Raw genomic sequence first — 55,954 nt, forward strand, 5'->3', positions numbered from 1 at the left:
TCGATCCTCAGCAGGTCGCTGCCCTCGCCTCTCGGCGGACGTATCCGCTCAACTCGAGCTTCCGGCCGACGTACAACATGGCGGTCAACCTCATCGACCGGTTCGGGCGTCCGAGAGCCAGGGAGATCCTCGAGTCGTCCTTCGCACAGTTCCAGGCCGACCGCGCGGTCGTGGGGCTCGCCCGTCAGGTGCGCGAGGGGGAGGAGTCCCTCGAGGGCTATGCCAAGGCGATGACCTGCGACCGCGGCGACTTCGCCGAGTACTCGGGCATCCGCCGCGAGCTGAGCGATCTCGAGAAGCAGAACCGGGTCGACGCCGGCGTCTCGCGCGGAACCCGGGAGCGCCGCCAGCAGCAGATCGCCACGCTTCGCAAGCGGATGCAGCGGCATCCGTGCCATCAGTGTCCCGACCGGGAGCAGCACGCCCGCTGGGCCGAGCGGTACTGGAAGCTCAAGCGGCAGGTCGACAAGACGCGCAGCCAGATCGAGCAGCGCACCGGTACGGTCGCGCGGATCTTCGATCGCGTGGTCGATGTGCTGCAGGCCCTCGACTACGTGCGCATCGACGACGAGGGCGCGACGAGCCTGACGCCAGCGGGTCGTACGATGCGCCGCATCTACGGGGAGCGCGACCTGCTCGTGGCGGAGTCCCTGCGGCTCGGACTCTGGAAGAGCCTGGATGCCGCATCCCTTGCGGCGGTCGCCTGCTGCCTGGTCTACGAACCGCGGCGGGACGAGGCAGGGCCCGACGAGCGCGGGTGGCCGCGCGGCCCGTTCCGCGTCGCGCTCAACGAGACGCTCGAGCTGTGGGCCCGCCTCGACGACCTCGAGCAGGACCACCACCTGCCAGGGTCGGAGGCCCCATCCGCCGGACTCGCGCAGGCGATGCACTCCTGGGCGAAGGGCATGCCGCTGGACCGGGTGCTCGACGAGGCCGACATGGCGGCCGGCGACTTCGTGCGGTGGGCGAAGCAGACCATCGATCTGCTCGATCAGCTCTCCATCGTCGCCGAGGACGGCAACCTCGGCCGGACGGCCCGGAAAGCCCTCGACGCCGTGCGCCGCGGCATCGTGGCCTACTCGAGCGTATGAAGCCGCTTCTGCCGCTGTGGGCGGCGCTGCTCGTTGCGGCCGCCGCCGGCCCGATCCTCGATATGGCGTATCCGTCCGTCGGGGCATGGCCCGTCGCCTTCATCGGCGTGACGATGTCTCTGCTCACGCTCATCGGGCGGAGCGCCTGGGGATCCCTGGCGGTCGGCCTCGTCTTCGGCGCGTTCTTCTACTTCGTGCACATCGCGTGGATCACCCGCTACCTCGGCGTCGTCCCGTGGTTCGCGCTGGGCGGGCTCGAGACGCTCTTCATGGGACTGGGCGCCATCCCGATAACTCTGGCGTACCGCTGGATGCCGCGGGCGCTTCCGGCCCGCTGGGCGCAGCTCACGCTGCTGCCGCTGCTGGTCGCCGGACTCTGGACCGCGCGCGAGCTGTTCATGGGGTCATGGCCGTACACCGGCTTCCCATGGGCGCGCCTGGGCATGAGCCAGTCCGAGAGCCCCTTGGCGCACGTCGTGTCCTGGCTGGGCGTGGCCGGGCTGACGTTTCTGATGGTCGCGCTCTGCGCCGCGGCGATCGAGTGGGGGCGCAACGCGCAGTTCAAGGACCTGCGCACGGCGCTGCCCTCCGGCGTCCTCGCGCTGCTGGTGCTCGCCACTCCCGCGTGGCAGACGTCCACGGCGGGCGAGCTGCGGGTCGGCAGCGCGCAGGGGAACGGCCCGTCCGGCTACTTCGATGAGCGAGCGCAGAACGCCGTGCTGCAGGCTCAGGTCGATGCGTCCGTTCCGCTGTTCGGCGAGGACCTCGACGTGCTGCTGTGGCCCGAGGGTGGCATCGACTCGGATCCGCTCCGCAACGAAGCGACCGCGAGCGTGCTGGATGCGCTGGCGGAACGGGTGGGCGCGCCGCTGCTCGTCAACGCGGCCACCACCCGCGGAGAGGACATCTTCAACACGTCGATGCTCTGGGTCGGCGGGGAGGGCGCGGTGCAGCTGCACGACAAGCGCAACCCCGTGCCGATGGGGGAGTACGTGCCCGATCGGCCGTTCTTCGAGGCCCTCGCCCCCGACCTGATCGGCCTCATCCAGCGGGAGTACACGCCGGGCACGAACCCGCCGCTGATCGACCTCGACGGCGTCGGGATCGGCCTGGCGATCTGCTTCGACGTCATCTACGACGGCGTCATCTGGGAAGGCGCCCGCGACGGCGCCCAGGTCTACATGTTCCAGACGAACAACGCCGACTTCCGTGACACCGACGAGAACCTGCAGCAGCTCGCCTTCGCCCGGATGCGGGCCATCGAGACCGGCCGATCCGTGGTGAACATCTCGACCGTGGGAACGAGCCAGGTCATCGGCCCCGACGGCATCACCCTCGACACGCTGCCGGCGGGCGAGGCGGGACAGATGCTGACGGATGTCGAGCTCCGCACGGGCCTCACGCCGGCGGTGCTGCTCGGGCCGTGGGTGCAGGTGCTGATCGGGTGGGGGAGCGTCGCGGCGCTGGTCGCGCTGGGCCTCACCGTCCGCCTCCGCGCACGCAAAGAGACGCCGGCCCCGAAAGGGCCGGCGTCTCTGAACGATGCGCTGGTCTAGGCGCCGATCTTCTCCGCCGTGACGTCTTCACCGGCGCCTCGACGGGCGCGGATGAAGGCGAGGCGCTCTTCGAGCAGCTCCTCGAGCTCGGCGCGGCTGCGGCGCTCGAGCAGCATGTCCCAGTGGGTGCGGGGAATCTTGTCCTCGCTGTGGTCGATGACCGCCGTGCCTTCCCCGATGCGGAGAACCGCTTCGGCACCGCACGTGCGGCACTCCCACGTCTCGGGCGCCTCGGCGTCGGCCGCGAAGGTCAGGGTGGTGTCACGCCCGCACACCGTGCAGGCGTAGATGTGTTGGGTGCGCTCCATGAACACGACGCCCTCTTCGCTCTGTAAGCTCTGGGCACCGAGTCGGATGCCGCGCAAACTGCGGTCTGCCATTGTGTGGTCCTCTCGTCGCTACCCAGGTATAACGTCCTAGTCTGAGCGCATCATCCGAACTGCGGCCATTTTCCGCCCTTTCCCAGTCAATGCACAGCAGCCCTTGTGGCAGCCGCATCCGCGATCTACAATGCGGGCCCTCCGAAGGCACGGAGCGCCGCGTCTGCTCGGTCGGTGACGACGGCATCGACCCCCATGTCGACGAGCCGTCGCATCTGATCCACGTCGTTCACCGTCCACACGTGAACCTCTACGCCCAGGGCGTGCGCCACGTCGAGCAGGCGGGGCGTGAGCAGGCGCAGCCGCCCATGGCGTTCGGGGATCTGGAGCGCGTCGATGCCCTCCAAAGCTCGTACCGCGAGCCGACGCGAGCGCAGCGAAACGGCCATCACCACATCCAGGATGGTGCGGCTCCCCGCGGACGTGGCGGGGCGGATGCCGGCACCGGCGTCGACGGCGGCGTCCACGGCGGCGCGGCGGCGGGCATCGGAGAAGCTCGTCACCAGGACCCGATCGGCGTGCGGCGCGACGATGCGCCCGACCGACGGTGCGGCGTCGGCCGCCTTGACATCGAGGTTGAACCGCACGCCGGGAAAGGCGTCCAGTGCCTGCGCGAGGGTGATCAGACCACCCCGCGGCGCCATCAGCTGCTCGAGCTCTCGCTCGGTCACCTCGGAGACCAGCCGCCGGTCGCCGGTCACGCGCTCGAGGCCCGGATCGTGGAACAGCACGACCGTGCCGTCGACTGTGCGATGGCAGTCCGACTCGATGTAAAGGGCTCCGGCGGCGTGGGCGGCGGCCACGGCGGCGAAGGAGTTCTCCGCGATGCCGTGACTCGCGGCATCCGCCGTCACCAGCCCGCGATGCGCCAGCACCCGGGGGAGCGCGGCTCCGGCCAGGTAGGGATGGGGGCTCACGCGAGGGGAGCGGGAGGCCTGTTCTCGTCGCGCTGCGCCGAGAAGCCGCCGGCGATGCCCTTGAGCGCATCGGTGAGCTCGCTGGGCACGATCCACAGTTTGCTCGAGGCGCTGTCGGCGATCTTCGGCAGCGTCTGGAGGTACTGGTAGGCGAGCAGCTTCTCGTCGGCGTCGCCCCGGTGGATGGCGTTGAACACCATCTCGATGGCTTCGGACTCGCCCTGAGCTCGAAGGACGGCGGCCTGCTTGTCGCCCTCCGCCTTCAGGATCTCCGCCTGCCGCTGTCCCTCCGCCGTGAGGATCGCGGACTGCTTCGTCCCCTCTGCGGTGAGGATGAGCGCCCGGCGGTCCCGCTCGGCGCGCATCTGCTTCTCCATGGAGTCCTGGATGCTGTGCGGCGGGTCGATCGCCTTCAGCTCGACGCGGCCGACCCGGATGCCCCACTTCCCCGTGGCCTCGTCGAGAACGACACGCAGCTGCCCGTTGATGTTGTCGCGACTGGTGAGGGCCTCTTCGAGATTGAGCCCGCCGACCACGTTTCGCAGCGTCGTGGTGGTGAGCTGCTCGACGGCGCCGAGGTAGTTGGCGATCTCGTAGGTGGCGGCGCGGGCATCGGTGACCTGGAAGTAGACGACGGTGTCGATCGAGACGACCAGGTTGTCCTCGGTGATGACGGGCTGGGGCGGGAACGAGACCACCTGTTCACGCATGTCGATGAGCGGGCGCACCCGGTCGATGAAGGGCACGAGGAGGTTCAGTCCGGGCATCAGCGTCTTGTGGTACCGGCCGAGGCGCTCGACGACGCCCGCCGTGGCCTGCGGGATGATCCGGATGGAGCGCACGATGATGACCAGCACGAAGACGAAGACCGCGAGGGCCAGCACCCACCCGATCACCGTGGGGATGTACTGCGTCACTTCGGTCACGCTTGCGGCGGTTCTCACAGCTGTGGCTCGCTCTCGGAGGTGATGGCGCCCTCGGCCGGCGTCACCAGGGCGGTCGCGCCGTCGATGGCCGCGACGGTCACGGAGGTGGCGGGGGGAAGTTCGTGGCCATGGGTGCGAGCGGTCCAGACATCGCCGTTGCTGAGCTTCACCTGTCCGCTCAGGCGGGAGACCGTCGAGATGACCTGCCCGTGCAGGCCGATCAGGGCCTCCACGTTGCTCTTCGCGGGGTCCTCACCGCGGCGCAGTCGTCGCAGGAGCGGTGGACGGATGGTGAACAGCAGCACGGCGGCCGCCAGGGCCGCGATGATCACCTGCAGCCAGACGGGCGCTCCCAGAAGGTCTGACAGAAGTCCGACGATCCCTCCGATGCCGAGCATCAGGAAGGTGAAATCGAGGGTGAGCATCTCGATGATGAGGAAGGCGGCGATCAGGACGAGCCACCCGATCCATGCGTACTGTTCGATGGTCTGGATGAGCTCCACGGTGTGCCTCCCTGCTCTCGAACCTATCACGGTGGTCCTTTCGGAGGACGGGATCCGAGGCCGCCGGAGCCCGTTCCGAAGTGGCCTCGGCGGTGCCGGTTGGTAGGGTCGAAGGGCCCCTCGCGAGCACCTCGGAGGGGCGCGACCGCGTACGAGAAACCGAGGAGTCACCCGTGTCCGAGTCCCTTGCACCAGGATCGCTGAGCGGCAGGACCGCGCTCGTCACGGGGTCGTCCCGAGGGATCGGAGCCGACACCGTCCGCCACCTCGCGGCGGCTGGCGCCGACGTCGTCATCAACTTCCGCAACAAGGCGCCGCGGGCCGAGAAGCTCGCCGCGCAGCTGCGCGAGACGGGGGTCCGCGCTCTCGTGGTCGGCGCCGATCTGACGGATCCGGCATCCGTCGCGGACATGTTCGACGAGGTGCGGCGCGAGTACGGAAAGCTCGACATCCTGGTGCTGAATGCCTCCGGAGGCATGGAGTCGGGCATGGCCGAGGATTACGCGCTGAAGCTCAACCGCGACGCTCAGGTGAACGTGCTGCAGACGGCGCTGCCGCTGCTCGGCGACGGCTCTCGGGTGGTCTTCGTCACCAGCCACCAGGCGCACTTCATCGAGACGACGCCGACGATGCCCGAGTACCTCCCGGTGGCTCTCTCGAAGCGAGCGGGCGAGGACGCGCTCCGCGCCCTGATCCCCGAACTCGAGGGGCGCGGAATCGAATTCGTGGTCGTCTCGGGCGACATGATCGAGGGCACCATCACGGCGACGCTCCTCGAGCGGGCGAACCCGGGGGCGATCGCCGGACGTCGCGACGCGGCCGGCAAGCTCTACAACGTCGACGAGTTCGCCAGGGAGGTCGCGCTGGCCGCCGTCGAACCCGTGCCGGCCGGCAACACCCGTCTCGTCGGCGACACGAGCGACTTCGAAGGAAGGTGACGATGCGCCCCGCCGACATCGACAAGCTGGTCTCCGTCTCCCGGCCCACGGTCGCGCCCGACGGATCGTTCGCGATCTTCGCGACGTCGCGCCCGGATGCCGCCGCGAACCGGAACGTCGGTCAGCTGTGGCGCGTGGAGCTCGACGAGCCGGGAGCACCGCGCCGCCTCACGCGGGGCGTCGCGGATTCGTCACCGCGGCTCGCGCCCGATGGCGGTCTCGTGGCGTTCCTGCGTGGCGACGAGAAGAAGCGGCCGCAGCTGCATGTCGTCGCCGCCGCCGGGGGAGAGCCGGTGCAGGTCACCGACCAGCCGCTGGGGGTGGGCTCCTTCGACTGGGCGCCGGACGGAGCGCGCCTGGCCTATTCGGCGCGTGTGCCGGAGAAGGGACGCTACGGCTCCGTGGAAGGACTGGATGCCGACGCCGAGGCGCCTCGGCGCATCACGGGCATCCGGTGGCACGCCAACGGTCTCGGGTACATCGCCGACCGGCCCGCGCAGGTCTTCGTCGTGGATGTGCCGGATGTCGGGGCGGAGCCGCTCTACGCCCCTGCTTCGTCCGTGCTGCCGGAGGGTGCCCAGGCGCCGAAGAAGCCGGCCGTTCCCGCCGAGTCGATCCAGGTGACGTCGGGCGTGGCCGATCACGGCAGCGTCGTCTTCTCGCCCGACGGCTCCGAGGTGCTGACCGTGGTCGATGAGATCGAGGCGCACCGCCGGGATCTCCGCTCGCGGCTGGTGGCCGTGCGCGTCGACGGCTCGGGCGAGCGCGAGGTGCTCGGCCGCACGGCGAACCTGTCTTTGTCGGATGTCGCCGTCGCCGGAGACGGCGCGATCGCCGTGCTCGCCTCGGACGTCGGCGCGGAGGGCATCGACTTCGTCGCGCCGGGCGTGGCGCTGTGGCTGCTCGAGGAGGGCGGTCCCCGACGGATCACCGATGCCGATACGGTCGATCTCGGCGAGGTGGGCAGTCACATCACGCCTCTCGGCGACGACTTCCTCGTGCAGAATCGCACGCGCGGCCGGGTGCACCTTCTGCGGATCACGCGTGCCGGCGAGTCTGCGGCGGTGATCGGCGGAGACGTCGAGGTCGGTGGCCAGGATGCCGCGGGTGAACGCATCGTGGCGACGCTGGCCCGGCCCGACACGTTCGGCGAGCTCGTGCTCGTCGAGAACGGCTCCGTCCGCCCGCTGACCGACTTCGGTGCGGAGCTGCGGCGCGCGCGGCTGGCTCCCGTGCGCGAGCTGACGATCGACGGACGCGACGGCTACCCGGTGCACGGCTGGGTGGCGGTGCCCGACGGCGAGGGGCCGCACCCCGTCATCCTCATGATCCACGGCGGTCCGTATGCCACGTACGGCATCCACCCCTTCGACGAAGTGCAGACCCTGGTGGACGCCGGCTACGCCGTCGCCTACTGCAACCCGCGCGGCTCCGCCGGGTATGGACGCGAGCATGGCCGCAGCATCCGCCAGGCCATGGGGACCGTCGACTTCGCGGACGTTCTCGACTTCCTGGACGGCGCGGTCGCGTCGGACGACGGGCTGGACGGCGCGCGCGTCGGCGTGATGGGAGGGTCGTACGGGGGCTACCTGACCGCGTGGGTGATCGGGCACGAGAACCGCTTCGCCGGCGCCATCGTGGAGCGGGGATTCCTCGACCCCGTGTCCTTCCAGGGCACCAGCGACATCGGATCGTTCTTCGGCGACGAATACGTCGGGATCGACTCGGAGGCCATGCAGCGGCAGAGTCCCATGGCGGTGGTGGGCAAGGTGCGGACCCCCACGCTCGTCCTTCATTCCGAGCTGGACTTCCGCTGCCCGCTCGAGCAGGCGACGCGGTACTACTCGGCCCTGAAGCGCAACGGCGTGGATGCGGAACTGCTGATCTTCCCCGGCGAGAATCACGAGCTGACGCGGTCCGGGCAGCCCCGGCACCGTCTGGAGCGCTTCGACGCGGTGCTGGACTGGTGGGCGCGCAAGCTGCCCGTCCGCGGCTGATACCACGAGCGCCCCATACGCTCACGCAGAAGGGCCCGGGACACGTCCCGGGCCCTTCTGCGTGCGTGCCTCGGTCAGGCCCGGCTGTTGCCGAACGTGAACGCGCGCACGATCTGGATGATGCCGAGCACGACGAGCCCGATGCCGAGCAGCCACCAGAGGACCGCCGCCCCGTAGAGGGGGGAGAAGAGCAGTGCGATACCGGCGATGATGCTGATGATCGCGAAGAAGACGGTCCAGCCCTTCGATCGGGCGTCCCCGAGGGTCGAGAGGGCCACCACGCCTTCGACGATCCAGAGGATACCCACGAGGATGCCCGCGAAGGTCGCGAACCACGCGGCCGTCTGACTCAGGTTCGCGAATGCGACCACGCCGGCGATGATGAACAGGATGCCGAGCACGATGTGGCCGAGGCGGGACCAGCCGCGCTTGTTCTTGGAGAAGATCCCGAGACCGGCGTACACCAGGCCGGCGGCGATGACGTAGACGGCGATGATCGCCGTGACGACGACCGCGGACTTGCCCGGCCAGACCAGGATCGCGATACCGACGATGAGGGAGATCACTCCGCCGAGACCGAGGGCGGTACGGATGCCGTTGAGGGCCGCCGTATCCTCAGAGCGGGGGGTTGCAGAGGACATGAAAGTGCCTTTCTGGGAATTTACTGTGAGTGGCGTCCCTCAGATTACGCCTTCCCGGCGTGGCGCCCCCGCACATTTCAGTGGCGCGTCACATCACGATAAGAGCACGGATACGAGCAGCAGCACGGGGATGCAGCCGATCGTGGTCAGGAAGATCGTGTCGCGGGCGATCGTCTCGCCGACGTCGTACCTCTGCGCGTAGTTGAAGACGTTCTGGGCGGTGGGAAGGCTCGCCAGCACGACGACGATCAGCACGCCGCTGGGGGAGAGGTGGAAGACGAAGGCACCGAGCGCCCACGCCACGACAGGCATCGCGATCAGCTTCAGCGCGGTCGCGAGCACGATGTCGCGACGACTTCCCGCCGAGGTCAGCACGCGCTGGCCGTGCAGCGAGATGCCGTAGCTGATCAGCATGATCGGCACGCACGCGTTGGCGATGAGCGTGAGCGGATCGAGCGCGATGGGCGGCAGCTCGATGCCGGACAGCGACACCAGCACGCCGAGTGCGGAGCCGATCAGCATCGGGTTGCGCACCGTCTGCCGCATGATGCGCCCGAACGACTTCGCTCCTGAGGTGGCGGCATCCAGCAGTGCCAGCGAGATCGGCATGAAGACGAGCAGCTGCACGAGGATCACGGGAGCCGAGTAGGCGGCGTTGCCGAGCAGGTAGAGCGAGATCGGGATGCCGATGTTGTTCGAGTTGACCATTCCGCTCGAGAGCGCTGCCACCAAGGTGTCGCCCAGTCCGCGGCGCCACAGGAGGCCACTGAACACGGCCTGCACGGCGAACACGACGATCGCCGCGAGTGCCGACACCGGCAGCAGCGACGAGAAGAGCGTCCGGACGTCCGCGCCGGCCAGCACGACGAAGAGCAGGAAGGGCGACAGCACGAAGAACGTCAGGCGGCTCAGCACGAAGCGCGCGTGCTCGCCGAGCAGGTCGAGCCGTCCGAGGATGTAGCCCACGACGATCGCGAGTCCCACGACGACGAATCCGGTGAACACGCCGATCATGCGAGACCTGGGGATCTCAGGAAGCGAACCGCAAGGCGGACGCCGCGGTCGCGGCGTCGCGATGTCATGCTCCGAGCCTAGGGGTTCATCGTTGCGCGGCGATTCGCGCAATTGCCGATAATGCGCATTATGTCAGTTCGAGGAGAATCACGTCGCGCAACGGGCGAACTAAGGCGTCCCCCGCAGCGCCTGGGTCTCTTCACGATTGATCTCCGTGGCGCGCGTGAAGAGCTCCTCGGCGAACTGGAGCTGCTCGTCGCTCAGCGTCTCCAGGTAGTCGGCCCAGCGTGCTGCGATTCGTCCGTAGATCGGCCCCACCTTCGCCAGAACCGTCTCGGGCACCGCCGTGACGATGACCCGGCGGCGGTCCGCCCCGTCGCGCTGGCGGGTGACGTAACCCGCCCGCTCCAGGCGGTCGATGACGGCGGTGATCGCCCCTCCGGCGGTCATGCCCGTGCGCTCGGCCAGTTCCCCCGGTGTCGCCGGGCCCTCGCTCATCAGCAGGCCCACCGCCTGCATGTCGGTGCTGTTGATGCCGCCGTAGCGTGCAACGGCATCCTGGAAGAGCACCGCTCGCGCCATGAAATCGCGCATGACGTCTGCCATGCGCTGGATCGATGAGTCCCGCGTTGACTCTTCCACCGGCATCCGCTATTCTCTCCAAATACGAGAGGCTCCATATGCGAGAGTCTCCAGCTCACTCCACACTAGCAAAGGTTCTTCGCTCATGCCCAGAGCACTCGTCATCGGCGCCGGCATCGCGGGTCCGGCCACCGCCCTCTTCCTCACGCGGGCCGGGTGGGATGTCGAAGTGTTCGAAGCCGCCGACTCCCCCGACCCGTACGGCGGGCTCTTCCTCAACGTCGCGACCAACGGCCTCGCGGTGCTCGCACAACTCGGGCTGCGGGAGCGCCTGCTGACGGATGCACACAGGGCGTCGCGCATGGTGATGCTCAGCGGAACCGGGCGCACCCTCGGCGAAGTTCCCAACGGTCCCGCCCGCGACCCTGAGCGAGGCAGCGTCATCGTGCGGCGAGCCTGGCTGCACCAGGTGATCCGCGAGGCCGCGACGGCCGCCGGCATCCCGTTCCGCTCCGGCGCGCGCCTGGCCTCCATCGAGGAGACGCCGACCTCTGTGCACGCGCGCTTCGCCGATGGAAGCACCGCGGAGGGCGACATCCTCATCGGTGCCGACGGCATCCATTCCCTCACCCGGCGCTGGATCGATCCGTCGGCACCGGTCCCCCGCTACTCGGGACTCGTCGGCACGGGCGGGATCGCGCGGATCGACGGGCTCCAAGCGACGCCCGACGCCCAGCACTTCGTCTTCGGGGCGCGCTCATTCTTCGGCTATCTGGTGCGGCACGACGGCACCGCGTACTGGTTCGCGAACCTGACGATGCCCGAGCCGCCCCGAGGGTGGCTCACGGGCGTCTCGAGCGCGGAGTGGCTGATCGAACTGCGTGACCTGCACTCGGACGATCCGAGCCCGGTGCCGCAGATCCTGGCCGGCACGGACGAAGAGCTGACCGGGTACCCGATCTACGATTTGGCCGGTGTGCGCTCCTGGAGCCGGGGGCGCGTCGTGGCCGTCGGTGATGCGGTGCACGCGACCTCCCCCAGTTCCGGGCAGGGCGCGTCGCTCGCGCTGGAGGATGCGATCACCCTGGCGCGGTGCCTGCGCGATCGACCGGACCGCGCCACCGCCTTCGCGGACTACCAGGCCGTTCGCGCGCCGCGGGCGGAGGCGGTGGTCCGCTACGCGCGCCGCATCGACGCGCAGAAGCGGGTGACCAAGAGCCGTCTGGGCATCGCCATCCGGGACTGGATGATGCCTCGCTTCCTGAAGAATGCCGCCGACGACACCCGCAACGACTGGCTCTACAACCACGAGATCCCCTGGGAGCGACCGGTCGAGGGGGCCGCCGCGAAGCAGCCTCAAACGGGCGGGTGACCTCAGGCCTTTTCGCCGTTCGCGGTCGCCTCGATCCAGTCGATCGCCTCGTCGGAGAGGTAGAACCCGTCCGGTCCCTCTTCGCCGATCCACCATGCGTCCGAGGTGAGCGAGCCGCCGGCCGCGACGATCTTGGTCAACACGTCCGGGGCGACGGCTTCCCCGTTGTGGGTGACCAGCCATTCCTTGGCGGTGGGGTCGATCTTCGGCCACCACTCGATGATCTCCATACCGCGAGCCTGTCACCCTGCGCAGCCGACGGAAAGGCCGCTGTGCGTTGGGCGGTGGAGACGCTCCTGGGTCGGTCGCGATACGTTTCACGCGTGAGTTCATCACCCTTCGCGCCATGTCTGGAGAGCCGATGATGTCCGGCGGCGAGGTCGTCGCACTTTTCAGATCGTTCCGTGCAGCGGGCATCCGGGCGTGGGCGGGCGGCGGTTGGGCCGTCGACGCGCTGGTCGGCCGGCAGACGCGCGAGCACGGCGACCTCGATCTTGCCGTCGACAGCGTGCACCTCATGGGCCTCCTCGACCTCCTCGACCGCGACGGCTTCTCCGTCACCGTCGACTGGGCGCCTTCGCGACTGGAGCTCACGGCAGCGGACGGGCGCGTGGTGGACATCCATCCCGTCGCATTCGGTGCTGACGGCAGCGGAGTGCAGACCGGACTCGGCGGCGGGAGCTTCCACTACGCCGCGGATGGCTTCAGCATCGGCACGATCGAGGGCGTGCCGATCCCGTGCCTCTCGGTGGATCAGCAGCTGCGGTTTCGGGAGGGATACGCACCGCGACCCGTCGATGTGCACGATGTCGCGCTGCTGACGGAGCTGGCCCGCGGTCGTGGACAGGCCGGGTGACCTTCACCGGCTCACCTGTGGCCTCGTCCGGCGGACTCCACCACCACGAGCTGCTGCGTAGCTCGGGTCATCGCGACGTAGCGATCCACCGCTCCCTCGATTCCCGTGCCGAACCGATCCGGATCGACGACCACGACGAGGTCGAACTCGAGGCCCTTCGACAGCTCCGGCGTCAGCGACCGGACCCGTGTGGTCTCCGGGAGGCTCGTGTCGCCGATGACGCAGGCGATGCCCTCCGCGTGCGTCGCCAGCCAGTTCTCGATGAGAGCCGGCAGCTCGGAGGCCGGCGCGTGCAGCACGGGGATGCCGCTGCGTCGGATCGGGGTCGGCACATTTGCGTCGGGAAGCGCCGCCCGGATGACCGGCTCCGCTTCGGCCATGATCTCTTCGGGCGTGCGGTAGTTGATGCTGAGGGACGCGAGCTCGACGCGGTCGACCCCGATCCTGCGCAGCCGCTCCTCCCACGATTCCGCGAAGCCGTGTCGCGCCTGCGCCCGATCCCCCACGATCGTGAAACTGCGGGAGGGGCATCGGCCTAACAGCATCCGCCATTCCGCGTCCGTGAGCTCCTGGGCTTCGTCGACGATGATGTGCGCGAACGGCCCGGCGAGCACCTCCGGCTCGGTCCGCGGCAGAGTGGATTCGTTCGCCAGGGCGTTCTGCAGGTCCTCCCCCCGCAGCATCGACATCACGAGCATCTCGGAGTCATCCGACGCGATGAGATCCGCCACGACGTCCGCCATCCGGTCGCGCTCTGCAGCGGCCGCGGCTTCTTCGCGGCGTCGGCGCCTGGAAGCCTCCGGGTCGCCGACCCGCCGCCGGGCGGCATCCAGGAACGGAAGGTCGGAGACCGTCCATGCCGCGGGGTGTCGCCGTTGCAGCGCCGACACCTCGGCGGCACTCAGCCACGGCGCACAGGCCGCGAGGTAGGCGGGAACCGACCACAACTCGCCGACGACGCCCGCCGGGTCGAGCAGTGGCCAGGCGTTGGTGAAGGTCGTGGTCAGTTCCTCGTTCTGCGCCAGCTCGCGGCGCAGCAGCTTCGGTGGCACGCCGGCGTCGTCGAGCTGATCGGTGAGGATGTCCAGCAGGGCCCCCCACACCTGGTCCCGCGCCTCGTTGTGCGGTGTGCCGGGGTCGGCGGCGTCGAACGCCTCGGCCCACTCGGCGGCGCTCAGCCAGAGGTCCGCCCAGGGCCGGTCCAGCGATATCGCCGCCGGCTCGTCAGGCCCATCGGGTTCGCGTGGGTGGCACCGAAGAACGGTTCGGCCGCGGGCGAGCGCCAATCGATCAGCAGACGAGCGCCGTTCTCGTCCGTGAGGCCGAACCGCCCGACGTACAGCGGCTCCGGATCATCCGCTCGGACCATCCGTCCGAGGCACACATCGAGCCCGAAGCGGCGCAGCAGACGCAGTCGTGCGGTGAGCTGGTGGATCTGGATGTCGCGGTCCATCGCCTGCTGCCCCACGCCGCCCGGTGCCAGGCGGACGGCATCGACGCGGTCGGAGAGGTCAGCGATCGAGTGCTCGAGGGTCTCGGCGATCGTCGCGAAGCGTTGTTCATCGTCCGCGATCAGCGCGGGATCGGCCTTGGCGGCGAGACGGTCGGGAAGGCGGAATGCGCCGGCGGTGAGAGTCACGATCAACGAGTCTGCGCCACGACCGGGGTCTTGCCGCAAGCCCCCGGTCGCGCTATAGATTGAGAGTGGAAGGGAGAGTTTCTCCCTTCCTTTCGTGTTTCCGGGACACCCCCTCGCCGACCGCGCCGCACACGCCGAAGCCGCCGGCATCCGTGGGATGCCGGCGGCTTCGCCGAACGAGGCTCAGACGACGGGCGGGTCGTCCGTGCGGCTGGTGGCCTGGCGGGTCACGCGGTCACCGCTGACCGGGTCGACGCTCGTGTGCGAGGTCGCCACGCTCTGGCGCTTGCGCAGCATGAGCACGAGTCCGATGACGAAGACGACCACGCCCGCGCCCATCAGGATGTAGCCGATCAGATCGAGGTTGACGTAGCTGACCTCGACATTGACTGCGAATGCGAGGATCGCCCCGATGACGAAGAGGACGACTCCTGTGCCGATACTCACGATGTTTCTCCTTCCGGCGGCTCGCGGGCGAGACCACCTGCGGCGCGCCGGGTCTCGGCCGCCGCAACGCCACCATAATCCCGCGCCGGCGGCGAACGCGGTAGCCCGTTGACAACGATTTGCACACACCGCTACGCCCGCATCCGGACCTCTCGATGGGTGGCCGACTGCCGTATGGCGTGCAGTCGCATCAGCCCGGCGCACGTAACCACGGTCACCGCGACGTGGCAGAGCGACAGGGCGAGCGCGCTCGCGGCATCCAGATCGGTCTGCAGAGGCATGGCGACGATCGAGCCGAGACCGGCGATCACCGTCAGCACCAGGGCCGTCGGGGTGACCCATCGCCAGGCCACCGGCAGCAGCGCCGCGATCGTCATCCCGACGCCCACCGGCACCGCGGTGAACCCGATGAGCGTGAGGATGTCCACGGTGGCCGGCTGCCCTTGGGACGTGAATCGATACGTGCCGCCGAGGGCCAGTCCGATCAGGTAGACGCCGAGGTTGATCACGACCGCGGCCCCGAGGGTGGCCAGGATGACTCCGCCTCTCGTGCGCGAGAATCGTCGGGCGCTCTTTCTCGTGGTGGATGCCGTGTGCATGGGTTGCTCCCTTCGCAGCGGCGACTGCTACCGGGTCAGGTACGCTTCGATGCGATCGAACGCGCCGACCCAGACGTCGGTCTCGAAGAAGTCACGGACCTCGGGCACGGGGAAGCCCGACTGCAGGACGGTGACGAGGGTGCCGCTCCCCTGCTCGGCGAAGGTGATCTCGATGCGCGTCGTCATCGTCATCCCGTCGGGGCTGCTGCCGACCGATTCCGTCACCAGGCGATGAGGGCGGTCGATCTCGAGGAAGGTCTGCGTCTCGCGGAACAGCGTGTTCTCATCGGGACCCCAGACGGCCGTCTGCACTCCCCCGACACGAAGGTCGGTGGTGATCTCGACGATCCCGGGCCGCTCATCCAGGATGGTGAACCAGACCTTCTGCTTCTCGGCATCCGTGTAGGCGTCGAAGACGGCATCCGGGCTCGCGGGGATGACCCGCGTCATCCGCATCTCGATGGTCTCGGCGTCGCGCGCCGGGCTTTCCTGTGTCATTCCGATTCTCCGTTCGTGGTGGTGTTGGTGTTCTGATTCGTGCGAAGCGTGAAGTACGCCTCCAGTCCGTCGAGGCGGCGCTCCCAGAGCTTCTGGTAGAACGTGATCCAGGCCATGGCGTCGTCCAATCGCTCGGTGCCCAGCCGGCACTGCCGGCTACGACCGACCTTTTCGGTGACGACGAGGCCGGCATCCTCGAGCACCTGCACGTGCTTCTTCATGCCCGTCAGCGTCATGCCGGCGGGCTCGGCCAGTTCGGTGATCGAGGCAGGTCCCTCACCCAGACGCGCGAGGATCTCCCGCCGCGTCGAGTCGGCCAAGGCCGCGAACGTCGCGTCGAGCGCTAATTGCTGAACCATAAAGTTCACTATACGACACTGAACCAGAAAGTTCAATGATGCGGATGTCGGAAACGCTGATTACCGTGAACCCATGCCACGCACCATCTTCTACACCGCCACGACGTTGAACGGATTCCTGGCGGACGATGCCGACTCGCTTTCCTGGCTGTTCGCCGTACCGGGCGGCGAAGGGGGCGAGGGCGGCGAAGAGAACGGGATCCAGAGCTTCCTCTCCGACGTGGGAGTGCTCGTCCAGGGATCCACGACATACGAGTGGGTGCTCGCGCACGAAAATCTCGTCGACCAGCCGGAGAAGTGGCCGGAGTACTACGGTGCCCGTCCGACCTTCGTCTTCACCTCGCGTACGCTGCCGGCCGTTCCGGGTGCCGACGTGCGATTCGTCTCGGGATCCGTGGTGGACGCCTGGCCCTCGATCGTCGAAGCGGCCGGAGGAAAGGACGTCTGGGTGGTCGGCGGGGGTGACCTCGCGGGGCAGTTCGCGGATGCCGGGCTGCTCGATGAACTGCTCGTCACGATCGCCCCGGCCACTCTCGAGTCGGGTCGGCCGCTCCTCCCCCGACGACTCGAGTGGCCCCGCCTGAAGCTCGAGAAGCTGCGGCAGGTCGGTCAGTTCGCGGAGCTCACCTACTCGGTGCACCCGGCCGATGGCTGAGCGGTCGCGTGTTCGCGTATCGCTCGAGCAACGCGACGACGCGACAAGTTCGGACCACCGGATCTGGGCGCTGAAGGCCGACGGCGAGGACGTCGGTTCACTGGAGGCGGATCGCCTCGGAGGGCGCATCGATGTCCGTCTGTTCGTCACCGAGGCGTGGCGCGGACGAGGGGTGGCCACGGCGGCCCTCGGGCAGTTCCTCGGGCTGCGGGCGTGGCCGGATGCCCAGACGCTTCGCATCACGTTGGACCCCGACAACCGGGCCGCGGCGGCGGTTGCGGCGTCGGCCGGATTCTCGGCGTCCGGGAGCGACGCCACAGGGTCGGAGCACTGGGAGCGGGCGGCCCCGGGTCCGCGGCGGCCGCCATCCGGACCGGGGCGATTCGTCGACGCGGATGGTCGTATCGACCGGTTCCCCGTGAAAGCGGCGGAGCTGCGAGAACTGCTCACGTGGGTGGCCGACCGTACCTTCTCCCCCGGTGAGGTGCTGTCGGAACGGGCGCTCAACGAAGGGCTGAGCGGCCTCACGAACGATGTCGCGCTGCTGCGGCGGCACATGGTCGATCATGGTGTGCTCGCGCGGACGAGGTCTGGGTCCGAGTACTCCCGCGCAGAGCCGTGAGCTGTGGATAACTTCCGGAGCTTCGAGGCCGGCGGATTACCGTAGTCGGGTGACTTCTCGCCGATTCGGAACCCTCGTGACCCTTGCGGTGGTCGCCGGGCTGCTCGGCGGCTGTGTCGGAGAGCCCGCGCCTGTCGAGACGACGCCGGCGTTCGCGTCCGAGGACGAGGCGTTCGCCGCAGCCGAGGAGACCTATCGGGCGTACGTGGATGCGCTGAACGCTCGAATGAGCGGGTCACCGGGGAACATTGAGCCCGAAGACTGGTTGGTGGGTTCGGCTCTCAATTCAGAACTCGAGTCGCAGGAGGAGCTTGCAGCGGCCGGCAAGTCGAACGTCGGGCAACTGTCCGTGAGTGCCGTCGAAGCGGCCAGCTGGAAAGCCTCGTCCGCGACCGTCCACGTGTGCCTCGACGTCAGCAAAACGCAAGTCCTAGACGCCGACGGTACGGATGTCACCCCAGCAGCCCGCCCCCTCGTTGTTCCGCTCGAAGTCATCGTCATGACTGCCGGCAGTCGTCTGTTAATTGCAGATATCAACGGATACCCGGAGGGATTCGATTGCTGACTGCGTTAATCTTCACGACCGTACTCGGCGCCGGGATGATGTCGATGTCGGCGGACTGCACTGCATCGGAGGCAATCAACGGCACCTGTTACAGCACCTCCAACTCAGGCGAGCGGGTCGACGTCGGCGGGTCACTGAACAGCCCGGGATCATCCCGCCCCAACGGCGGTCCATCGAATCGCCCCTCGAACCCGGATGCGAAGGCGGATTCTGCGCCGAAACCCGAAGAGGTCTGCCCGCCGGTCATCGGATGTCGCGGCAACTACACCGTCGTGACACTCCCAGACGTGACTCTGGCCGACATCGCATCGTTCGTGCCGGCGAAGCCGGAGTTGTCGGGCGAGCCCGCCGGGCTCGGGGTGGTGGGGATGCCCACGAACGTCGTGGCCGCGGCATCCGAGCAGCGCATCGCCGGCACGCTCTTCGACTTCGCCGTGACGGTGCGGTTCGTGCCCTCCGGCTTCCGATTCGCCTATGGCGACGGTTCCACCCGCACGAGCGGAACCGGCGGGACGAGCTGGAGCGCCCTCGGGCAGGCGGAGTTCACGCCTACCGACACGAGCCATGTCTATCGCACCCGCGGAACGTACCCCGTATCGGTCACCGTGCTGTACTCGTCATCCGTCGACTTCGGCACCGGCAATTGGCGACCGGTGCCCGGATTCGTGGAGGCGACCACCGGAGGCTACGACGTCCGCGTGGTCGAGGTGCACACGGGGCTCGTCGACAGGACCTGCATCGAGAACCCCGGCGGACCGGGCTGCTAGGCGGCCGTCGGCTCCAGCGTCGTCCACGACCCGTACTTGGGCTCGCGACCATCACCCGACGACGTGCCGGTGAGTCGCCGGCGCACCCACGGCCCCACGTGCTCCCGGTAGTACTGCGCCCGGCGCAGCCGCTCCACCTCCGGAAGCTCGGGAAGCGACCACCACTCCTCCGGCCGCGGCACGCCGAGCGCATCAAGCACTCGGGCCGCGACACGGTGGTGCCCACGGGAATTCATGTGCAACCGGTCCTCCGACCAGAACGGGGGCGTGCCGAGCTCCCGATCAGGCCAGTTCAGCGCACGGATGACGTCGGGACGGTCGGCGATCCGATCGTTGACGGCGACCGTCAGCAGATCGCCACGTCGCTGCATGACGCGGCCGAGCGGAAGCTGTCCCGAGGGGTTCGCGCCCGACAGCAGGATGAGCCGCACGCCCTCTTCGTCGCAACGGCGCAGCACGTGGGTGAATGCGTCGGCGATGCGCTGAACGTCCGCCTTCGGCCGCAGCATGTCGTTGCCGCCGCCGTTGAACGAGAGATGCGTGGGCTTCAGCGTGAGCGCGGGCTCGAGCTGCTGGTCGACGATGGGCCAGACGAGCCTGCCCCGGATCGCCAGGTTCGCGTACTCGATCGGCTCGCCGATGCCGTCGGCCCACCCCTGCGCGGCGATGTCGGCCCAGCCTCGGGTGCGCCCATCGGGAAGCTCGTCGCCGACTCCTTCGGTGAACGAGTCGCCGATGGCGACGTAGCGAACGGATGACACTCCCCCACCCTACGGGGGTCAGCGGGCGCCGGCTCAGCGATCATCCAGTGCGAGTCCTCGCTTGTCGACCAGCCCCCACGCCGCACCGGCAGCGACGAGGAAGAAGACGGCGAAGACCACGAAGAGCAGCGGAGCACCGCCGACCGCGAGCAGGATCGGCACAGACAGCGGCGCGCCGATCGAGGCGATGCGCCCGACGCCGGCAGCCCACCCGGACCCCGTGGCCCGCAATGATGTCGGGTACATCTCGGGCGTGACGGCGTACAACGCGCCCCACGCGCCGAGGTTGAAGAACGACAGCGCCATCCCGCTGATGATGACGGCCGCCTCGGTCGTCGCGGTCCCGAAGAACACGGCCGCCACCGCCGATCCGACCAGGAACACCGACAGTGTGAGGCGGCGTCCCCAGACCTCGATGAGCCACGCGGCGACGGCGTATCCGGGCAGCTGGGCCAGCGTGATGATCAGGGTGAACCCGAAGGAGCGAACCAGGTCGTACCCGGCCGCCACGAGGATCGTCGGGATCCAGATGAACGCTCCGTAATAGGAGAAGTTCACGCAGAACCATACGAGCCAGAGGCACGCCGTCCGCACCCGGAACTCGCGGGTCCACAGCGCAGCGAGGCGCTGGCCCGCGCTCGGCTGGGGTGGTGCGACGACGGATGCCTCGGCGGAGGCGTCCGGGTCGATCGGTGCTTCGACGCCTGCGGCCTCCTCGAAACGCCGCACGACAGCCTCCGCGTCGGCGGAACGACCGCGTCGCTCCAGCCACCGCGCCGACTCGGGCAAAGCCCAGCGCACCACGAGCGCATAGGCGGCGGGCAGCGCCCCGAGCGCGAAGGCCCAGCGCCATCCATCGGGCGAACTCGGGATGACGAGGAAGCCGATCAGCGCGGCCGCGGTCCAGCCCACCGCCCAGAAAGCCTCGAGGATGACGATCAGCCGCCCCCGCATGCGCGCCGGCGCCAGCTCGCTCACGTACGTCGACGCGACGGGAAGCTCGGCACCGAGACCGAGACCCACGAGGAACCTCAGGACCAGCAGCATGGCCAGCCCGCCGACCAGGGCGGACGCACCGGTCGCGAGCCCGTAGATCACGAGCGTGACGGCGAAGACCTGGCGGCGGCCGATGCGATCGGCCAGCAGCCCGCCGACGCTGGCGCCGACCGCCATCCCGACGAATCCGATCGACGCGATCCACGACGCCTGCGACGGCTCGAGGCTCCACTGCACCGCCAGCGACGCGATGATGAAGGAGATCAGCCCCACATCCATCGCGTCGAGCGCCCAGCCGATGCCCGAGCCCGTCAGCACCTTCAGGTGCTGGCGGGTGAAGGGCAGTCGGTCCAGCCGCTCCGAGCGCGTCGCAGCGACCTTCATCCGGGCATCCGTCATCCCGCCATCGTACGGATCAGGAGACGTGACGGGGCTGCTCAGCGAGCAGTTCCTCCACCATCGGCGCGACGCGCGTGCCGTACAGCTCGATGCTGCGCATCAGCTTGTCGTGCGAGAGGGTGCCGGTCGAGAACTTCATGTCGAAGCGCTGGGCGCCGAGCGTGCGGACGGTGTCGGCGATCTTGCGGGCGACCGTCTCGGGCGACCCGGCGTAGATCGAGCCCTCCGGTCCGACGTCGTGCTGGAACCGCATCCGGCTGTACGGCAGCCATCCGCGCTCCCGGCCGATCGTGTTGTTCATCGACTCGAAGCCCGGGTACGCCTCCTCCCACGCCTGCGCGTCCGTCTCGGCGATGTGGCCGGGCGAGTGGATGCCGACGGGCAGCTGCTCGCGCTGGAACGAGTCGAGGGAGCGGTGGTAGAGGTCGACGAACGGCCGGAAGCGGCCCGCCGGCCCGCCGATGATCGCGAGCATCAGCCCGAGACCGTGGCGCGCGGCACGCACGACGGACTCAGGCGTTCCGCCGACGCCGATCCACGCCTTCAGACCGTTCTCCGTCTTCGGGAAGACATCGGCGTCCACCAGTGGCGCGCGGGTCGTGCCCTGCCAGGTGACGGGCTTCTCCTCGAGCAGGCGGGTGAAGAGGTCGAGCTTCTCCTCGAACAGCACCTCGTAATCGCGCAGGTCGTAGCCGAACAGCGGGAACGACTCGATGAACGATCCGCGACCGAGGATGACCTCCGCGCGGCCGCCGCTCACGGCATCCAAGGTCGCGAAGCGCTCGTAGACGCGCACCGGGTCATCCGAGGAGAGCACGGTGACGGCGGTGCCCAGATGGATGTCGCGCGTACGCGCCGCCGCGGCGGCGAGCACGATCTCAGGGCTCGAGATCGCGAACTCCGGCCGGTGGTGCTCCCCCACTCCGAAGAACGCGAGTCCGACCTGGTCGGCGAGCACCGCCTGCTCGAGGACGTTGCGGATCGTCGCCGCGTCGCTGATCGGCGTGCCCTGCTCGTCCTGCGTCACGTCGCCGAAGGTATCGAGGCCGAGGTCTACTGTGCGTGATCCGCTCACGATGCACCATCCTGTTCTATTCACTCGCATGCAACCGTGTGTTCGGCGGTGACATTCCCGGTCAGCATATGGCGGCGTATCGTGTGACCGTGAGCCTCTTCGCCGATCGAGCGGACGCAGGCCGCCGTCTGGCAGAGGTGCTGGAGAGGTGGCGGGGTCAGGACGCGGTCGTCTGCGGCATCCCGCGAGGCGGCGTCGTCGTCGCCGCAGAGGTGGCGCGGGCACTCGGGAGACCCCTGGATGTGGCGGTGGTCCGCAAGCTCGGTGCTCCCAGCAACCAGGAGTTCGCCGTCGGCGCGATCGCCGACGGGGTTCGTGTGGTGAGTCCCGGCGCGGTGCAGAACGCCGGAGTGACGCCGGAGCAGCTCAACTTCGTCGAGGACATGGAGCGGGTCGAGCTGCGACGGCGCATCGAGCGCTTCGGCCAGCCTCGCCTGGACGTCATCGGGCGGACGGCGATCATCGTCGACGACGGGGTGGCCACCGGCGCCACGGCGATCGCCGCCTGCCAGAGCCTCAAGGCGCGCGGTGCTGCGAGCGTGGTGCTCGCGACGCCCGTGGCTCCGGCGAACTGGCGACCGGGTCAGGACGTCTGCGACGAATACATCTGCCTCTCTCCTCAGCCGGACTTCTGGGCGGTCGGGCAGTTCTACGACGACTTCACCCAGACCGAGGACGCGGAGGTCGAGCAGCTGCTCCGCAACGCCTGAGCCTGCCGAAGCGTCGCGCTTCGGCAGGCTCAGCGACCGCGGGTGCGGCTCAGCGACCGCGGGTGCGGCACAGCGACCGCGGGTGCGGCACAGCGACCGCGGGTGCGGCTCAGCGACCGCGGGTGGGGCCCAGCGACCGCGGGTGCGGCACAGCGTTCGCGGACGGGACTCAGCCCTTGAGAAGCGCCGTCCGCAGGGTGTCCAGCCCGACGCTGCCGACGTCGAGGGCCCGCTTGTGGAACTCCTTGATGGAGAAGTCCTCGCCCTTCTCGACCTCATAGTCATCCCGCACCTGCTCCCAGATGCGCTGGCCGACCTTGTACGCCGGAGCCTGCCCCGGCCACCCGAGGTAGCGATTGACCTCGAACTGCACGAACTCGTCGGACATGTTGACGTTTCGGCGCATGAACGCCAGCGCGTAGTCGTGGTCCCACACGCCTTCGCCGTCCAGGCGCGGCTTGCGCAGGTGCACGCCGATGTCGAGCACCACGCGCGCGGCCCGCATCCGCTGGCCGTCGAGCATCCCGAGCCGGTCGGCCGGATCATCGAGGTAGCCGAGCTGCTCCATCAGGCGCTCGGCGTAGAGCGCCCACCCCTCCGCGTGACCGGAGGTGCCGGCGACCAGGCGCCGCCATGAGTTGAGCTCACCGCGGTTGTAGACCGCCTGCGCGATCTGAAGGTGGTGCCCCGGCACGCCCTCGTGGTAGACGGTCGTCAGCTCGCGCCAGGTGTCGAACTCCGTGACGCCCTCGGGAACCGACCACCACATGCGGCCGGGACGCGAGAAGTCATCGGTGGGGCCGGTGTAGTAGATGCCGCCTTCCTGCGTCGGAGCGATCATGCACTCGAGCGTTCGGATCTTCTCCGGGATGTCGAAGTGGGTCCGGCCGAGCTCCTCGACGGCGCGATCGCTCGTGATCTGCATCCACTCCTGCAGGGCCTTCGTGCCATGCAGCTTGCGCGACGGGTCTGCCTCGAGGAAGGCCACGGCCTCCTCGACGGATGCCCCGGCCTTGATCTCCCTCGCGATGGACTCCTGCTCGGCGACCATGCGGGCGAGCTCCTCGACGCCCCACTCGTACGTCTCGTCGAGGTCGATCGTCGCCCCGAGGAAGCGGCGGGAGCGAAGAGCGTAGAGTTCACGGCCGACGGCGTCCTCCTCGCCAGCCTCGGGCGCGAGTTCGTTCGAGAGGAACGAGGCGAGCTCGTCGTAGGCGACGCGGGCGGCGTTGGAGTTGTCGGCGATCTCGCGAGCCAGCGATGCGGGCAGCTGACCGTCCTTCGGGGCGGCGTCGGCGGCGAACGCGGCGAAGAAGCCGGTGTCGCTCGTGTACCGCCCGATCTGGGTCACGACCTCGGACACCTGACGGCGCGCGGGCACGACGCCCTGCGCGATGCCCTCGCGCAGTCTGGCGACGTAGCCGTCGACCGCACTCGGAAGAGCCTTGAGCCGCGCCGCGATGACGGACCAGTCATCGGCCGTGTCCGACGGCATGATGTCGTACGCGGCGCGGAGGTCCTGGGCGGGCGAGGCGATCACGTTGAGGTCGCGGAGGTACCACTTGGCGTCGTGCGTCTCGATCGCGAGCCGCAGTTCGCGTCCCAGGTCCTCCTTGGTGACCTCGTCGATCGCGTCGACGGGAACCGCGCCGTCGAGGGCGGTGAGAGTCGATCTCGCCGCGTCCACCAACTGCTGCTGACCGTCGGGCGAGAAGTCCGGGTAGCGGTCGTTGTACTCCGAGCGGCCGATGTAGGTGGCGAGGTACGGGTCGAGCTCTGCAAGGGTGTCGACCCACGCGTCGGCGATCGTGTCGACGGGCGTGGGGGTCCGGGGTGATTCAGTCATGAGGTCGAGCCTATGCACGGGACCGGCGTGCCATCCAGTCGGCGACTCACATGAACCCGATCGGATCCGGTCGCGCTGCTCCGCTCGGCTAGTGCGCGGCCTCGTTCCAGTCCATTCCCCGGCCGATCTGCACGTCCAGCGGAACCGAGAGGTTCGCCGCGTCGCCCATCCGCTCCTGGACGATCTTCTCGGCGGCATCCCACTCCCCCGGTGCCACCTCCACCACCAGCTCATCGTGGATCTGCATGAGCACGCGCGACCGCATGCCCTGTTCGCGGAGGGAGTCGTGGATGTGGAACAGCGCGATCTTCATGATGTCCGCCGCACTGCCCTGGATCGGGGCGTTCAACGCCGCGCGCTCGGCGTTCTCGCGGAGGACGCGGTTGGGGCTGGCGAGGTCGGGGAAGGGCCGGCGGCGCCCGAAGATCGTCTCGGTGTAGCCGTCGACCTTCGCCTTCTGCACGGAGGAGCGGAGATAGTCGCGGACCGCCCCGAATCGGGCGAAGTACTCCATCATGAGCTGCTTGGCCTCGGTCTGCTCGATGCGCAGCTGCTTGGACAGCCCGAACGCCGAGAGGCCGTAGACGAGCCCGTACGACATCGCCTTGACCTTGGTGCGCATGGCGGGCGTGACATCTCGCGGCTCGACGCCGAAGACGCGTGCGCCGACGAAACGATGCAGGTCTTCGCCGCTGTTGAAGGCCTCGATCAGTCCGGGGTCTTCGGAGAGGTGGGCCATGATGCGCATTTCGATCTGCGAGTAGTCGGCCGTCAGCAGCGCCTCGTAGCCCTCGCCCACCTCGAACGCGGATCGGATCCGGCGGCTCTCCTCGGTGCGGATGGGGATGTTCTGCAGGTTCGGATCGGTGCTCGAGAGACGGCCCGTCTGGCTGCCGGTCTGCAGGTACGTCGTGTGCACGCGGTGATCCGGGCCGATCGCGACGTCGAGCGACTCGATGATCTGACGAAGCTTCGTGGCCTCACGGTGCTGCAGGAGCAGGTCGAGGAAGGGATGCGGGGCCGCCTCCTGCAGATCGGCCAGGACCGCGGCATCCGTCGAATACCCCGTCTTCGTCTTGCGCGTCTTCGGCAGCTGCAGCTCCTCGAACAGCACCTCCTGCAGCTGCTTGGGAGAGCCGAGGTTGACCTCGCGCCCGATCGCCGCATACGCCTCCTGTGCGATGGCGTCGGCCCGTTCGGCGAGCGTCGAGGAGAAGTCGGTGAGCTTCTCGTGCGACACGGACACGCCGGCGAGCTCCATGTCGGCGAGGGTCGACAGCGTCGGCAGCTCGATGTCGGTGAGCACCGTCGACACGCTCTCTGCCAGCTCGGCGCGCAGCGCGGCGGTGACGCGCAGCGTGTACCACGACAGCTGCCCGGGCGTGGCTCCCTCCGTCTCCGGAACGAGCTGCGTGGGGTCGGACTCGGGCAGGTTCTCGTCGAGATAGCGGTCGACGAGGTCGGCGAGCTTCTTGTCGGGGAAGCTCGGACGCAGCAGCCAGCCCGCGAGGATGGCGTCGAACGCCAGGCCGCCGAGGCGCAGTCCTGCCCGGCGCAGCGCCTTCACCTGGGGCTTGGCATCGCTGAAGATCTTCGGGGAGTCGGAGGCGAGCCACTCCGCGAGCGCCTCGGAGATCTCGGGTGTCCATGCGGCTTCGACCGCGGCATCCGGCGTGGCGAAGCCGATGCGAGACGGCAGGCCGGCCGCCTCCAGGATCGTGACGCCGACCTCACCGTCGGCGTCGCCGAGCCACGCGCGGAGCTCCCCCGGCGCCAGCTCGGTCGGCACGGGCATCGGAACCGCAGCCGCCGATGTCACCGCTGCCATCTGCTGCTCGATGCCGGCGAGCTCGGCGACCCGAGGGATCAGGGTCTTGAACTCCAGCCGCGCGAAGATGTCGCGCACGGCCTGCGCATCCATCGGCTGCACTTCGAGGTCGGCCACGGAGACCGGCAGCTCGACGTCGCGCAGCAGGCGGTTGAGGCTGCGATTGCGCCGGACGTCGTCGAGGTGCTCGCGAAGATTGCTGCCGACGACGCCCGTGACCTTGTCGGCGTTCTCGAGCAGGGCGTCGAGCGAGCCGAACTGGCCGAGCCACTTGACCGCCGTCTTCTCCCCGACCTTCGGCACACCCGGCAGGTTGTCGCTCGTCTCGCCGACCAGAGCGGCGATGTCGGGGTACTGCTCCGGCGGCACCCCGTACCGGTCGAGAACGGCCTGGGTGTCGTAGCGCTTGAGCTGGGAGACGCCCTGCACGTTGGGGTAGAGGACCGTGATGTTCTCGTTGACCAGCTGAAGGGTGTCCCGGTCTCCCGAGCAGACCAGCACATCGAATCCGGCGGCCTCGCCCTCGGTGGCGAGCGTCGCGAGGATGTCGTCGGCCTCGACGTCTTCCTTGTGCAGCACCTTGATGCTCATGGCGGCGAGGCAGTCCTGAAGGATCGGGACCTGGCCCTTGAACTCCGACGGGCTCTCGGACCGGTTGGCCTTGTACTCGGCGTACTCACGGCTGCGGAACGACTGCCGGGAGGTGTCGAAGGCGACCGCCATGTGCGTGGGCCTCTCGGCCTTGATCAGGTTGATCAGCATGGAGAGGAACCCGTAGATGCCGTTGGTGTGCTGCCCGTCCTTCGTGGAGAAGTTCTCGACGGGGAGTGCGAAGAACGCCCGATAAGCGAGCGAGTGGCCGTCGACGACGAGGAGGGTAGGCTTTGCGGAGTCCGTCACCATGTCAGCCTAGCCACGGGTGGGGACATCGATTCCCACGCCGCCGTGCCCTCTGGAGTGCCGCCATGACCGACACATCACCGACGCCCGGAGACGGATCGGAGCCCGTCAACGGCATGGAATGGGCCTTCCGTCGCGGCATGGGAGCCCTCGCCGAGAAGATGGGCATGGAGTTCCTCGAGTTCTCCCTGGAGCGCTGTGTGGCGACGCTGCCCGTCGAGGGGAACACGCAGCCCGTGGGGCTCATGCACGGCGGGGCGTACGTCGTGCTCGGCGAGTCGCTCGGCTCCATGGCCGCCAACCTGCACGCCGGTCCTGGCCGACTCGCCGTGGGTGTCGACATCAACGCCACGCACACGCGCTCTGCGACGTCGGGCGTCGTGACGGGGGTCTGCACCCCCGTTCACCTCGGCCGCAGCCTGACGGTGCACGAGATCACCGTGAGCGACGAGCAGGGCCGCCGGCTCTCGACGATCCGCATCACCAACATCATCCGGGACGCGCCCGTCTGAGTCGGCCGCGGCGGCCCACGAGTCGGGCCCCGCCGGGTGGGGGCTACGCCTTCTTGGGCGCGAGCTGCTCGATGATCGCCTTGGCGACATCCTGCATCGTCAGACGGCGGTCCATCGACGCCTTCTGGATCCAGCGGAACGCCTCGGGCTCGGTGAGGCCCATCTTCTCGTTCAGCAGGCCCTTCGCGCGGTCGACGAGCTTGCGGGTCTCGAAGCGCTCGACCATGTCGGCGACCTCGGCCTCGAGCGTGATGATCTGCTGGTAACGGCTGAGGGCGATCTCGATCGCGGGGAGCAGGTCGTTGGGCGTGAACGGCTTCACGACGTACGCCAGAGCGCCGGCCTCGCTGGCGCGCTCGACGAGCTCCTTCTGGCTGAAGGCGGTCAGCAGCACGACGGGGGCGATGTGGTTCTTGCTGAGCTTCTCGGCGGCGCTGATGCCGTCGAGCTGCGGCATCTTGACATCCATGATCACGAGATCGGGGCGCAGCTCGGTCGCGAGCTGCACGGCCGTCTCACCGTCTCCGGCCTCGCCGACGACATCGAATCCGTTGTCGCGGAGGATCTCCACGATGTCGAGACGGATGAGCGACTCGTCTTCTGCGACCACCACGCGGCGGGGTGCGGGCGTCGTAGGGGTATCGCTCTGTTCTTGCTCAGTCACTCTTGAATCCTACGGTATGGTCAAGAACGAACGCGGGCCGGTGTGGCGGAATGGCAGACGCGGAGCACTCAAAATGCTTTGTCCGAGAGGGCGTGTGGGTTCGAGTCCCACCACCGGTACGGCATGAGGGCGCCCATCACGGGGCGCCCTCCTCCTTCACCCGGACCGCCGGCAGCCCGCGGCCGCGGCATCCGTTCAGCCGACGGCGGCGAGTGCCCCTCGGGCGCGCATCCGCCGCACGTTGAGCTCGTTCAGGCCTGCCAGCAGGGCGAGAAGAACGACGGATGCCGCCACGACGGCCGTCGCGTCGACCCACTGCGCGACCGGCACGAGCGCCCATGGGAGCACGATGCCGGCCGGTCCCCAGAGGACCACATCCCTCTTCGCGGCGCCGTAGCGGAGCGCCTCGGCGGCGCACGTGAGGAAGAACAGCGACACGCCGGCGGCGAGGCAGACCGCCGCCCCTGCGGGCAGGTGATGCCCGGCCTCCGCCACCGCCGTCCCCAGCGCCGCGGCGAACATCGTGATGCCGGCGATGAGCAGGAACGGCAGATACATCACGGTGTCCCGCAGTCCGCCGATGCTTCCCCGCAGCTGCAGGCCGCGCAGTCCGCGCTCCGCGGCCACGGCGCCGTAGCCGAAGAAGATCCACGCCAGCACGGAGACGGCCAGCAGCCCGAGCACCGCCGTGACGGCGGGCAGCGGAGCCCAGTGTGCGTCGAACTCGGCGATGATCGAGAGGATCGACTCGCCGAACACGATCACGACGAGCAGGCTGATCCGCTCGACGAGGTGGTCGATGTCCAGGCTCGCCCGCAGCCACTCGGCCTGGCTCCCCAGCGCACTCAGCAGCGCCACCTCGATGGCCACCGCCATCACCCACAGCAGGAACTGCGAAGGCGGTGGGACGAAGATGGACGCCACCCAGAGACCCGCCGTCACGATCGAGTAGAGCACGGGCCGCCAGAGCGGCACGCCGACCTTCTCCCGCTTGGCGAACCACGGTGCGAACCACACGATCCGGATGACGGCGTTGCCGATCGCGAAGGCAGCGGCACGGTCGCCGAACGCTTCGGGGACGGCGGCCGCCATCACCCCGATCGCCACCATCGCGATGGTGACGGACACCCAGATGGATGGCGTCACGCGCGCACCGAAGAGGTTCATGGTGAGGCTGGCGTTCACCCAGGCCCACCACGCCGCGGCCAGGAGCCCGAAGAATGCGCCGGCCTGCACCCAGCCGGGGTCCCCGTGCATCGTATGGGCGATCTGGCCGATGTACGCGACCATGACCAGGTCGAAGAACAGTTCCAGCCAATGGACTCGGCGACCGCTTCGACCGGGTGCCTGCGCGTCATCCACGGCGACAGCATAGGGCACGTCCCCCGCCGGAGCGGGAGACGTGCCCTGGGTGGCTGCGGGGCCGGTTATGCGTCGAGCTTGTAGACCGGGGCCTTGCCGTGCACGGCGTCGCCGATCTTGTGGATGCGGATGTCGTTGGTGGAGCCGATGATTCCGGGGGGCGATCCGGAGATCACGACCACCTTGTCGCCGACCTTGGCGAGGTCGTTCGAGAGGAAGTAGTCATCGACCTGGATGAACATGCGGTCGGTGTGGGCGACGTGCTCGACGAGGGCCGACTGGATGCCCCAGGTCAGGGCCATGCGGCGACGGATCGCCGGCTCGGGGGTGAAGCCGATCATGGGGATGTGCGGCCGCAGACGCGACATCCGGCGTGCGGTGTCGCCCGACTCGGTGAAGATGCAGAGGTACTTCGCCTCGACGAACTCCGCGACCTCCATCGCGGCGAGCGTGATCGCCCCGCCCTGGGTGCGGGGCTTGGTCGTCAGCTTCGCGATGCGCTCGAGACCGTGGTCCTCCGTCGATGCGACGATCCTCGCCATCGTCTCGACGACGACCACCGGATACTTGCCGACGCTCGTCTCGCCCGAGAGCATGACCGCGTCGGCACCGTCGAGCACGGCGTTGGCCACGTCGCTGGTCTCGGCCCGGGTGGGGACGGGGTTGTCGATCATCGACTCCAGCATCTGCGTCGCGACGATGACCGGCTTGGCCATGCGCCGGCAGAGCTCCACCGCGCGCTTCTGCACGATCGGCACGGCCTCGAGCGGCAGCTCGACGCCGAGGTCGCCACGGGCGACCATGATGCCGTCGAACGCGTCGATGATCTCTTCGAGGTTGTCGACCGCCTGCGGCTTCTCGATCTTGGCGATCACCGGGACGTGACGTCCCTCCTCGGCCATGATGACGTGCACGCGCTGCACGTCCTTCGCGCTCCGCACGAACGAGAGCGCGATCAGGTCGGCGCCGATGCGCAGGCCCCACCGCAGGTCCGCCTCGTCCTTGTCGGACAGAGCAGGCACGTTGACCGCGACGCCGGGCAGGTTGATGCCCTTGTTGTTGGACACCGGGCCCGCCACGATGACCTTGGTGGTCACGACCCTGTCCTCGACCTCGACGACCTCGACGCGCACCTTGCCGTCGTCGATCAGCAGGAAGTCGCCGGGATTCACGTCGTCGGGCAGCCCCTTGAAGGTCGTCGAGACGATCTCCTTGGTGCCCTGGATGTCATCGGTGGTGATCTTGAAGATGTCGCCGACCTGCAGATCGTGCGGTCCGTCGGCGAACTTGCCGAGGCGGATCTTCGGGCCCTGCAGGTCGACGAGCACGGCCACAGGCCGGCCCGCGTCATCCGCCGCACGACGCACGTTGGCGAAGTTCGCCTCGTGCACCGAGTAGTCGCCGTGGCTGAGGTTCATGCGGGCGACGTCCACGCCGGCGTCGATGATGGAGCGAACCATCTCGTACGACGATGTGGCCGGCCCAAGGGTGGCGACGATCTTGGCGCGTCTCATCCGTATGTGCTCCGAGTCGGTTGGTGATGTGGGGGGAGATCGGGAACGCCCTGAAAGGGCGGCAAATGCGTCGCCAGCCTACGCGGGCTGGAGCCCGATGGCGACATCGTGGGGGCGGACGGGCGCCGGCAGGGCGGTCTCCCCCATCAGGAAGGAGTCCACGTGTGCGGCGGCGGCGCGGCCCTCCGCGATCGCCCAGACGATGAGCGACTGACCGCGACCGGCGTCGCCGGCGACGAAGACGCCGGACACCGAGGTCTCGTACCGGTCATCGCGCTCGACGTTGCCCCGTCCGGTGAACTGCGGTCGCAGCTGCTCCTCGAGCTCCGTGCGCTCGGGGCCGGTGAAGCCCATGGCGATGAGGACGAGGTCCGCGGGGATCTCGCGCTCGGTGCCGCTCTTGGGAACGCGCCGGCCGTCGACGTACTCGGTCTCGGCCACGCGCAGCGCGCGCACCTCTCCGGCGCCGTTGGAGAGGAACTCCACGGTGGATGCGAGGTACATGCGCTCACCGCCCTCTTCGTGCGCCGAGCTCACCTCGAAGACCGTCGGGTCCATCGGCCACGGCTGGTGCTCCGGGCGCGACGTCGCCGGCTGCACGCCGATCGCGAGGTTGGTGACGCTGAGCGCACCCTGGCGGTGTGCCGTGCCGATGCAGTCGGCGCCGGTGTCGCCGCCGCCGATCACGATGACGTGCTTGCCTTCCGCGCTGATCTGGTTCGGCACCTGATCGCCCGCGACGGCCTTGTTCGACTCGATGAGGTACTCCATCGCGAAGTGCACACCCGCGAGGTCGCGACCCGGGATGGCGAGCTCGCGCGGGATCGTCGCCCCGGTGGCGATCACGACGGCGTCGTAGCGGCCGCGCAGGTCGCTCCAGGAGATGTCGACGCCGATGGTGACACCGGCGCGGAAGCGCGTGCCCTCGTCGCGCATCTGACGGAGGCGGGCCTCGAGGTGCTTCTTCTCCATCTTGAAGTCGGGGATGCCGTAGCGGAGGAGCCCACCGATCCGGTCATCGCGCTCGTAGACGGCCACCGTGTGGCCGGCGCGGGTGAGCTGCTGGGCGGCCGCGAGACCGGCGGGACCGGAGCCGACGACGGCGACGGTCTTGCCCGTGAGGCGCGCGGGCGGCTCCGGTTCGACCCAGCCGTTCGCGAAGGCCTCATCGGCGATCGAGACCTCGATCTGCTTGATCGTCACCGCCGGCTGGTTGATCCCCAGGACGCACGCGCTCTCGCACGGAGCGGGGCACAGGCGCCCCGTGAACTCGGGGAAGTTGTTCGTGGCGTGCAGGCGCTCGATGGCCGACCGGCCCTCGCCGCGCCACATCAGGTCGTTCCACTCCGGGATGAGATTCCCGAGCGGACAGCCCTTGTGGCAGAACGGGATGCCGCAGTCCATGCACCGACCGGCCTGGCGGCGGATGACGCCGGACTCGGCCGACTCGTACACCTCTTTCCAGTCCATGATCCGGACGGGAACCGGGCGTCGGGGCGGCAGCTCGCGCTCCGTCGTCTTGAGGAAGCCCTTGGGGTCAGCCACCTGTCACCTCCAGGATGCGTGTCCAGACGACGTCGCCGTCGGGGTCGAGCCCCTCGGCGACGGCCGCCTGGCGGGTTTCGAGCACGGCCGCGTAGTCGCGAGGCAGCACGCGCACGAAGTTGAGCGATTCGGATTCGAAGTCCTCGAGCATCGCCTTCGCGAGCACCGAGTCGGTTTCGGCGACGTGCTGTTCCAGCAGGTCGCGCAGGATCTCGACGTCGCCCGAGCCGAGCTCCTGCAGCACGAGCTCTCCGGACACGAGCGCCTCGCGGTTCACGAGCGCCTCATCGAGCTTGTAGACGTAGGCGCTGCCTCCGCTCATCCCGGCACCGAGGTTGCGACCCGTCTTGCCGAGGATGACGGCGAGGCCGCCGGTCATGTATTCGAGGGCGTGGTCTCCGACGCCCTCCACGACCGCGGTGGCGCCGGAGTTGCGCACGAAGAACCGCTCGCCGACGACGCCGCTGAGGAACATGGTGCCCTGCGTGGCGCCGTAGCCGATGACGTTGCCCGCGATGACGTTCTCGGATGCGGGGAAGGTCGCACGCCGAGGCGGCCGGATCACGATCTGGCCACCCGAGAGTCCCTTTCCGACGTAGTCGTTCGAGTCGCCCTCGAGGCGCAGCGTGATGCCGGCGGGCATGAAGGCCCCGAAGGACTGGCCTGCCGACCCGGTGAGGTTCACCACGATCGAGCCCGAAGGCAGACCGTTCTCGCCGTGGGCCTTGGTCACGCGGTTGCCGAGCATGGTGCCGACGGCCCGGGCCGTGTTGCGCACCGGAAGCTCGATCACGATCTCGCCGCCGTGTGCGATCACGTCCTGGGCGCGCTCGATCAGCTGCACGTCGAAGTGCTCGTGCAGCTCGTGGTCCTGCCCGTGGGTGTTGCGGCGCGGCTCGTCCTCCGAGAACGCGGGTCCCTCGAGGATCGGCGCGAGGTCGAGTCCGGATGCCTTCCAGTGCTCGACGGCGCCGTTGATGTCGAGCAGCTCGTTGTGGCCGATCGCCTCGTCGAGCGAGCGGAAGCCCAGCTCGGCCAGGTACTCGCGCACCTCTTCGGCGATGAACTCCATGAAGTTCACGACGAACTCGGGCTTGCCCGTGAAGCGCTCGCGCAGCACCGGGTTCTGGGTCGCGACGCCGACCGGGCAGGTGTCGAGGTGGCAGACGCGCATCATGATGCAGCCGCTGACGACCAGCGGCGCGGTCGCGAAGCCGAACTCCTCGGCCCCGAGCAGCGCGCCGATGATCACGTCGCGGCCGGTCTTCAGCTGCCCGTCGACCTGCACGACCACCCGGTTCCGCATGCCGTTGAGCATCAGCGTCTGCTGGGTCTCGGCGAGCCCGAGCTCCCACGGTGTTCCCGCGTGCTTCAGCGAGTTCAGTGGGCTGGCGCCCGTTCCGCCGTCGTGCCCGGAGACCAGGATGACATCGCTCAGGGCCTTCGCAACGCCGGCGGCGACGGCACCGATCCCCGACTGGCTCACCAGCTTGGTGTGGATGCGCGCCTCGGGATTCGACCGCTTGAGGTCGAAGATCAGCTGCTTGAGGTCCTCGATCGAGTAGATGTCGTGGTGCGGCGGGGGCGAGATCAGGCCCACGCCCGCGGTCGCGTGGCGCGTGCGGGCGACCCACGGGTACACCTTCGTCGGTGGAAGCTGTCCGCCCTCCCCCGGCTTGGCGCCCTGGGCGAGCTTGATCTGGATGTCATCCGACTTGGTGAGGTACAGGCTCGTCACACCGAACCTGCCCGAGGCGACCTGCTTGATGGCGCTGCGTCGGTCCTCGCTCAGCAGGCGGTCGACATCCTCGCCGCCTTCCCCGGTGTTCGACTTGGCGCCGATGGAGTTCATCGCGATGGCGAGCGTTTCGTGGGCTTCCTTCGAGATGGAGCCGTAGCTCATCGCACCCGTCGAGAAGCGCTTGACGATGGATGACACGGGCTCGACGTCACCGAGCGGCACGGGCTTGCGAGCGCCGGAGCGCAGCTTGAAGAGCCCGCGCAGGGTCTTCAGCTCCTGGGCCTGATCGTCGACGAGCTGCGTGTACTCGCGGAAGATGTCGTAGCGGCGGGAGCGGGTGGCGTGCTGCAGGCGGAAGACGGTGTCCGGGTTGAAGAGGTGGGGCGAGCCGTCGCGCCGCCACTGGTACTCGCCGCCGGTCCAGAGGCGCTCGTGGGCGCGGGCCGCGCCGTCCTCGGGGTACGCGTAGGCGTGACGGGCGGCGTTCTCGGTGGCGATCACGTCGATGCCCACCCCGCCGAGCTTGCTCTCGGTGCCGGTGAAGTACGCCTTCACGAACTCGTCCGACAGCCCCACGGCCTCGAAGACCTGCGCGCCGGCGTAGGACGACACGGTCGAGATCCCCATCTTCGACATGATCTTCAGCACGCCCTTGCCGAGCGCGTAGATCAGGTTCTTGACGGCCTTCTCGGGGGTCACGCCGGTGATGTAGCCGGCGCGCACGAGGTACTCGACCGTCTCCATGGCCAGGTAGGGGTTGACGGCGGATGCGCCGTAGCCGATCAGGGTCGCGACGTGATGGACCTCCCGCACGTCGCCGGCCTCGACCACCAGGCCGACCTTCATCCGCGTCTCGTTGCGGATGAGGTGGTGGTGCACCGCGGCCAGCATGAGCAGCGACGGGATGGGGGCCAGGTCCTTGTTCGAGTCGCGGTCGGAGAGCACGATGAGCTCTGCGCCGTCCTCGATCGCCTGGTCCACCTCGAGGCACATCTGGGCGATGCGCTTCTCCATGCCCTTGCGTCCGGCCTCTACGCGGTAGAGGCCGCGGATCGTCACCGAGCTGCGTCCGGGGAGGGCGGTGTCGATGTGCTGGATCTTCGCGAGCTCGTCGTTGTTGATCACCGGGAAATCCAGCGTGACCGAGCGCGCGTGCTCCGGTCCCCAGTCCAGCAGGTTCCGCTCCGGGCCGAGGCCGAGCTTGAGGCTCGTGACGACCTCTTCGCGGATGGAGTCCAGCGGCGGATTCGTGACCTGGGCGAACTGCTGCGTGAAGTAGTCGAACAGCAGGCGAGGACGCTCGCTGAGCACGGCGATCGGGGTGTCGCTGCCCATCGCCCCGAGCGGCTCCGCGCCGGTCTGGCCCATGGGCATGAGCAGGATGCGCACCTCCTCCTCCGTGTAGCCGAAGGTGCGCTGGCGACGGGTGATGGAGGCGATGGGATGCACGATGTGCTCGCGGTCGGGGAGGTCGGCGAGGCGGACGGTGCCCTTGTCGAGCCACTCCTGCCACGGCTGCAGCGAGGCGAGCTCGGCCTTGATCTCGTCGTCTTCGACGATGCGGCCGGCGGCGGTGTCGACGAGGAACATGCGCCCGGGGCGCAGACGCCCGCGGCGCTTGATGCGCTCGGGCTCGAAGTCGAGCACGCCCGTCTCGCTGCCGATCACGACGAACCCGTCGGTCGTCTCGGTCCAGCGACCCGGACGCAGCCCGTTCCGGTCGAGGGTGGCGCCGACCAGCGTGCCGTCGGTGAAGATGAGTGCGGCGGGGCCGTCCCACGGCTCCATCTGCATGGAGTGGAAGTCGTAGAAGGCGCGCAGCTGCGGGTCGATGTCCGCCTGCTTCTCGTAGGCCTCCGGCACCATCATCATGATGGCGTGCGGCAGGCTTCGTCCCGTCAGGGTGAGCAGCTCGAGCACCTCGTCGAACGACGCGGAGTCGCTGGCACCCGGGGTGCAGATCGGCAGCAGCGGGCGGATGTCGCCGAGGAGTTCCGATTCCAGCTGGGACTGTCGGGCGCGCATCCAGTTGCGGTTGCCGTTCACGGTGTTGATCTCGCCGTTGTGGGCGAGCATGCGCAGCGGCTGCGCGAGCGGCCACGACGGGAAGGTGTTGGTCGAGTAGCGGGAGTGCACCACCGCGAGCTCCGAGGCGAACCGCTCGTCCTGCAGGTCGGGGTAGAACGGCTCGAGCTGCAGCGTGGTGACCATGCCCTTGTACCCGAGCGTGCGCGAGGAGAGCGAGACGAAGTATGCGCCGAGCTCGAGTCCGGCGCGCTTGCGCAGCCGGAACACCCGGCGATCGAGCGCGATGCCCGACAGCGCGGGTGCATCGCCGACCGCCGGCCGTGCGACGAAGAGCTGCTCGAACTCCGGCCGCGCGTTGAAGGCCAGCTTGCCGAGGTGCGACTGCTCGGTCGGCACCTCGCGCCACCCGAGCACGACGAGGTTCTCGGACTCGGCGATGTGCTCGATGCCCGCCTTCTGTGCGGCGCGCTCCTCGTCGTCACGGGGCAGGAAGATCATGCCCGCGGCGTACTCGCCGACGGCGGGAAGCTCGAAATCGGCGACCTCGCGAAGGAACGCGTCGGGCATCTGGGTCAGGATGCCCGCGCCGTCGCCGGTGCCGGCATCCGAGCCGATCGCACCGCGGTGCTCGAGGTTGCGCAGCGCCGTCAGGGCGAGGTCGATGATGTCGTGACCGGGTACGCCTCGAAGCGTCGCGACCATGGCCAGGCCGCAGGCGTCCTTCTCGAACGCCGGGTTGTACATTCCCTGCTTCTCGGGAAAGGCGCCGAGGGCGCCGTGACGTGGGCTCGAAGCCATGTCAACCGTCCTCACGTTGAAGCTCAAATGGGACGACGTCGGCCCTCTGGAGAGTGCAGGTACGAGATTGAAGCTCGTTCTACTTAGCGGCGACTGTGCTTGTGGCGGTGTCTCGTGATGCGTCTTCGGCTGCGGGCGGCTCGCTCACATCGACGAAGTCGTCGGGGGTACCATCCGATTGTACCGCCCCCGCCGGGGACCACGCTCTCCCCGGCACGTACGGGGAAGGCTCGAAGCCGGGGTGACGACGCTTCTGCACCACGACGATCACGATGCCGATCAGGACGGCGATGATCGAGGCCCACACGTTGGTGCGGAGGCCGAAGAAGATCTCGCTCGGGTCGATGCGGATCGACTCCCAGACGATGCGTCCGGCGCCGTACCAGATGAGGTACAGACCGAACAGGCGTCCCCACTGCAGCCGGAATCGACGACCGGCCCACAGCAGCACGGCGGCACCCAGCAGGTTCCAGATCACTTCATAGAGGAAGGTGGGGTGAAAGAGCGTGTCGGCCGGCAGTCCGATCGGGAAGGCGGGGTTGTCGCTGTCGATCTCCAGACCCCACGGGAGGTCGGTGGGCAAGCCGTACAGCTCCTGATTGAACCAGTTGCCGAAGCGGCCGAGCGCCTGCGCGATGAGCAGCCCCGGCGCCAGGGCGTCGGCGAACGTCCAGAACCGGATGCCGGTCCACCGGCATCCGAGAAAGGCGCCGACCGCGCCGCCGAGAAGGGCGCCGAAGATGGCGATGCCGCCCTCCCAGATGCGGAACACGGCCCACGGATCGGTGCCCTCGCCGAAGTAGAACCCTGGGTGGGTCAGCACGTGGAAGATGCGGGCGCCGATGATCGCGATGGGAACCGCGAGCAGGGCGATGTCGATGACGACCCACGGCTCGGCGCCGCGCCGGGTCAGCCGCGCGTTCGTCAGGAAGACCGCGACGATGATTCCCGCGATGATGCAGAGCGCGTAGAAGTGGATGCGCAGCGGTCCGACGTCGACGTAGCTCACCGGCGGACTCGGGATGCTGGCGACGACGCTCGTCAGGGCGTGCGGAAGCGCGAGGGTCATGCGTGCGAGTTTACTTGTCGCTCGCCCGGTCCGTTGTCGTGTCCTGCCTCAGCCGGGTTCCCGCGGCCAGCGCACGCGTCGTCTCGGCGAGGCCGTCGAGCCCGCCGTCCCGAAGCGCGCGAACGAGGGCGGTTCCGACGATGGCGCCGTCGGCGTAGCGGAGGACTCCCCGCACCTGCTCGGCGTTGGAAATCCCGATGCCGACGCACGCGTGGTCCGCGCCGCGGGCGCGCAGGCGCTCCACGAGCGTGCGCGCCGCAGCATCCAGCTCGGCGCGCTCCCCCGTGATGCCCATGGTCGAGACCGTGTAGACGAAGCCCGTGGAGTTCTGCACCACGAGGTCGAGGCGCTCATCCGTGGACGTGGGCGCGGCGAGGAACACCCGGTCGAGCCCGGTCCGGCGGCTCGCGGCGATCCAGTCTCCTGCTGCCTCCGGGGTGATGTCGGGGGTGATGAGCCCCGCTCCACCGGCCGCCAGCAGGTCGTCCGCGTAGCGGTCGACCCCGTACTGCAGCACCATGTTCCAATACGTCATGACGAGCACGGGCACATCGACCCGGCTGGTGATCTCGCGCACCGCGGTGAAGAGGTCCCGCGTCCGGAATCCGGCCGCGAGCGCCGTCTGGGTGGCTTCCTGGATGACGGCCCCGTCCATGACGGGATCGCTGTAGGGCGGGCCCAGTTCGAGGATGTCGGCGCCGTTCTGGGCGAGGGCGACCGCCGCATCGATGCTGGTCTGCAGATCGGGGAAGCCGACGGGCAGGTATCCGACCAGTACACCGCGCCCTTCGGCGTGCGCGGCGTCGATCGCGTCGGAGACGCGGGTCACAGTTTGCTCCCCTCGCCCTTGGCGGCGTCGTTCGGCGGGGCGTCGAGGATGTCCTCCGCGGCCCGGTCGTAGAGCTCGAAGTACCGGGCGGCGGTGTCCATGTCCTTGTCGCCGCGGCCCGAGAGGCACACGGCGATCACGGCATCCGGGCCCAGTTCGCGACCGAGGCGCAGCGCCCCCGCCAGTGCGTGCGCGGACTCGATCGCGGGGATGATGCCCTCGGTCCGCGACAGCAGGCGCAGCGCCTGCATCGCCTCGTCGTCCGTCGCCGGGATGTACTCCGCGCGTCCGATCGCCGCGAGCCACGCGTGCTCGGGACCGACGCCCGGATAGTCGAGGCCGGCCGAGATCGAGTGCGACTCGACGGTCTGGCCGTCTTCGTCCATCAGCACGAACGTCCGCGCACCGTGCAGCACGCCGGCGCGCCCCCGCTCGATGGATGCCGCGTGCCGCGCCGTGTCGACGCCGTCTCCGGCGGCCTCGACCCCGTAGAGCTTCACATCGGCGTCATCGAGGAACGCGTCGAACATCCCGATCGCGTTCGAGCCGCCGCCGACGCATGCCACGACGGCATCCGGCAGGCGGCCGACCTCTTCGAGCAGCTGGGCGCGGGCCTCTTCGCCGATGACCTTCTGGAAGTCGCGGACCATCGCGGGAAACGGATGCGGGCCCGCGGCGGTGCCGAAGATGTAGTTCGTCGTCTCGACGCTGGCCACCCAGTCGCGGTATGCGTCGTTGATGGCGTCCTTGAGCGTGCGGGATCCCGTCGTGACGGGGATGACCTCCGCGCCGAGCAGCCGCATGCGCGCGACGTTGAGCGCCTGGCGCTCGGTGTCGACCTCGCCCATGTAGATCGTGCACTCGAAACCGAAGAGGGCGGCGGCGGTCGCGGTGGCGACGCCGTGCTGTCCGGCTCCCGTCTCGGCGATCACGCGCGTCTTGCCGAGCTTCTTCGTGAGCAGCGCCTGGCCGAGCACGTTGTTGATCTTGTGCGAGCCCGTGTGGTTCAAGTCCTCGCGCTTGAGGAAGACACGCGCCCCACCGGCGTGCTCGGCGAAGCGCGGCACCTCGGTCACGATGGATGGGCGGCCGGCGTAGGAGCGCAGCAGTTCGGAGAGCTCGCCCTTGAAGCCGTCGTCCGCCATCGCCGCCTCGTAGGCGACTGTCAACTCGTCGATCGCGGCGATCAGCGACTCGGGCATGTACCGCCCGCCGAACTCACCGAAGAACGGCCCCGTGGCCTCGCGGAGGCTCACTTGGGCACCGCCAGGAAATCGCGGAGCGTGGTGATGGGATCACCGGTCACGAGAGCCTCCCCTACGAGGACGACGTCGGCGCCCGCGCGCCGGTAGTGGGCGACGTCATCCGGGTGGAGGACGGCGGATTCCGCGATCTTGATCGCGCCGGCCGGGATGCGGTCGGCCAGGCGCCCGAACAGGCCGCGGTCGAGCTCGAACGTCGACAGGTCGCGGGCGTTCACGCCGACGAGCCGGGCGCCGATGTCTGTCGCACGCGACACCTCGTCGGCCGAATGCGTCTCGACGAGCGGCGTCATCCCGAGCTGCAGGGTCAAGGCGTGGAGCTCGGTCAGGACGGGCTGCGGAAGGGCCGCCACGATGAGCAGCACGAGATCGGCCCCGGCGGCCCGGGCCTCGAACACCTGGTACGGGGTCGCGATGAAATCCTTGCGCAGCACCGGGACCGACACCGCGTTCCGGACCGCGACGAGGTCGGCCAGGCTGCCCTTGAACCGCCGGGCCTCGGTCAGCACGCTGATCGCCGAAGCGCCGCCCTGCTCGTAGAGGCTCGCCTGCAGGGCGGGGTCCGGGATGCTGGCGAGGTCGCCGCGCGAAGGACTCGCCCGCTTGACCTCGGCGATGATCTTGACGCGCTCGCTGGGAGCGAGCGCGGCGTAGGCGTCGCGGGCTGCGGGTGCCTCGAGGGCGGCACGCTCGACGACGGCGAGCGGACGCGAGGTGGCACGCGCCTCTGCGTCTTCGACAGCGCCGGCCGTGAGGTCGGCGAGCATGATCAGTGCTCTTTCGCGAGGACTTTGTCGCCGCCGACGCCGTAGCCGGCCTTGGCCAGGGCCCAGCCGACGATCAGACCGACGACCACGAGAGCTGCGGAGGCCCACACGAGCCATGCCCAGTCGAAGAAGAACGCCACCGTGCCGATGGTGAACGCGACGAGCATGATCGTCACGGCTGTCCACGCGGCGGGCGAGTGTCCGTGGCCGGGGTCGCCGTCTGGGTTGCTCATAGTCTCCTCCGAGGGGGCTGTGCGGGCGCTTTTCAGTCTAGCGGGGACGTTCAGCGTGTGGGATCTTCGCCTCGCGACAGGCCGTCCCATGAGTCGACGGCATCCAGCGGAGTCGAGGCGGATGCCGAGGGGGACGCGACGGCGGACGCCGAGGTGGGCGTCGAGCCGGATGCCGGCGCCGCGGTCGCCGCGGCGGCATCGGTGCGGTAGCGGCGCCCGGCGCCCTTCCAGGTGCTGGCCGTCGCGATGACGAAGGCTCCCGCCGCGAGCAGCACCATCCACGCGATGAGGGTCACCGCCGGCCACGGCGTGAGGGTGACGCGCTCGACCAGCTCGGCCACCGCGTCGAGGCCGGTGATGCCGGTGGCCTCGGTGACCGTCGAGGCGGCGGCGGAGGGTGGTCGCTGGAACACCACGACGCCCGTCAGCCATGCCAGCACGCCGGCGATCACGACGGTCAGAGCCCCGAAGGCGTAGCGCAGGACCAGTCCCACGATTGACAGCGCCGCCCCGAGGGCGAGCACGGCGAGGCTAAGAGGGGCGAGCACCGGCAGAGCCGCGGCCCCCGGCACCAGAAGGGCGCCGTCCGGTCCCTGGCGAAGCGTGACCGACAACCACGTCTGGGTGGACGAGATGGTGCCGAGCGCGCCGACGGCGAGCACGACGGTCACCGCGAGAAGGCGCGCCCTGCGCATCACGGGGAGCTCACCGCGTCGGCTGCGACGGTCGGTTCGGCGCCGAGAACCGGGTGCAGGTCGTCGGCATCGAAGCAGGTCCGGGTGCCGGTGTGGCAAACCGGACCCACCTGGTGCACCTCGATCAGCACGGCGTCGCCGTCGCAGTCGAGCCGCGCACCGTGTACGTGCTGGGTGTGCCCGGACGTGTCGCCCTTCCGCCAGTACTCCTGGCGCGAGCGGGACCAGAAGGTGACGCGCCCGGTGGTCAGCGTGCGTCTGAGCGCTTCGGCATCCATCCAGCCCAGCATGAGCACCTCGCGGGTGTCCCACTGCTGGATGATGGCCGCGACGAGCCCATCGTCGTTGAAGGCGACCCGCGCGATCCGGGCGTCGGTGTCGTCTCGCTCGATATCGCTCACGTATCGCTCCCCTCGTGGGCTTCTCGCTCCTGCAGCGCAGTGGATCGCACGTCGATCCCCTCGGCCTGAAGGGCATCCTTCACATCGCCGACGGTGAGGGAGCCGGAGTGGAAGACGCTCGCGGCCAGCACGGCATCCGCGCCCGCACGGATCGCCGGCGCGAAATGCGGGGCCGCACCGGCGCCGCCCGACGCGATCACCGGAACGCTGGAGACCTCGCGCATCAGCCGGATGAGCTCCAGGTCGAACCCCTGTTTGGTGCCGTCGGCGTCGATGGAGTTGACCAGCAGCTCGCCGGCTCCGCGCTCGATCGCCTCGCGCGCCCACTCCAGCGCGTCGAGGCTGGTCTCCGTGCGTCCGCCGTGCGTCGTCACGACGAAACCGCTCGCCGTCGCCGCCGAGCGCTTCACGTCCAGCGAGAGCACGAGCACCTGCGCCCCGAAGCGGTCGGCGATCTCGTCCAGCAGAGCCGGTCGCGCGATCGCCGCCGAGTTCACGCCGATCTTGTCGGCCCCGACCGCCAGAAGGCGTGCGACGTCGTCAGCGGCGCGCACTCCCCCGCCGACCGTGAGCGGGATGAAGACCTGCTCGGCCGTGCGGCGCACGACGTCGTACGTCGTCGAGCGCGCGTCGACGGTCGCGGTGACATCCAGGAAGGTGATCTCGTCCGCACCCTGCTCGTAGTACCGCTGGGCGAGCTCGACCGGATCGCCCATGTCGCGCAGGTTCTGGAAGTTCACGCCCTTCACCACGCGCCCCGCGTTCACGTCGAGGCACGGGATGACGCGGCACACGAGGCTCATATCGACCGCCGGTTCACAGCGCCTACAGCCTCGCGTTGTGGATCTCGGTCACGATGATCGCGCGCGCGCCGATGGCATAGAGGGAGTCCATCACCTGGTTCACGCCCTTGCGCGGGCTCATCACCCGCACCGCGACCCACGCCGGATCGCGCAGGGGCGAGATCGTCGGCGACTCGATCCCGGGAGCGACCGCGACGGCCGTCTCCACCAGCGCCGCCGGCAGGTCGTAGTCGACCATGACGTAGCTGCGAGCGACCATCACGCCCCGGAGGCGACGAAGCAGCGTCTCTGTGCCGTCGACCTCTTCCGGCGCGCTGATCAGCACGGCCTCGGACTCGAGCAGAACGGGTCCGAAGATCTCGAGGCCCGCCTGCTTGAGGGTCGTGCCCGTCGACACCACGTCGGCCACGGCATCCGCGACGCCCAGCCGCACGGCGGACTCGACCGCACCGTCCAGCGGCACCAGATCGACGGCGACGCCGTGCTCGTCGAGGTAGCCGTCGACGAGGCCGGGATATGCCGTCGCGACACGCACGCCCTCGAGGTCCTTCAGCTCGGAGAAGCGGCCTGGTGGACCGGCGAACCGGAAGGTGGAGTCCGCGAAGCCGAGCGCCTCGATCTCGCGCGCCGGCATCCGGGCATCCAGCAGCAGGTCGCGCCCCGTGATCCCGACATCCAGCGCGCCGGATCCCACGTACGTCGCGATGTCGCGAGGGCGGAGGTAGAAGAATTCGACGCCGTTGTGCGGGTCGAGGACATGCAGGTCCTTGGGATCGCGGCGAAGCGTGTACCCCGCCTCCGCGAGCATCTCGGAGGCGGTGTCGGCCAGGGACCCCTTGTTGGGCACTGCGATACGCAACATGGATGCGGCGGCTTTCGGTGTCGGAGAGAACAGGTGGCGGGGCTCGGCGTCAGAGATGTCGGTAGACATCCTCGAGCGAGATGCCCTTCGAGAGCATCATCACCTGCAGGTGGTAGAGCAGCTGAGAGATCTCCTCGGCGGCCTCGTCCGTCGACTCGTACTCCGCGGCCATCCACACCTCGGCAGCCTCTTCGACGATCTTCTTGCCGATCGCGTGCACCCCGGCGTCGAGCAGTGCCACCGTGCTCGAGCCCGCGGGTCGCTCGATCGCCCGGTCGCCGAGCTCGGCGAACAGCTCGTCGAAAGTCTTCACCCTGCCAGGGTACCGGGCGGTGGGACGCCCCACGTTCGCGGAACGACCGGCCCTGGTTCAGTGGCTGTGACGAGCGGCCGTCGAGCGGAGGGCCGCGATCGCCGCATCCGGGTTCTCGGCGCCGAAGACAGCGGACCCGGCGACGAACGTGTCGGCTCCGGCCTCGGCCGCCTGGGCGATGGTGGACTCACCGATCCCGCCGTCGACCTGGAGCCAGACGGCGCTTCCCCGGCGGCGGGCCTCGTCGGCCAGCATCCGCAGCTTGGGCATCGTCTCGGGCATGAACGACTGACCGCCGAAGCCGGGCTCGACGGTCATCACGAGGATCTGATCGAACTCGTCGAGCACCGGGAAGAGCCCCTCGACGGGTGTGCCCGGCTTCACCGCGACGCCCGCCCGCGCGCCGATGTCGCGCAGCCGACGCGCGAGCGCCACGGGTTCGGTCGCCGCCTCGAGATGGAAGGTGACGGATGCCGCCCCGAGCTCGGCGTAGCCGGGCGCCCAGCGGGCGGGGTCGGTGATCATCAGGTGCACGTCCAGCGGCACGGGGCTCGTCGCCTGCACCCGCTCGACCATCTGCGGGCCGAACGTCAGGTTCGGCACGAAGTGGTTGTCCATGACGTCGACGTGCACGAAGTCGGCGCCGGGGATCCGGGCGAGCTCCGACTGCATGTTCACGAAGTCGGCGGCCAGGATGCTGGGGTTGATGCGAGGCTGCGCGTCTTCGATCGGGGGCACTGCTCCATTATGTCGACCGCGTCGATAGTGCCCCCATCGAAGTGCCCCCTTCGACACCGCCGGCGTCGATAGTCTCAGGGCGTGGACCCCATCCTGCAGCTCCTCGACGGCATCGTCTCCGACATCCGCCCGAACGACGACGGCCAGACCGCCCAGTACATCCCGGAGCTGGCCGCCGCCGACCCCGACCACCTCGCCCTGGCGATCGTCGGGCCGCGGGGGGCCGTCCTGTCGGTCGGTGACGATCATGTGGAGTTCAGCATCCAATCGGTCTCCAAGCCGTTCGTGCTGGCGCTGGCCCTCGCACACCTGGGGAGGGAGGAGGTGTTTCGCCGCGTCGGCGTGGAGCCCAGCGGCGAGCCCTTCAACGCGATCAGCCTCGAGCCGGCGACGGGCCGCCCCGCGAACCCGCTCGTGAACGCCGGTGCCATCGCCACGACGTCGCTCCTGCCGGGCGAGGGCATCGACGGACGCACCGCGACGATCGTGGCGGGGCTGTCCCGATTCGCGGGGCGCTCGCTGTGGATCGACGAGTCGGTGTACCGCTCGGAGTCGCAGACGGGCCACCGCAACCGCGCGCTCGGTCACCTGATGCGCTCGTACGACATCATCACCGGCGACGTGGACGAGGCACTCGAGGTGTACTTCCGGCAGTGCTCGGTGCTCGTCACGACGCGGGATCTCGCGGTGATGGCCGCGACCCTGGCGTTCGGCGGGCGCAACCCGACGACCGGTGAGCAGGTCGTCTCACCCGCGGTCGCGCGCGACGTCGTGTCGGTGATGTCCAGCTGCGGCATGTACGACTTCTCGGGCGAGTGGCTGCTGCGCGTCGGCCTGCCGGCCAAGAGCGGCGTGAGCGGCGGACTGCTCGCGGTCGCCCCGTCGCAGTTCGGTGTGGGCGTCTTCAGCCCGCGGCTGGACAGGCACGGGAACAGCGTTCGCGCGACCGCCGCGCTGGAGAGGCTCTCCGACGACTTCGAGATGCACCTCCTCGAATCGCACGCAGCGATCGCGGAGCCCGCCATCCGGGTGGAGCGGGCTGACGGCGAGACGGTGCTCCATCTGGGCGGCGAGCTCGGGATCAGCGGGGTGGAACGGGTGCTGTCGGTGATCGGCGAACTCGGCGACACCGAGAACATCGTCATCGACGGCAGCGACCTGGCTCGCACGCACCCCGCGGTGCTCGTGGTGCTGCGGACGCAGCTCGGCGAGACCGACCGCGTGCGAATCCGCAGCTGAAGGCCGCTCAGACCCGGCGCAGCAGTGAGATGAACATGGCATCCGTGCCGTGCCGGTGGGGCCACAGCTGGGCCCGGCCGGAGCCGTCGGCAGGGGCCGGCAGATCGAGTGGACTCTCGCTGAGTCCCTCCAGCACGGCCCGGGCGTCGAGCTCCTCGATGCGGTCCCCCCACGCCCGCCGGGCGTCCGCCACCACAGCGGAGGTCTCGGCCAGATGCGGGGAGCACGTGACGTAGGCCACGATGCCCCCGGGTGCGAGCGCCCTCAGCGCGGCATCCACCAGCCCCGCCTGCAGACGGGCGAGATCCGGCACGTCGGAAGGGGTCTTGCGCCACCGGGCCTCGGGTCGGCGCCGCAGGGCGCCGAGGCCCGTACAGGGAGCGTCGACGAGGATGCGGTCGTAGCGGCCGAGGGCCCGGCGGGCGCGATCGCGTCCGTCCTCCTCCGAGACCTCCACGGTCAGCGGAACGCCGGCGATGGCCGCACGCACCAGCCCGGCGCGGGCAGGCATGATCTCGTTGGCCTCGAGGACGGCGCCGCCGGCCAGGGCTTCGGCCGCGAGCACGGCCGTCTTGCCGCCGGGGCCGGCACAGAGGTCGAGCCACCGCTCCCCCTCGCGGACCGCCGTCGCCCGGGTGAGCGCGAGCGCGGCCAGCTGGGACCCCTCGTCCTGCACGCGGACGCGCCCCTCGGAGGCGCGCACCACCGGATCCGGGTCGCCGCCGCCGAGGCGGAAGCCGATCGGCGAATAGGGCGTGCGCTGCGCCCCGTCGGGCGACTCACTGAGGCCGGGGAGCGCCGCCATGGTCACCCCTGGCGAAACGTTGTCGGCCGCGAGCAGCGCGTCGAGCTCGTCGGCGCGCCCCTCGGCGGCGAGGGCGCGGCGGAAGGCGCGCACGATCCAGACCGGGTGAGCGGTGTGCAGTCCCAGGCGTTCGTCGTCGGAGCGCGCGGCGGCGTCGATCCTCGACATCCACTCCCCCGGCGTCTCCCGCGCGACGCGCCGGAGCACCGCGTTGGTGAACCCGGTCGCCGAGTTCCCCACAGCCTCGCGGGCGAGCGAGACGGACTCGTTCACGGCCGCGTGCGAGGCGACGCGCGTGTGCAGCAGCTGGTGCACCGCGAGGCGGAGCGCATCCAGCACCGGCGGGTCGATCTCATGCACGTTTCGCGACGACGCCTCCGTGATGATCGCGTCGTACGTGCCCTGGCGGCGCAGGGTGCCGTACGTGAGCTCGGTGGCGAGAGCCGCATCCTGCGTCGACAGACCGGCGCGGGCGATGGCCCTCGGCAGCAGGAGGTTCGCGTATGCGTCGGACTCGTGCACGGCTCGAAGGGTCTCATAGGCCACCCGCCGCGCCGGCTGGACGGCGCTCATGTCCCCGCCCGCACTTGGCTGCTGCGCACCCCGCGCCACCAGTCGCCGGATGACATCACCGGTCTGCCGGCGGGCTGCACCTTCGAGACGGAGATCGACTGCGTGGCCGTGCCGATCAGGATGTCGCGGCCGTGGCCCGCGATCTCGCCCGGCTTGAGCAGCACCTCGCCCTCCGGCACCTCGGCATCGAGCAGTTTGATGCGGATCCCCGCGACGGTGGTGTGTGCGCCGGGTTCCGGTGTGACGCCGCGGATGCGACCCGCCACTCGGTCGGCCGGCTCGTTCCAGTCGACCGCTCCGTCGGCCTCGGTCAGCTTCGGGGCGAAGGTCGCGGCCCCTGCCTGCGGAATCGCCACCGCTCTGCCGCCCTCGATGGCGGCGACGACGTCGCGCAGCAGTTCGGCGCCGAGACCGGCGAGGTCGTTCAGCACCACCCCCGCCGTCGCCCTCGCGGGCACGGCGTAGCGGCGCTCCTCGAACACATCCCCCGCGTCGAGTTCTGCCACCAGGCGGAAGACGCTCGCGCCGGTCTCCTCGTCGCCCGCGATCAGTGCGTGCTGGACCGGTGCGGCGCCCCGCCAGCGGGGAAGGAGCGAGAAGTGCAGGTTGATCCAGCCGTGCTCGGGCATCGACAGCAGCGGTTCGCGCACCAGCCCGCCGTAAGCGACGATCACCCCGAGTTCGGCATCCGTGGTCGCGAGCCGGGCGGTAGCCGCTTCGTCGAGCCGCGCCGTCTTCAACACGGGCAGGCCGAGCTCCTCCGCCGCTGCGGCGACGGGTGACGGTGTCAGCACCCGTCTGCGGCCGATCGGCGCGTCGGGGCGCGTGACGACGGTCGCGATGTCGTGGTCGGATGCCGCGAGCACACGCAGCGAAGGCACGGCGACGTCGGGCGTCCCGGCGAAGATCAGCCGCACGACGCCTCCTCGTTGGGTCGAGGCCGGGCGACGCCGGACCTCACAGCTCCGGATCGACGACGTCGACCCGCACTCTGAGTGTATTCCGCGGCGTGCGTCCCTTCACCGCGCGGCGGGACCGCAGCGCCTCGCCCACGACCGAGGAGCGAAGGCTCGCTGTGACCGCGGATCCGCTGGCGTAGTCGAAGCGCACCAGGGCGCGCGCGGTGGGGATGTCGGCGCGGGGCTCCTCGTCGGGGAGCGGTCCGAGCACCGCCTCGCCCGGCAGAGCCGGAACGGCATCCCGCAGCGCCCCGAGGGCACGATCCACCGAAATCGGCGCCCCCTCGACGAGCGCGACGCGGTACGCCGGCGGCATCCGCAGCGGTGCGCGCTCCGCGAGCTCGGCGCGGGCATAGGCCGACTGGGTCCAGGTCGCGAGTGCGCGTGCCACCGCGCCCGTCACGCCCACCAGGTGCACGGGCGCGCCGGGGGCCGCCAGGGCGGCCGCGTTCGACCACCACCGAAGGCAGGATTCGCCGATGCGCAGCGACTCGGCGAGCAGCATCCGGTCGCCGTCGAGCAGGATCACCGCTCGGTAGCCGCCGTCGGCGAGGGGCTCCGCGCCGCGCGTCGCCACGACGAGCGCCGGTCGCGCATCGACCCGGGTCACCTGATGATCGCCGTCGGCGAGGATGACCCGTACGCCGGGGAAGGCGCGGCCGAGCTCGTCCGCCGTGCGCTCGCTGCCCGAGGACGCGAGCCGCAGCTTCGTGGATTCGCAGTGCGGACACGCCCAGGCGTGCGCCGCCCGCCCACACCATCCGCACACCGGCACCGCGCGGGGGCCCGGTGCATGCAGCGGACCGGCGCAGGCGGCGCACCGGGCCGGCTTGCGGCAGTCGTCGCAGACCAGCACCGGGGAGTAACCAGGACGGGCCACCTGCACGAGCACGGGGCCCGTCTCCAGGGCCACTCGTGCCGCCCGGAAGGCGGCGGAGGGAACCCGGGCGGACCGGGACTCTCCCTCGTTCGATGCGCTCAGCACGACCTTCGGCGCCGCCCGCCGGGTCGCCGCGATCTCGCGCACCCAGCCGACCGCCACCAGCCGCTCCACGTCGGTCGTTCGGGTGTGGCCGGCGAGGAGCAGGGCGCCGCCGTCGAGTTCCTGCCGCACCAGCGCCGCGTCCCGCGGATGGACGTACGGGGCGAGCGGCTCCTCGAGCAGCGGGTCACCGTCGTCCCATACGGCCACGAGGCCGAGCTCGGCGACCGGGGCGTACACGGCGGATCGGTTGCCGATCACGATGCACGCCGCGTCGCCGAGTGTGCGGAGGAACCCGCGGTACCGCTCGGGATTCGGTCGCCGCGCGTCGTACCGCACCAGGGCGCCGTCGGGCACGACCCCATCGAGCGCCGCCTCGAGCTGCTCCTGATCCCGGTAGTCCGGAACGATGAGGATCGCGCTGCGGCCCTCCGCCAGTACGCGCACGGCCGCGGCGGCGAGGATCGTCGCCCACGCGCCGACCTGGCCGCCCGCCGGTGTCACGGCGGGACCGGGCGGTGCGTCCAGCGCGAGCCGCTCCCCCGCGACCAGTCTGTCTGCCAGCCCCGCGAAGGGCGTCAGGGCACGACCGGCCCAGTCGCGGGCCTCCTCGGAGACGGCGGGCATCGGCGGCGGATCCGCCGCGAGCCAGGCCTTCTCGACCCGCACCTGGCGCTTGGGCACCACGAGACGCAGGATGTCGCTCGCCGATCCCGCCGCTCGATCCGCGACGCGGCGCGCCAGGGCGTACAGCGATCGCGGCAGCACCGCGGCGTCGGAGACGACGGCATCGAGCTCTGAGAGCGGGCGCTCCGCGTCATCTGCCTCTCCGACCTCCACGAGGAAGGCATCCACGACCCGTCCCGCAGTGCGCAGCGGCACCCGCACGCGCACGCCCGGCCGCGCCCCTGCGGCGAGGTGATCGGGGATCGCGTAGTCGAAGAGTCGATCGAGCTGCGGAAGCGGTGAGTCGATCAGCACGCGTGCCACGCGCCGCGGCATCGCTACCGCCCCGGCGAGAGGCGGAGCCATCTCGTCAGAGCCCGGAGGCCGCGCGAAGCTCGTCGACGCGGTCGAGACGCTCCCAGGTGAAGTCCGGCAGCTCGCGGCCGAAGTGCCCGTAAGCGGCCGTCTGCGCGTAGATGGGGCGCAGCAGGTCGAGCCGGTCGATGATCGCCTTGGGGCGCAGGTCGAATACCTCGAGGATCGCTCGGGTGATGGCGTCGTCGTCGAGGTGACCGGTCCCGAACGTCTCGACGTACACGCCGACGGGCTTCGCCTTGCCGATGGCGTAGGCGATCTGCACCTCGAGGCGGTCGGCGAGGCCGGCGGCGACGGCGTTCTTCGCGACCCACCGCATCGCGTATGCGGCGGAGCGGTCGACCTTGGAGGGGTCCTTGCCGCTGAACGCCCCGCCCCCGTGCCGTGACGCCCCGCCGTAGGTGTCGATGATGATCTTGCGCCCGGTGAGCCCGGCGTCCCCCTTGGGTCCGCCGGTCACGAACGGGCCGGCGGGGTTGATGTAGAACTTGACATCGGGAAGTTCGAGCCCGGTGGACTCGAGCACCGGGTCGATGACCTCCGCGCGCACCGCGGCCCGGAGCGCCTTCTGCGAGATGTCGGGGTGGTGCTGAGTGGACAGCACGACCGAATCCACGGTCTTGGGAACCTGGCCGTCGTAGCCGAGCGTGACCTGCGTCTTGCCGTCCGGCCGGAGGAAGGGCAGCGCCCCCGAGCGGCGAACCTCGGCGAGGCGCTCCGCCATGCGGTGCGCGGTCCACGAGGCCATCGGCATGAACTGCGGGGTCTCCGTCGTCGCGTAGCCGAACATGATGCCCTGATCGCCGGCGCCCTGCTCGTCGTGGGGATCGATGGATCCGCCCTCGCGGCGCTCGAACGCCTTGTCGACCCCGGCCGCGATATCGGATGACTGCGCGCCGATCGAGACGCTGACCCCGCAGGAATCGCCGTCGAAGCCCGTGTCACTCGACGTGTAGCCGATGCGGTTCACCACCGCCCTCACGAGGGCGGGGATCTCGACGTATGCGCGCGTCGACACTTCGCCGGCGACGTGCACCAGGCCGGTGGTGACCAGCGTCTCGACCGCCACTCGACCGAGCGGATCCTCGGAGAGGATCGCATCGAGGATGCTGTCGGAGATCTGGTCGCAGATCTTGTCGGGGTGTCCCTCGGTGACGGACTCCGAGGTGAACAGGCGCAGCTCTGTCATCGATGCTCCAGGTTGGCCCGGCTCAGCCGCCGGGGCGGGCTCGAGTTCGGGTGCGGGTCCGCACCAGTATGCCCCCCGGCACCGACATGGCGGTGCCCGGATGCAGCTGTGTGACGCTGTGCGCGCCGCAGCACGCTACTCGATGTGGCGGAGGCGGAGCTTGTCCTCGTTGATCTCGTGCAGCGCGATGGTCAGCGGCTTGTCCTCGACGGACGAATCGACGAGCGGACCGACGTTGTCGAAGAGGTTTCCCTCGTGCAGGTCGGAGTAGTAGTCGTTGATCTGACGCGCGCGCTTGGATGCGTAGATGACCAGCTGGTACTTGGAGTCGACCTTGTCCAGAAGGTTGTCGATCGGCGGGTCGATGATGCCCTGGTTCTTCGTTCCGGCCATGGCGAAACCTCCTGTGTACGTGACGGATGTCGGTGAGAAGCGGCGGCGAGTTGTGCGCGCGCGACGCCCTGGGACGGAGCTCAGGAGGCGTTGCGCGCGTGCGCCTGCACCAATTCTACGACCTCGCGGGCCGCAGAGGCGACGTCGTCGTTCACGACGCGGTAGTCGAACTCCCCTTGAGCGGCCAATTCGGTTCGTGCGGTGCGCAGCCGCCGGGCCCTTTCCTCGGCGTCTTCGGTGCCGCGGCCGATGAGCCGCTGCACCAGTTCGTCCCAGCTGGGAGGCAGCAGGAACACGAGCGTCGCGGAGGGCTCGGCCTCGAGCACCTGACGGGCGCCCTGCAGGTCGATCTCCAGCAGCACCGTCTGCTGCGCGGCGAGAGCCCTCTCGATCGGCTCCCGCGGCGTGCCGTAGCGGTACTTGTTGTGCACGGTCGCGTGCTCGAGCAGCGCCCCGGACTCGATCAGGCGGTCGAACTCCGCGTCGTCGACGAAGAAGTAGTGCTCGCCGTGCACCTCGCCGGGGCGGGGCGGCCTCGTGGTCGCCGAAACCGACAGATGGATCTCTGGGAAATGCTGCTTGATGTATGCGGCGACGGTCCCCTTGCCGACGGCCGTCGGTCCTGCCAGCACGATCAGCCGGCTGCGGCCGGGGCGGGGCCCCGGTTCGGGCAGGCGGTCATTCAGCCATCGGCCGAGATCGCGGCGCTGCCGCGCGCCCAGCCCGCCGAGCCGCTTGACCGGGGAGATGTCGAGGGCGTCGAGGATGCGGTCGCGCTTGCCCTCGCCGATGGCCGGGATGCTGGTCAGGAACTCGGTGACGCGCATCGTTCCCGCCGGGGACGACGGGTCGGCGTATGCGCGCCGGAGCAGCTCCTGAGGCGAGACGACGCGGGTGGTGACGTCGCGCTTGAGGCTCGCGCGCGCGCGGCGGGCGGCGACGGCCTTGCGGGATGCGGCGACACGGTCGACCTCGGGTGGTCGCTGGCCGTCAGCCATGGGTGCTCCTGTACTGCTTGACGCGGGTATCGATTGCCGCCGCCATCCCATCAGCACCCGACGACAGCAGGCTTCTGCTCTCCGATGCGATGACGGACGGCGCGGTGGGTCCGAAAAGGCTGTCGAGTTCTTCCGGGCGGGCGCCCTGGTGGCCGAACCCCGGCGCGAGGATCGGAGCCACCGGGCTGATCGTCTCCGGCAGGCCGGCGAGCCCTCTATCGACCGTGGCGCCGATCACGAAGCCGATGCCGGCCCACGCGCCGTCGGGCGTCGCGGCGGCGTTGAAGGCCGAGACCTCCCTCACGATGTGCGCGGCGACCGTCCGGCCGACGGCCGATCCATCCTCCGGGGAGAGCACGGCGCGCTGCAGACCGACGGCCTCCGGGTTGCTCGTGGCCGCTAGCACGAAGATGCCCTTGCCGTTCTTCAGCGCGAAGCGGAACGTATCGGCCAGCGCTCCGATCCCGAGGAAGGGGTTCACCGTCATGGCGTCGGCCTCGAGCGGGGACCCGGGGGTCAGCCACGCACGGGTGTACGCCTCCATGGTGCTGCCGATGTCGCCGCGCTTGGCGTCGGCGATCACGAGCAGGCCGGCCGCGCGGGCCGCGCCGAGCACGTCCTCGAGCGCGGCGAAGCCAGCGGATCCGTAGCGCTCGAAGAACGAGACCTGCGGCTTGACGATGCCGACCCGGCCGGCCGCGGCATCCACCACCCGCAGGCCGAACTCCCGCGCGCCGGCCGCCGAGGCATCCAGTCCCCACTCGGTCAGCAGCCGCTCGTGCGGATCGATGCCGACGCACAGCGGTCCGGTGCTCGCCAGTACCTCGCGCACCCTCATGCCGAACGCCGGGGCGCCGCTCATAGGCGTGCCGCCCGCTCCACCGCGTACTCCTGCAGGCTCTTGACGTCGTACCCGGCGCGGACGGCGTCGAACGAGCTCACGGCCGCGCCGAGCACGGCCATGGTCGTGAAGAGCGCCTTGTCGGCCGCCACGGCGGCGGCGCGGATCTCGTAGCCGTCGGCGCGCGCCGACCGACCGCTCGGCGTGTTCACGACGATGTCGATCTCGCCGGCGTTGATCAGGTCCACGATGTTCGTGGCGCCGGACTCGAGGGTGGCGCTGTACTTGTTGACCACTTGCACCGCGATGCCGTTGCGGGCGAGGATCTCGGCCGTCCCCTCGGTCGCGACGAGCGTGAAGCCGAGCTCCTGCAGCCGGTGCGCGGGCAGGATGACGGCGCGCTTGTCGCTGTCGGCGACGGAGATGAACACCGTGCCCGAGAGGGGCATGCCGCCGTACGCGGCCTCCTGGCTCTTGGCGAACGCGCGGGGGAAGTCGCGGTCGATGCCCATGACCTCTCCGGTGGAGCGCATCTCGGGGCCGAGCACGGAGTCGACCGTCTGACCGTCCTTCGTGCGGAATCGCTTGAAGGGCAGCACCGCCTCCTTCACCGACACCGGCGAGTCCAGCGGCACCCGGGAGCCGTCGATGACCGGCAGGAGCCCCTCGTCCTTGAGCTCGGCGATCGTCGACCCGGCCATGATGCGGGCGGCGGCCTTGGCGAGCGGGATGCCGAGCGCCTTGGATACGAAGGGCACCGTGCGGCTGGCGCGCGGGTTCGCCTCGATGACGTAGAGCACGCCGGCGCTGATCGCGAACTGCACGTTGATCAGGCCCTGCACGCCGACGCCCTGCGCGATCGCCAGCGTGGCGTCGCGTACGCGGTCGACCTCGGTGCGACCGAGCGAGATGGGCGGGAGCGTGCAGCTGGAGTCGCCCGAGTGGATGCCGGCCTCTTCGAGGTGCTCCATCACTCCGCCGATGTAGAGCTCCGAACCGTCGTAGAGGGCGTCGACGTCGAGTTCGATGGCGTCGTCCAGGAAGCGGTCGACCAGCAGCGGCATCCCGGGGCCGACGATCACCTCACCGGCCGTGCGCACGAAGTAGTCGCGCAGCGACTGGGTGTCGTAGACGATCTCCATGCCGCGGCCGCCGAGCACGAAGCTCGGGCGCACGAGGATCGGATATCCGATGTCCTCGGCGACCTTGACCGCTCCGTGCACATCGATGGCGGTGCCGTGCCGCGGCGCGAGAAGGCCGGCGGCATCCAGGATGTCGCTGAACAGCTGACGCTCCTCGGCGAGGTCGATGGCCTCGGGACTCGTGCCCAGGATGCGGTAGCCCGCCTCCTCGATGCCC

At 69.5% G+C, this 55,954-nt stretch carries 56 protein-coding genes and 1 tRNA gene (2 of these 57 running past the window's edge); 14 read left to right on the plus strand and 43 right to left on the minus strand.

The genetic code is table 11. The features are described from left to right. Both ACLQ2Q_RS04080 and lnt read left to right on the plus strand, forming a co-directional pair. On the plus strand, positions 1–1,091 hold the final stretch of the coding sequence (locus tag ACLQ2Q_RS04080; RefSeq protein ID WP_425818189.1) for a DEAD/DEAH box helicase. The gene continues 1,393 nt to the left of window position 1, outside the view; 1,091 of the gene's 2,484 nt are visible here — the last part of the coding sequence; its start codon lies off the left edge, out of view; the stop codon is at positions 1,089–1,091. Then, the gene (lnt, locus tag ACLQ2Q_RS04085) at positions 1,088–2,647 is read left to right on the plus strand and encodes an apolipoprotein N-acyltransferase (RefSeq protein ID WP_425818191.1); all 1,560 of its coding nucleotides are present in this window, start codon (positions 1,088–1,090) and stop codon (positions 2,645–2,647) included. Before ACLQ2Q_RS04080 ends, lnt begins: the two co-directional genes overlap by 4 nt. Here lnt and ACLQ2Q_RS04090 read toward each other — a convergent pair. From ACLQ2Q_RS04090 to ACLQ2Q_RS04105, 4 genes are all read right to left on the minus strand, one after another. Further along, positions 2,644–3,027 (minus strand): RNA polymerase-binding protein RbpA, encoded by a 384-nt coding sequence (locus tag ACLQ2Q_RS04090; protein WP_425818193.1) that lies wholly within the window; start codon positions 3,025–3,027, stop codon positions 2,644–2,646. The genes lnt and ACLQ2Q_RS04090 overlap by 4 nt on opposite strands. Before the next feature lie 125 nt (positions 3,028–3,152). Further along, positions 3,153–3,944 carry a glycerophosphodiester phosphodiesterase family protein gene (locus ACLQ2Q_RS04095; protein WP_425818195.1) on the minus strand — a complete coding sequence of 264 codons (792 nt, stop codon included), beginning with the start codon at positions 3,942–3,944 and terminating at the stop codon, positions 3,153–3,155. Continuing rightward, on the minus strand, positions 3,941–4,870 hold the full coding sequence (locus ACLQ2Q_RS04100; RefSeq protein ID WP_425818197.1) for an SPFH domain-containing protein: 930 nt from the start codon (positions 4,868–4,870) through the stop codon (positions 3,941–3,943). Before ACLQ2Q_RS04100 ends, ACLQ2Q_RS04095 begins: the two co-directional genes overlap by 4 nt. A 14-nt stretch (positions 4,871–4,884) precedes the next feature. Then, positions 4,885–5,373 (minus strand): NfeD family protein, encoded by a 489-nt coding sequence (locus tag ACLQ2Q_RS04105; RefSeq protein WP_425818199.1) that lies wholly within the window; start codon positions 5,371–5,373, stop codon positions 4,885–4,887. Between the two features lie 173 nt (positions 5,374–5,546). Here ACLQ2Q_RS04105 and ACLQ2Q_RS04110 point away from each other — a divergent pair, with 173 nt between their 5' ends. Together ACLQ2Q_RS04110 and ACLQ2Q_RS04115 are read left to right on the plus strand one after the other, a co-directional pair. Further along, complete coding sequence (locus ACLQ2Q_RS04110; protein ID WP_425818201.1) at positions 5,547–6,311, plus strand: SDR family oxidoreductase; 765 nt, start codon at positions 5,547–5,549, stop codon at positions 6,309–6,311. Positions 6,312–6,313: 2 nt separating this feature from the next. Continuing rightward, entirely contained in the window at positions 6,314–8,308 is a 1,995-nt protein-coding gene (locus ACLQ2Q_RS04115; RefSeq protein ID WP_425818202.1) for a S9 family peptidase, read from the plus strand. A 74-nt stretch (positions 8,309–8,382) separates the two neighbouring features. Here the strand turns inward: ACLQ2Q_RS04115 and ACLQ2Q_RS04120 are convergent, their stop codons facing one another. The 3 genes from ACLQ2Q_RS04120 to ACLQ2Q_RS04130 form a co-directional block, all read right to left on the minus strand. Next, positions 8,383–8,949, minus strand: a complete 567-nt coding sequence (locus ACLQ2Q_RS04120; protein ID WP_425818204.1) for an HdeD family acid-resistance protein — start codon at positions 8,947–8,949, stop codon at positions 8,383–8,385. Between the two features lie 93 nt (positions 8,950–9,042). After that, positions 9,043–9,963 carry an AEC family transporter gene (locus tag ACLQ2Q_RS04125; RefSeq protein WP_425818206.1) on the minus strand — a complete coding sequence of 307 codons (921 nt, stop codon included), beginning with the start codon at positions 9,961–9,963 and terminating at the stop codon, positions 9,043–9,045. 168 nt (positions 9,964–10,131) lie between these two features. After that, positions 10,132–10,569, minus strand: coding sequence for a MarR family winged helix-turn-helix transcriptional regulator (locus tag ACLQ2Q_RS04130; protein ID WP_425818208.1), 438 nt, complete (start codon positions 10,567–10,569; stop codon positions 10,132–10,134). Positions 10,570–10,690: 121 nt separating this feature from the next. Between ACLQ2Q_RS04130 and ACLQ2Q_RS04135 the strand changes: the two genes are divergently transcribed. Further along, positions 10,691–11,917 (plus strand): FAD-dependent monooxygenase, encoded by a 1,227-nt coding sequence (locus ACLQ2Q_RS04135; RefSeq protein WP_425818210.1) that lies wholly within the window; start codon positions 10,691–10,693, stop codon positions 11,915–11,917. A gap of 2 nt (positions 11,918–11,919) precedes the next feature. On the opposite strand, the gene ACLQ2Q_RS04140 is transcribed toward ACLQ2Q_RS04135, so the two are convergent. Continuing rightward, entirely contained in the window at positions 11,920–12,147 is a 228-nt protein-coding gene (locus tag ACLQ2Q_RS04140; protein WP_425818212.1) for a hypothetical protein, read from the minus strand. 116 nt (positions 12,148–12,263) lie between these two features. On the opposite strand from ACLQ2Q_RS04140, the gene ACLQ2Q_RS04145 reads away from it, so the two are divergent. Next, a complete protein-coding gene (locus ACLQ2Q_RS04145; RefSeq protein WP_425818214.1) occupies positions 12,264–12,773 on the plus strand; it encodes a nucleotidyltransferase domain-containing protein in 510 nt (169 codons plus the stop codon). A gap of 11 nt (positions 12,774–12,784) precedes the next feature. On the opposite strand, the gene ACLQ2Q_RS04150 is transcribed toward ACLQ2Q_RS04145, so the two are convergent. From ACLQ2Q_RS04150 to ACLQ2Q_RS04175, 6 genes are all read right to left on the minus strand, one after another. After that, entirely contained in the window at positions 12,785–14,059 is a 1,275-nt protein-coding gene (locus ACLQ2Q_RS04150) for a hypothetical protein (RefSeq protein WP_425818215.1), read from the minus strand. Beyond that, positions 13,948–14,412, minus strand: a complete 465-nt coding sequence (locus ACLQ2Q_RS04155) for a hypothetical protein (RefSeq protein ID WP_425818217.1) — start codon at positions 14,410–14,412, stop codon at positions 13,948–13,950. The genes ACLQ2Q_RS04150 and ACLQ2Q_RS04155 overlap by 112 nt, the downstream gene beginning before the upstream one ends. A 183-nt stretch (positions 14,413–14,595) precedes the next feature. Further along, positions 14,596–14,859, minus strand: coding sequence for a DUF6458 family protein (locus tag ACLQ2Q_RS04160; protein WP_425818219.1), 264 nt, complete (start codon positions 14,857–14,859; stop codon positions 14,596–14,598). Positions 14,860–14,990: 131 nt separating this feature from the next. Further along, positions 14,991–15,458 carry a DUF6069 family protein gene (locus ACLQ2Q_RS04165; RefSeq protein ID WP_425818221.1) on the minus strand — a complete coding sequence of 156 codons (468 nt, stop codon included), beginning with the start codon at positions 15,456–15,458 and terminating at the stop codon, positions 14,991–14,993. 27 nt (positions 15,459–15,485) lie between these two features. Then, positions 15,486–15,956, minus strand: a complete 471-nt coding sequence (locus ACLQ2Q_RS04170; protein ID WP_425818223.1) for an SRPBCC family protein — start codon at positions 15,954–15,956, stop codon at positions 15,486–15,488. After that, a complete protein-coding gene (locus ACLQ2Q_RS04175) occupies positions 15,953–16,315 on the minus strand; it encodes an ArsR/SmtB family transcription factor (protein ID WP_425818225.1) in 363 nt (120 codons plus the stop codon). The genes ACLQ2Q_RS04170 and ACLQ2Q_RS04175 overlap by 4 nt, the downstream gene beginning before the upstream one ends. Positions 16,316–16,388: 73 nt before the next feature. Here ACLQ2Q_RS04175 and ACLQ2Q_RS04180 point away from each other — a divergent pair, with 73 nt between their 5' ends. The 4 genes from ACLQ2Q_RS04180 (at position 16,389) to ACLQ2Q_RS04195 (ending at position 18,924) form a co-directional block, all read left to right on the plus strand. Then, entirely contained in the window at positions 16,389–16,970 is a 582-nt protein-coding gene (locus ACLQ2Q_RS04180) for a dihydrofolate reductase family protein (RefSeq protein ID WP_425818227.1), read from the plus strand. Beyond that, a complete protein-coding gene (locus tag ACLQ2Q_RS04185; protein WP_425818229.1) occupies positions 16,963–17,592 on the plus strand; it encodes a GNAT family N-acetyltransferase in 630 nt (209 codons plus the stop codon). The genes ACLQ2Q_RS04180 and ACLQ2Q_RS04185 overlap by 8 nt, the downstream gene beginning before the upstream one ends. Positions 17,593–17,668: 76 nt before the next feature. Continuing rightward, positions 17,669–18,157: a hypothetical protein gene (locus tag ACLQ2Q_RS04190; RefSeq protein ID WP_425818231.1), complete on the plus strand. Its 489-nt coding sequence runs from the start codon at positions 17,669–17,671 to the stop codon at positions 18,155–18,157. Next, entirely contained in the window at positions 18,151–18,924 is a 774-nt protein-coding gene (locus ACLQ2Q_RS04195; protein ID WP_425818233.1) for a hypothetical protein, read from the plus strand. Before ACLQ2Q_RS04190 ends, ACLQ2Q_RS04195 begins: the two co-directional genes overlap by 7 nt. Here ACLQ2Q_RS04195 and ACLQ2Q_RS04200 read toward each other — a convergent pair. From ACLQ2Q_RS04200 to ACLQ2Q_RS04210, 3 genes are read right to left on the minus strand one after another with little or no spacing between them, the layout of a single operon-like run. After that, positions 18,921–19,685: an SGNH/GDSL hydrolase family protein gene (locus ACLQ2Q_RS04200; protein WP_425818235.1), complete on the minus strand. Its 765-nt coding sequence runs from the start codon at positions 19,683–19,685 to the stop codon at positions 18,921–18,923. The genes ACLQ2Q_RS04195 and ACLQ2Q_RS04200 overlap by 4 nt on opposite strands. A gap of 33 nt (positions 19,686–19,718) precedes the next feature. Further along, positions 19,719–21,080, minus strand: a complete 1,362-nt coding sequence (locus tag ACLQ2Q_RS04205; RefSeq protein WP_425818237.1) for an MFS transporter — start codon at positions 21,078–21,080, stop codon at positions 19,719–19,721. Positions 21,081–21,096: 16 nt separating this feature from the next. After that, positions 21,097–22,185, minus strand: a complete 1,089-nt coding sequence (locus ACLQ2Q_RS04210; RefSeq protein ID WP_425818239.1) for an LLM class flavin-dependent oxidoreductase — start codon at positions 22,183–22,185, stop codon at positions 21,097–21,099. A gap of 59 nt (positions 22,186–22,244) precedes the next feature. Between ACLQ2Q_RS04210 and ACLQ2Q_RS04215 the strand changes: the two genes are divergently transcribed. After that, on the plus strand, positions 22,245–22,865 hold the full coding sequence (locus tag ACLQ2Q_RS04215) for a phosphoribosyltransferase (protein ID WP_425818241.1): 621 nt from the start codon (positions 22,245–22,247) through the stop codon (positions 22,863–22,865). 169 nt (positions 22,866–23,034) lie between these two features. Here the strand turns inward: ACLQ2Q_RS04215 and ACLQ2Q_RS04220 are convergent, their stop codons facing one another. Beyond that, the gene (locus ACLQ2Q_RS04220; protein ID WP_425818243.1) at positions 23,035–24,711 is read right to left on the minus strand and encodes a DUF885 domain-containing protein; all 1,677 of its coding nucleotides are present in this window, start codon (positions 24,709–24,711) and stop codon (positions 23,035–23,037) included. 88 nt (positions 24,712–24,799) lie between these two features. Further along, complete coding sequence (gene polA / locus ACLQ2Q_RS04225) at positions 24,800–27,439, minus strand: DNA polymerase I (RefSeq protein WP_425818245.1); 2,640 nt, start codon at positions 27,437–27,439, stop codon at positions 24,800–24,802. Between the two features lie 116 nt (positions 27,440–27,555). On the opposite strand from polA, the gene ACLQ2Q_RS04230 reads away from it, so the two are divergent. Then, a complete protein-coding gene (locus ACLQ2Q_RS04230; RefSeq protein ID WP_425818633.1) occupies positions 27,556–27,951 on the plus strand; it encodes a PaaI family thioesterase in 396 nt (131 codons plus the stop codon). 43 nt (positions 27,952–27,994) lie between these two features. On the opposite strand, the gene ACLQ2Q_RS04235 is transcribed toward ACLQ2Q_RS04230, so the two are convergent. Continuing rightward, on the minus strand, positions 27,995–28,615 hold the full coding sequence (locus ACLQ2Q_RS04235; RefSeq protein ID WP_425818247.1) for an ANTAR domain-containing response regulator: 621 nt from the start codon (positions 28,613–28,615) through the stop codon (positions 27,995–27,997). Positions 28,616–28,651: 36 nt separating this feature from the next. On the opposite strand from ACLQ2Q_RS04235, the gene ACLQ2Q_RS04240 reads away from it, so the two are divergent. Then, positions 28,652–28,734 (plus strand) — tRNA-Leu (locus ACLQ2Q_RS04240). 76 nt (positions 28,735–28,810) lie between these two features. Here ACLQ2Q_RS04240 and ACLQ2Q_RS04245 read toward each other — a convergent pair. From ACLQ2Q_RS04245 to rpe, 15 genes are all read right to left on the minus strand, one after another. Continuing rightward, positions 28,811–29,977, minus strand: a complete 1,167-nt coding sequence (locus tag ACLQ2Q_RS04245; protein ID WP_425818249.1) for a low temperature requirement protein A — start codon at positions 29,975–29,977, stop codon at positions 28,811–28,813. Positions 29,978–30,042: 65 nt separating this feature from the next. Continuing rightward, entirely contained in the window at positions 30,043–31,491 is a 1,449-nt protein-coding gene (gene pyk, locus ACLQ2Q_RS04250) for a pyruvate kinase (RefSeq protein WP_425818251.1), read from the minus strand. 78 nt (positions 31,492–31,569) lie between these two features. Further along, positions 31,570–33,036, minus strand: coding sequence for a glutamate synthase subunit beta (locus ACLQ2Q_RS04255; protein ID WP_425818253.1), 1,467 nt, complete (start codon positions 33,034–33,036; stop codon positions 31,570–31,572). Next, a complete protein-coding gene (gltB, locus tag ACLQ2Q_RS04260; protein WP_425818255.1) occupies positions 33,029–37,603 on the minus strand; it encodes a glutamate synthase large subunit in 4,575 nt (1,524 codons plus the stop codon). Before gltB ends, ACLQ2Q_RS04255 begins: the two co-directional genes overlap by 8 nt. A gap of 79 nt (positions 37,604–37,682) precedes the next feature. Beyond that, entirely contained in the window at positions 37,683–38,672 is a 990-nt protein-coding gene (gene lgt, locus ACLQ2Q_RS04265) for a prolipoprotein diacylglyceryl transferase (protein ID WP_425818257.1), read from the minus strand. A gap of 10 nt (positions 38,673–38,682) precedes the next feature. Continuing rightward, complete coding sequence (gene trpA / locus ACLQ2Q_RS04270; RefSeq protein ID WP_425818259.1) at positions 38,683–39,501, minus strand: tryptophan synthase subunit alpha; 819 nt, start codon at positions 39,499–39,501, stop codon at positions 38,683–38,685. Then, positions 39,498–40,757, minus strand: a complete 1,260-nt coding sequence (gene trpB / locus ACLQ2Q_RS04275) for a tryptophan synthase subunit beta (protein ID WP_425818261.1) — start codon at positions 40,755–40,757, stop codon at positions 39,498–39,500. Before trpB ends, trpA begins: the two co-directional genes overlap by 4 nt. After that, entirely contained in the window at positions 40,754–41,530 is a 777-nt protein-coding gene (gene trpC / locus ACLQ2Q_RS04280) for an indole-3-glycerol phosphate synthase TrpC (protein WP_425818263.1), read from the minus strand. The genes trpB and trpC overlap by 4 nt, the downstream gene beginning before the upstream one ends. Before the next feature lie 2 nt (positions 41,531–41,532). Continuing rightward, a complete protein-coding gene (locus tag ACLQ2Q_RS04285; protein ID WP_425818265.1) occupies positions 41,533–41,763 on the minus strand; it encodes a DUF6704 family protein in 231 nt (76 codons plus the stop codon). Between the two features lie 50 nt (positions 41,764–41,813). Continuing rightward, entirely contained in the window at positions 41,814–42,458 is a 645-nt protein-coding gene (locus ACLQ2Q_RS04290) for a Trp biosynthesis-associated membrane protein (protein ID WP_425818267.1), read from the minus strand. Continuing rightward, a complete protein-coding gene (hisI, locus tag ACLQ2Q_RS04295) occupies positions 42,458–42,859 on the minus strand; it encodes a phosphoribosyl-AMP cyclohydrolase (protein ID WP_425818269.1) in 402 nt (133 codons plus the stop codon). The genes ACLQ2Q_RS04290 and hisI overlap by 1 nt, the downstream gene beginning before the upstream one ends. Then, entirely contained in the window at positions 42,856–43,662 is an 807-nt protein-coding gene (hisF, locus tag ACLQ2Q_RS04300; protein WP_425818271.1) for an imidazole glycerol phosphate synthase subunit HisF, read from the minus strand. Before hisF ends, hisI begins: the two co-directional genes overlap by 4 nt. Before the next feature lie 22 nt (positions 43,663–43,684). Continuing rightward, a complete protein-coding gene (gene hisG / locus ACLQ2Q_RS04305) occupies positions 43,685–44,524 on the minus strand; it encodes an ATP phosphoribosyltransferase (protein WP_425818273.1) in 840 nt (279 codons plus the stop codon). A gap of 49 nt (positions 44,525–44,573) precedes the next feature. Then, positions 44,574–44,837, minus strand: a complete 264-nt coding sequence (locus ACLQ2Q_RS04310) for a phosphoribosyl-ATP diphosphatase (RefSeq protein WP_425818275.1) — start codon at positions 44,835–44,837, stop codon at positions 44,574–44,576. A gap of 57 nt (positions 44,838–44,894) precedes the next feature. Then, entirely contained in the window at positions 44,895–45,575 is a 681-nt protein-coding gene (gene rpe, locus ACLQ2Q_RS04315) for a ribulose-phosphate 3-epimerase (protein ID WP_425818277.1), read from the minus strand. An 81-nt stretch (positions 45,576–45,656) separates the two neighbouring features. Here rpe and glsA point away from each other — a divergent pair, with 81 nt between their 5' ends. Then, positions 45,657–46,814, plus strand: coding sequence for a glutaminase A (glsA, locus tag ACLQ2Q_RS04320; protein ID WP_425818279.1), 1,158 nt, complete (start codon positions 45,657–45,659; stop codon positions 46,812–46,814). Between the two features lie 7 nt (positions 46,815–46,821). Here the strand turns inward: glsA and ACLQ2Q_RS04325 are convergent, their stop codons facing one another. The 8 genes from ACLQ2Q_RS04325 to carB all read right to left on the minus strand — a co-directional run. Next, positions 46,822–48,192 carry an RsmB/NOP family class I SAM-dependent RNA methyltransferase gene (locus tag ACLQ2Q_RS04325; RefSeq protein ID WP_425818281.1) on the minus strand — a complete coding sequence of 457 codons (1,371 nt, stop codon included), beginning with the start codon at positions 48,190–48,192 and terminating at the stop codon, positions 46,822–46,824. Next, positions 48,189–49,109: a methionyl-tRNA formyltransferase gene (gene fmt, locus ACLQ2Q_RS04330; protein WP_425818283.1), complete on the minus strand. Its 921-nt coding sequence runs from the start codon at positions 49,107–49,109 to the stop codon at positions 48,189–48,191. Before fmt ends, ACLQ2Q_RS04325 begins: the two co-directional genes overlap by 4 nt. A 40-nt stretch (positions 49,110–49,149) precedes the next feature. After that, positions 49,150–51,135, minus strand: a complete 1,986-nt coding sequence (locus ACLQ2Q_RS04335; RefSeq protein WP_425818285.1) for a primosomal protein N' — start codon at positions 51,133–51,135, stop codon at positions 49,150–49,152. A gap of 34 nt (positions 51,136–51,169) precedes the next feature. Continuing rightward, a complete protein-coding gene (metK, locus tag ACLQ2Q_RS04340; RefSeq protein ID WP_425818286.1) occupies positions 51,170–52,363 on the minus strand; it encodes a methionine adenosyltransferase in 1,194 nt (397 codons plus the stop codon). A 135-nt stretch (positions 52,364–52,498) separates the two neighbouring features. Then, complete coding sequence (gene rpoZ, locus ACLQ2Q_RS04345) at positions 52,499–52,756, minus strand: DNA-directed RNA polymerase subunit omega (RefSeq protein ID WP_425818287.1); 258 nt, start codon at positions 52,754–52,756, stop codon at positions 52,499–52,501. Positions 52,757–52,836: 80 nt separating this feature from the next. Next, on the minus strand, positions 52,837–53,754 hold the full coding sequence (gene gmk, locus ACLQ2Q_RS04350) for a guanylate kinase (RefSeq protein ID WP_425818289.1): 918 nt from the start codon (positions 53,752–53,754) through the stop codon (positions 52,837–52,839). After that, the gene (pyrF, locus tag ACLQ2Q_RS04355; RefSeq protein WP_425818291.1) at positions 53,747–54,616 is read right to left on the minus strand and encodes an orotidine-5'-phosphate decarboxylase; all 870 of its coding nucleotides are present in this window, start codon (positions 54,614–54,616) and stop codon (positions 53,747–53,749) included. The genes gmk and pyrF overlap by 8 nt, the downstream gene beginning before the upstream one ends. After that, positions 54,613–55,954, minus strand: partial view of a carbamoyl-phosphate synthase large subunit gene (carB, locus tag ACLQ2Q_RS04360; RefSeq protein WP_425818293.1) — the end only. Its footprint extends 1,967 nt past the window's final position; 1,342 of the gene's 3,309 nt are visible here — the last part of the coding sequence; its start codon lies off the right edge, out of view; its stop codon occupies positions 54,613–54,615. The genes pyrF and carB overlap by 4 nt, the downstream gene beginning before the upstream one ends.

Source organism: Microbacterium sp. DT81.1, from assembly GCF_049844955.1.
GTDB lineage: Bacteria > Actinomycetota > Actinomycetes > Actinomycetales > Microbacteriaceae > Microbacterium.

What these genes read in the sequence shown, in the direction of transcription:
- lnt (WP_425818191.1), top strand. Translation starts at nt 1,088, where the DNA reads ATGAAGCCGCTTCTGCCGCTGTGGGCGGCGCTGCTCGTTGCGGCCGCC.
- ACLQ2Q_RS04090 (WP_425818193.1), bottom strand. Translation starts at nt 3,027, where the DNA reads ATGGCAGACCGCAGTTTGCGCGGCATCCGACTCGGTGCCCAGAGCTTA.
- ACLQ2Q_RS04115 (WP_425818202.1), top strand. Translation starts at nt 6,314, where the DNA reads ATGCGCCCCGCCGACATCGACAAGCTGGTCTCCGTCTCCCGGCCCACG.
- ACLQ2Q_RS04120 (WP_425818204.1), bottom strand. Translation starts at nt 8,949, where the DNA reads ATGTCCTCTGCAACCCCCCGCTCTGAGGATACGGCGGCCCTCAACGGC.
- ACLQ2Q_RS04125 (WP_425818206.1), bottom strand. Translation starts at nt 9,963, where the DNA reads ATGATCGGCGTGTTCACCGGATTCGTCGTCGTGGGACTCGCGATCGTC.
- ACLQ2Q_RS04130 (WP_425818208.1), bottom strand. Translation starts at nt 10,569, where the DNA reads ATGGCAGACGTCATGCGCGATTTCATGGCGCGAGCGGTGCTCTTCCAG.
- ACLQ2Q_RS04135 (WP_425818210.1), top strand. Translation starts at nt 10,691, where the DNA reads ATGCCCAGAGCACTCGTCATCGGCGCCGGCATCGCGGGTCCGGCCACC.
- ACLQ2Q_RS04140 (WP_425818212.1), bottom strand. Translation starts at nt 12,147, where the DNA reads ATGGAGATCATCGAGTGGTGGCCGAAGATCGACCCCACCGCCAAGGAA.
- ACLQ2Q_RS04145 (WP_425818214.1), top strand. Translation starts at nt 12,264, where the DNA reads ATGTCTGGAGAGCCGATGATGTCCGGCGGCGAGGTCGTCGCACTTTTC.
- ACLQ2Q_RS04165 (WP_425818221.1), bottom strand. Translation starts at nt 15,458, where the DNA reads ATGCACACGGCATCCACCACGAGAAAGAGCGCCCGACGATTCTCGCGC.
- ACLQ2Q_RS04170 (WP_425818223.1), bottom strand. Translation starts at nt 15,956, where the DNA reads ATGACACAGGAAAGCCCGGCGCGCGACGCCGAGACCATCGAGATGCGG.
- ACLQ2Q_RS04175 (WP_425818225.1), bottom strand. Translation starts at nt 16,315, where the DNA reads ATGGTTCAGCAATTAGCGCTCGACGCGACGTTCGCGGCCTTGGCCGAC.
- ACLQ2Q_RS04180 (WP_425818227.1), top strand. Translation starts at nt 16,389, where the DNA reads ATGCCACGCACCATCTTCTACACCGCCACGACGTTGAACGGATTCCTG.
- ACLQ2Q_RS04185 (WP_425818229.1), top strand. Translation starts at nt 16,963, where the DNA reads ATGGCTGAGCGGTCGCGTGTTCGCGTATCGCTCGAGCAACGCGACGAC.
- ACLQ2Q_RS04205 (WP_425818237.1), bottom strand. Translation starts at nt 21,080, where the DNA reads ATGACGGATGCCCGGATGAAGGTCGCTGCGACGCGCTCGGAGCGGCTG.
- ACLQ2Q_RS04210 (WP_425818239.1), bottom strand. Translation starts at nt 22,185, where the DNA reads ATGCGAGTGAATAGAACAGGATGGTGCATCGTGAGCGGATCACGCACA.
- ACLQ2Q_RS04220 (WP_425818243.1), bottom strand. Translation starts at nt 24,711, where the DNA reads ATGACTGAATCACCCCGGACCCCCACGCCCGTCGACACGATCGCCGAC.
- ACLQ2Q_RS04230 (WP_425818633.1), top strand. Translation starts at nt 27,556, where the DNA reads ATGGAATGGGCCTTCCGTCGCGGCATGGGAGCCCTCGCCGAGAAGATG.
- pyk (WP_425818251.1), bottom strand. Translation starts at nt 31,491, where the DNA reads ATGAGACGCGCCAAGATCGTCGCCACCCTTGGGCCGGCCACATCGTCG.
- gltB (WP_425818255.1), bottom strand. Translation starts at nt 37,603, where the DNA reads ATGGCTTCGAGCCCACGTCACGGCGCCCTCGGCGCCTTTCCCGAGAAG.
- lgt (WP_425818257.1), bottom strand. Translation starts at nt 38,672, where the DNA reads ATGACCCTCGCGCTTCCGCACGCCCTGACGAGCGTCGTCGCCAGCATC.
- trpC (WP_425818263.1), bottom strand. Translation starts at nt 41,530, where the DNA reads ATGCTCGCCGACCTCACGGCCGGCGCTGTCGAAGACGCAGAGGCGCGT.
- ACLQ2Q_RS04285 (WP_425818265.1), bottom strand. Translation starts at nt 41,763, where the DNA reads ATGAGCAACCCAGACGGCGACCCCGGCCACGGACACTCGCCCGCCGCG.
- ACLQ2Q_RS04290 (WP_425818267.1), bottom strand. Translation starts at nt 42,458, where the DNA reads ATGCGCAGGGCGCGCCTTCTCGCGGTGACCGTCGTGCTCGCCGTCGGC.
- hisF (WP_425818271.1), bottom strand. Translation starts at nt 43,662, where the DNA reads ATGAGCCTCGTGTGCCGCGTCATCCCGTGCCTCGACGTGAACGCGGGG.
- hisG (WP_425818273.1), bottom strand. Translation starts at nt 44,524, where the DNA reads ATGTTGCGTATCGCAGTGCCCAACAAGGGGTCCCTGGCCGACACCGCC.
- ACLQ2Q_RS04325 (WP_425818281.1), bottom strand. Translation starts at nt 48,192, where the DNA reads ATGAGCGCCGTCCAGCCGGCGCGGCGGGTGGCCTATGAGACCCTTCGA.
- ACLQ2Q_RS04335 (WP_425818285.1), bottom strand. Translation starts at nt 51,135, where the DNA reads ATGCCGCGGCGCGTGGCACGCGTGCTGATCGACTCACCGCTTCCGCAG.
- metK (WP_425818286.1), bottom strand. Translation starts at nt 52,363, where the DNA reads ATGACAGAGCTGCGCCTGTTCACCTCGGAGTCCGTCACCGAGGGACAC.
- rpoZ (WP_425818287.1), bottom strand. Translation starts at nt 52,756, where the DNA reads ATGGCCGGAACGAAGAACCAGGGCATCATCGACCCGCCGATCGACAAC.
- gmk (WP_425818289.1), bottom strand. Translation starts at nt 53,754, where the DNA reads ATGGCTGACGGCCAGCGACCACCCGAGGTCGACCGTGTCGCCGCATCC.
- pyrF (WP_425818291.1), bottom strand. Translation starts at nt 54,616, where the DNA reads ATGAGCGGCGCCCCGGCGTTCGGCATGAGGGTGCGCGAGGTACTGGCG.